The sequence below is a fragment of the Geobacillus sp. GHH01 genome (genome assembly GCF_000336445.1).
GTDB lineage: Bacteria > Bacillota > Bacilli > Bacillales > Anoxybacillaceae > Geobacillus > Geobacillus zalihae.
The window spans coordinates 1309955-1367500 of sequence record NC_020210.1 but is presented as its reverse complement, the minus strand read 5'-3'; the positions used below and the strand labels follow the sequence as shown (position 1 = coordinate 1367500).

The following is a 57546-nucleotide window of genomic DNA, read 5'->3' as shown; positions in this document are numbered from 1 at the left end:
CGTTTACGGCGTGGACTACCAGGGTATCTAATCCTGTTTGCTCCCCACGCTTTCGCGCCTCAGCGTCAGTTGCAGGCCAGAGAGCCGCCTTCGCCACTGGTGTTCCTCCACATCTCTACGCATTTCACCGCTACACGTGGAATTCCGCTCTCCTCTCCTGCACTCAAGTCCCCCAGTTTCCAATGACCCTCCACGGTTGAGCCGTGGGCTTTCACATCAGACTTAAGGGACCGCCTGCGCGCGCTTTACGCCCAATAATTCCGGACAACGCTCGCCCCCTACGTATTACCGCGGCTGCTGGCACGTAGTTAGCCGGGGCTTTCTCGTGAGGTACCGTCACCGCGCCGCCCTCTTCGAACGGCGCTCCTTCGTCCCTCACAACAGAGCTTTACGACCCGAAGGCCTTCTTCGCTCACGCGGCGTCGCTCCGTCAGGCTTTCGCCCATTGCGGAAGATTCCCTACTGCTGCCTCCCGTAGGAGTCTGGGCCGTGTCTCAGTCCCAGTGTGGCCGGTCACCCTCTCAGGCCGGCTACGCATCGTCGCCTTGGTGAGCCGTTACCTCACCAACTAGCTAATGCGCCGCGGGCCCATCCGCAAGTGACAGCCCAAAGGCCGCCTTTCAACCGAAGACCATGCGGTCTTCGGTGTTATCCGGTATTAGCTCCGGTTTCCCGGAGTTATCCCGGTCTTGCGGGCAGGTTGCCCACGTGTTACTCACCCGTCCGCCGCTGACCAAACAAGAGCAAGCCCTCGTTCGGTCCGCTCGACTTGCATGTATTAGGCACGCCGCCAGCGTTCGTCCTGAGCCAGGATCAAACTCTCCAAAGAAAGTTGATTGGCTTTTGCTTCGGCCCATGCGGACCTCCGCTTTTCGTCGCGCTTCGTTTCGTTCAGTTTTCAAGGAACAAGCAACTTCTTTCCATAATCTTGAGGAATTCAGCTTTTCTGAATTCGCTCGCGTTTGCAATTCAATTTCTTTATTAATCTTTATTAATATAATGATTACATCCGACGATCGCCAAGTTTCTTAATTACTATCTTGAACAACCTGGCGAATTTAATTATATCAAAAAATCATATTTTGTCAATAAGCATTTTTTAACTTTTGCGTTTTCATTTGCGTTTTCGTTCTTTGTTGAATGCATTTAGGCCGCTTCTTGTCTACCACCGAAGCGACGTTTTATATAATACTACTTTCATCATCTGAAGTCAACAGTTGTTGTGCATGCAATTTCAACCAAAATCAAGCTGCATTCCTCTGTATATCACCACTGTCCCCCGGCATCTGCCCTTGAGCAAATTTCATCTTCCAACTTACCTAAACCTCACATTTCGCACCTTACGAGAGGGAAAACGAAGATCTTTATGAGCAACTGAACGCCATCACCGGCCCAATGTTGGCACCGGGAATTCACTGACACCAGACGGTCATTTTCTTCCTACTCTTCAAGCCATATCCGAACCTCTTCCTCGGGGATACCACCACCTGTGCAATCTCTTCTATATGTCATTCCTTTTTGCACAATGTTATGGACTAGCCTGCATTCCACCTGAGAAAAAATGAAACTGCAGCACGTTGCCAAAGGGAAACTCCATAGAAAACAAGGTCACTCCCTCACGCGGGGCATCATAGCTGAAGACGGGGATCGAAACGATGCGGGAAGCAAACGTGGATGCATCCTGCCAAAACAGCGTTCATTCAACCTTTACCGGATGATAATGAAACAGAAGTCGAGGAACGAGGAGTTAAGCTTTCAGGAGGACAAAGACAACCAATCGCGATTGCTCGGACCATCTTGAATCATTCAAATCCACCACAAACAACCATCTATACTTCTTCCAATTGAACCTGCTTGCAAATAATTTGCAGCAACGGCTCTTTATAATCAAAAGTATAGATATGAAAATGCTGAAATCCGCTTGAATCTGCTGCTGCATGTTCAAAGCGAATCATGGTAAACAAGCTGTCAAAATGGAGCTCCTCCCTCGACATTCCTATGACTTCCTTCCACATTTTGTACTCTACAGCCAAGCAATCCGTAAAATGCAACACGAATGTTCTATTTTCCTCTCTATTCTCCTGTACATCCCAATAATAGTCGATTGTGATAGACAAATCTAACGGATTGTTCCACTTGATATCCGTTATAATGCTATCTGTGAAGTCAAAATGGTCTTTGATTTCTTTATAGTTGTTGGCAATGATCATTTGACTCCCCCTCCTCTCCAGCATGAAAATGCCTCTTCTTTTCAGGAACACCGATCGTCACAACACCATCATGAAAACATTCGATTGCATACTCTCCATGTTGGCAAAGAATAAAAGTGTCTGACCCCACTGCCACCACATCATCAATAGCATGCAGAACTCTCTCTAATGTCGTCTGGATGCCAGGGTTATCAGAATAATTCCATAGCACAATCACATCGTAATGATCAATTCCCCTTTGCCGCAGCCAATCAACTACTTCCGATGCATGCTTTATGTGTTTCTTTTCCGATACCTTTTCCCAATCGATTCTCCCCCAAGGCAAGATCGGGAATCATGTGCACAAATAATCAAAATATGTTTCGGTTTCCCCGCTCGTTAACATCCTCAAGTTCTCATGGCCTATTGCATAAACACACTCTTCAAATAATGTCATGTTTGCCCCCCGCTTCAATATCGTTCGATGCCACTGTATGTACTGTATATATTTTCATGTCTTTTCCACATGCATTGGATTGAACTCAACGTGAGCGCCACTCTACATTCCTTGCCTCAATAAGAATGATATTCACCCCATCGGATTCCCAAAAAATGAAAAACGACTGCAAACGCAGTCGTATCAAGGAGTTTACGAATTTTCATCCGAACTAGTCGGATCATTGGAACGGCCCCGAGAGGATTCGAACCTCCGACGCACGGTTTAGGAAACCGACGCTCTATCCACTGAGCTACGGGGCCATATGGCTCTCCTTTTTCATTCTATCCATCTGCGCCTAAAAATTCAATAGCTGATAGACAAACAAAATAGAGAGCTCCACCCCCGATCTCTCCAAAGTTCGCTTTTCGTTCCCGGCAATTCAACCGCCGACGGCTTCTTTGCACGACGATCCATCCCCATCGATCGCTCCAATCCGCATCCATCAGCCGAATCCCGCTTCGTTCCGACGCAATGGAATAGAACGTATAGGCGACGATTGACACCACTCATCCCTCATAGAAATGTCATCTTTATCACCACACACCGCCATTGCCCCCGCATTTTTACGAGGCGCCCCGTCTGCACGGCAACGCGAAGCGATGGGATTCGCCGCAGCCTTGAACCGCTGCTTCCCTGATCGCAGGCATGACGACCTTCTCCGTCCACCGCCCTTGCAAACACACGCAACTGGATCAGCGTCCTCGACGAGCGCCATCCGCACAACGAACGGTTGGCCGTTTGTCATCATCAACATCCTTGGCGGAATCGTTCCCATCGTGGAAAGGACGGTTCCTCACGGAGGAAACCAACAATAAGGGATATCATTCGTGAACATAAGGCCGAAATCCTGCATGTACGAAAAAATGGAGAGCTGGGGAAAGCTCTCCGTTTTTCGCTTGTGTGTTCCATCCAAGCCAATACGGCGAAATCCCTGCCTTGGCATAAAGGCTAAACAAACATCAACTCGCTTAATCGGGAAAACCTCGAGCAACTAGGAAATCGGCCCCAAACGGCTTTTATTCAGGCACATACATTTTCTGCAACGGAAGCAGCGCTCTCGCATCGCTGGGCATGTTCTCATACCAATGGACAATCAAGTTGACCAGCTCTTCCAAATCAATCAGTTTCACAGAATTATGTTTGGCGACTGCCTCTGCGTGGGAAGTAAAACCACCTGTGGAGACGAACAGGCAATTGGCATCAATCGGGTTGGCTCCGAGAAGCTGCTGGATTTCCGAAGCCGAGGCGGCGCTTTTGCGATGCTTCACTTGCACCTTAATTATGGGTTTTTCAAAGCCAAACGCGTCCTTATAGGCGAGCACATCCACACCGCCGTCAGGGCCTTTCGGACTCACTTGCACATTGTACCCCATTGCTTGAAGCAAGCCCGCCACTAAATCTTGCATTTGCCACGGATCAAGCTTGTCCACTTTGTCTTGGATCATCATCAACGCTTTTCCAACAAGGTCTTCAACGATTTCTTCCGTTTCCCCCTCTTCATGTTGAGGTTTTGAGAATGGTTCACTGTGTAAACGCTGCTCGATTTCATCGCCCCATTCGTCCACTCGAAACACCGTCAGCGTCGAACCTAAACTGTTCTTCGCTCCGTCTGACAGCGAATCCCTTGGAACTGTCGCATTTTCCCATTTTACCCGGATGATGTTCGGATAATAGGGATGCCCGATGGAGGGATCGTAACGATGCTCTTCTGTCACGGTTCCAACAATATACTCCCTTTTCTCTTTTGAATATGTGATCACTCGATCGCCCTTTTTGATTTCATGGGCAAACCGCCATACTTGATTCACCCAACTCGTTCTCGATTTTGGTTTTGACTCGGCAAACACTTCATCCGCCTTTCGCTGCAGCTGTTCTTTCGACCGAAAGCGCTTCGGATCGCCCAATCTCGCCCAACCGATCGATGCAATGCCCTTTTCCAGCCAAAGCGGAATCAGTTCATTGCGGTCGCCCGCGCGGATCATCCACCATTTTGACATCCAGGTTCCTCCTTTTGGCAAAAAGAAATCGCTCCGTGAAGCAGCCATTCTTCTAAAAACAGGAGCCGAAACAATGAGCCTATAGCTCACCGCTATAGGCACTACATTTAAGATGTGCCAAAACGAACAAACCGTATAACATAAGCCCATCCATCGGTGTTCTTCACCTAATTACAAACTGTTTAATCGATTTCGTTCAATTTTGATCGTATGATCTTTTCCATCCAATACATCTGCGCGCTTGCTGCCGTAGAGGCGAAGCTTGGGAGAGCCTTTCACCGCTTTTATGGAAAGCCGCGGAGTTCCCCGCACTTGTTGTCTTTGCAGGTCGACACACTCGAGAAACTCATTCCAACGGACGATGGCAATCACTTGATTGGAGTCACTCGGCTGTTTCTGTGCGCAGACAAATGCAAACACGATTTCTTTTTCCTGGCTGTGTTCGAGATCAATCTTGTTAATTTCAGCAATCTCATGATCGCTGAATACAAACGACCAAGTGAAATCTTTGGAGCCGGATGGATTCGTGTTGTATTTCGTGTACATAATATAGCTCGCTTTATTCGTCGTGACTTCATAAATTTGTCGGTTGTCATTTTCCTTTTCAAACAGCGCCGGCGCCAACCCGCCGTTGACCAGCGCGGAAAGAAGCGCTCCATAGTAATAATCCGCTTTGCGAATCGTCGCCATCCGTGTCCCCTCCCTTTGTCATAGATAAAAAGATTCGATTGATTTGATTGTATCAACTTTTGTAAAACATTGCCGTCGAACTTTGTCGACCGACCAAAAAATACAAAAAGAGCGGTGCGGTGCCGCTCCCTTTTCTGCCTCCGATGGCGAAGCGATGAAAACTCGCAACGCTTCCGCTTTGAAGCTCATTTTTTATCAACTCCTATTTCTCTAAGTGTGCAATACACTAGCGCCCTGTTGCTGCTCGGGAATGTGCTCTTGGATGTCTCAAAGATTTTGCATTCAACCGGGTCAATTCATAATGTGATGCTAAGACAAAGCAGAAGCCCGCTTGGCTTCTGTTTTGTCCCCACCTTCAACGGCTTAAGGCTCGTAACATAAACCGCTCGACATCATTCTCCGGTCCGATGAATTCCACGTCTGTTCCGATGGCTTGGAAGTGTTTGCGGGCGAAGGCAATTTTCGCTGCTTCACCGGGACGCAGTTCGTCCTCCCATTCCTGTCCTTTCGTCTCGAGGACGAAGTACAGTTTTTCCTCTCCATCCTTTTCGATGACAAGCGCCCAGTCGGGATTGTAGGAGCCGATCGGTGTGTCAATTTTAAACCAACTCGGCAGTTTGACGTACACTTTTACGTTCTCATCGTGTTCAAAACGTTTGGCGAACCGCTCTTCCACATCGGAATCGTAAAGGATATGGTCAAACGGCGATTTTTCGCTCGGGATGGCGTTGTCGTTCAAATAGGCGAGCAGCTCTTCGTTTTGGAACAGTTCGACCGCGTAATACGCATCATCACCAATTTTGTAATATTTCACGCCATCTTTCAGCAACAGCCTCATTTGGCGCTGGATGATGTTCGCCACTTCTTCAATAAACTTTTGCGGATTGTTTTTGAAATCATCGAGCCGTTTGCAGCCGGTCAAAATGCGCACGATCGTCTTCCGCGTTAAATTCGTCCGGTTTTGCAGCTCGGTGATGACATCCGGAAGCGTATGGTGCAAGCTCACGTAATCCTCCACTTTTTCGCTGACCACCTGAGCCTGTACGCCTGTCACATGATCAATTTCCACCCGTCCTTTCCGGCTGACAATGCGGATTTTTTCAATGGGCTTCATTTCCTGAATGGCGGCGATGCACAAGTCAATGAGCTGTTCGCTGTCAAAATCGACCGAATAGACGGTTTTGTATTTGATTTTGTCCCACAATTGCCGAAACTCTTCTTGATTGAGAACCGCCATATTGACATTGACTTTTTTCTTTTTCGTCCCATCTTTGATCGGCAATGCTTGCAAGTGCCGTTTGATCTCTTTCACGATGGACGACCGCCACGGCTGGAATTCGTCGCCTAAACGGAGGTCGTAGTCTTCAATGGCCTGCTTGAGCTTTTCCGTTGCTTTGCCCTGTTTGTCAATATAGCCGTTTTGTTTTAATTCCTCATACAGCTTCAATGATAAATCATAACCCATTTGCACCGGCTCGTCCGTCGCCTCGTCCAAATAGACGAGTTTCGCAAAGACATGCTTTTCAATTTTGCCGAACCGAATGCCTGTATCCTCTTCAATCTCTTTTTGCAACGTAGCGACGAATTCTTCATACGACTCATTCGCCATCACCGTTAATATGTTGACATGATCGTCATGCACCCGCTCTCCGTTTTGATCGACAGCCAGCCGCAATCCGCGCCCGATTTCCTGGCGCCTCGATACATAGGTGCCGGACGAGTCTTTCAACGTGCAAATTTGGAAGACGTTCGGGTTGTCCCATCCTTCACGGAGTGCGGAATGAGAGAAAATGAAGCGGAGCGGCTCATCGAGGCTGAGCAGCCGTTCTTTGTCTCTCATAATAAGGTTGTATACGTCCGTATCCGCCTCTGTATTTCCTTTTGTATCTTTCAACCGTCCTCTTTTATCTTGGGCAAAATATCCGTTATGCACCTTCTCGATATCTTGGTCAATGCCCGGATCTTCCCAGAGGGGACGGTATTTCGGCTTTTGCATTAAGTTCCGATACTCTTCCTCAAACATCGCCGCATATTTTCCTTTGATTGGATTGCCGTTTTGATCATAATCACGGTAATGAGCGACTTTGTCGATGAAGAACAGACTTAATACTTTAATCCCGCGCGGGCGAAGCCACAATTCTTTATTTAAATGTTCTTCAATCGTTTTGCGGATTTGATACCGCTTGATGGCATCGTCATCGACATCTCCAATCGCGTCGCCCACCCCGAGTCGGTAGCCGTTGATTTCAACCGCTTCATTTCCTTCCGTCCAATCGATTTGCTCGACGATATAGCCGCGGTACAGTTCGCGCTCCCCCGAAACGTCATACAAGTCATCGCCGTATTTGACCGTTTTCGTCGTCCGTTTGATCTTCCCGCGCGATTCGACATCGAGCTCAATTTTCGCTTTTCGCTCTTTCACCTCAACGAGCTTGATGTACGGCACATTGAACGACGGCTCAGAGCGGACAGACATGACCTCAATTTTTTTCACAAGCTTTTGATTGTACGCATCGACCGCATCGAGGCGATATATCATATTGTATTTATCCACATGCGTCGCTGAGTAGCGCAGCGTGCAAAGCGGGTTGAGCGACGCGATCGCCTCCTTCGACTTCGGCGTCGTATCGACGCTTTGCGGTTCATCGATGATGACAATCGGATTCGTCTGTTGGATAAACTCAATCGGTCGGTACCCGTTCAGACGATCGTTCGGCCGATGAATGACGTTCGCCTTATCCTCCTTTTCCGGGTCTTCGAAGCGTGTGAGTAAAATATTTGTGGGTGACATTCCGAAATGATCCCCGACGAGGGTTGCGAACTTTTGTTCGCGACGCTCGTCGGGGCCACCAAGCGAAGCGCGGTAGAAAAAAGCAAATGTCATGCAAAAAGGACTCTCTCCCTGCTATGATGGTGATTGTCAACATCAACCGAAAACAGGAGGGAGAGAGTCCATGAAACATCTTACCACAGAATGGCCTTTATTAAAAGAGCTGGAGGAACAATTAGTCAGAACTCTTCAAAAGGTGTTCGCTGTCTTGTTGGCGGCCCTTTTGGAGGAGATTGATCAACAACTGGCGGAAGCGCGGGACAAGCGCCGGTATCAGCTGAAAGACAAACGGCCGACTACGATCCAAACGCTGTTTGGAGAAGTGACGTTTCGACGGAACTACTACTATGACCGGCAAACGGGGAACTATACCTTCTTGCTGGATGCCGAATTAGGCTTTGATGGGGCCCGATCGATCAGTCCTTGCCTCGAGGAAACGGCGGTCGAGTTGGCCGTAGAGTGCTCTTCCTACCGCAAAGCGGCCCGTACGTTGGAGTCGATCGTGGGGTATGCGGTCATGAGCCACGAGGCGATTCGCCAACTGGTGCTGGAGGCCCCTGTCTCGCTGCACCGCCCTGTTTCCCAACGGCACGGCCGGGTGCTGTTTGTGGAGGCGGATGGACTGTTTATTTCCCGCCAGGGGAAAGGGAAACGGGCGAAAGAAGAGAAAATCCTGGCGGTTCACGAGGGATGGAAACGAAACGGTTCGCAGCTCGAGCTCGTGAACCGGCGCCACTACCTCCATGAAGGGGAGGGAGACGTGTGGGAACGGTTCGAAGAGTGGCTGATGAACGAATATGCCTATGATCCGTGCCGGGACCTGTTGATCATCAACGGCGACGCGGCGTCGTGGATCACGGCCTGCCGGGAGTATTTTGGGAAGCGGGCGTGCTTTCAGCTGGATCGATTTCATGTGGCGCGGGAGCTGCGTCAGTGTCTGTCCGGCCATCCGCGTTGGCGGGAGGTGCGGAAGAAGCTGGCGAAACAAGACGAAGAGGGGCTTCTCGTGGAGCTGAACAGCGCGGTCGGCACGTTGGAGGACGAAGCGAAAGAGAAGCAGATGGCTGCCATGATCCGCCGGATCGAGTCGATGCCGGGATGCATCCGGGACTATCGGGAGTGGCTGTCGGAGCAAGGGGTGGAGACGACCGGCATGCGTCCGATGGGCCACGCCGAGAGCGTGATGAGCCGGTTTGCGCATCGGGTGAAATCCCGCCGCAGCTGGAAAGACCAAGGGCTTCGGGCGTTTCTGAGGGCGATGGCGGCCCGAATCGACGGGATTTGGCGGAGAAATGGGCAGTTGGTGGAGGAAGAAGAGACCCGAACGGCGGCCTCGGCCTCAACAAAGTCCAAGCGGATCGAACAGGCCAAACGGAAGGCCGGACGGTTATGGGCAGATGTGGTGCGTCAGAATCTACCGTGTCTGCAGCGGTCATCCGGGACACCGATCCATCAAGCGTTGTCGGCGCTTCGGGATTTTGGTTGGGTGTAAAAAAATGGAATACAATATCATCACCTCAAGATGAGGGATGAGAGTCCGAAAGCGCTTACGATATCAATTCCTGAAAATGGTTCGCTAACTAGTGATTGACAACGCCCGTAGTGAACCGAAAAAATGTTCTCCACAAAGTCTTGACTGACTCACGATATCCCCTAGTTCCTGTATGCCTTTGTTTTCGAGGCACCTTTCGGTCTTCCTCTAACCACTCATCAATCTGTGCTTTATATGGATCTAACTTTGACTGTTTTGGCTTCCTTGGAGTTGGAAGTGGATTGCCATCTTCTTTATTGGCATATTTTTTGATTGTTTGAAAGCTATGTCCCGTCTCTTTGGCAATGGCTCGCAGGGACATCCCTTTATATTCATACAAATATTTGATATGATGTTGTTGAATCATTGTAAGCATCCTTTCTTCCCCTTCTAACTGTACTTTTTGTCCAATTAGAAGGTTAGTGGTGGGAGAGGGGGGCTGACAATGATTTTTTATTTTGCAAACTGCTAAACTTTTATCTTGCATAATGCGCTACTTTTATTTTGCATTAAACACTAATAGCGGTACCCAATCGAAGCAAGTAATGGATTATTGGGTAGCCACAGAATATGATGGCGACACACCTGACGGATTATTGAAATTTGAAGTGCCCGCATCTAAATGGGTTGTATTTGAAGTTCACGGGCCGATGCCAGATTCTATGCAAAAAGCATGGAACCAAATTTTTTCAGAATGGCTTCCATCCAGTGGTTATGAACATGCAGGCAAACCAGCATTAGAAGTATATACAGACGAAGATCCCTTCAGCCCTGATTTTTATTCTGAAATCTGGATACCAGTAAATAAACAGGAACTTATGAAAAGTTGTTTACTGACAAATACCCTTATAAATAAAAATAAAACTAGGATGACTATCAAACGTATTGTGGCAAAAATCACGCTAATCACCTATATCCCCCTTCTTGACATTTTTTGGTATCATTTCCTACAAGTAAACAGCGAAAAAAGGACAAACTTTTAACATCTATTCCGAAGAGCTGAAACGGGAAGTGGTTCGTTTGAAATTGGAAGAAGGCTCTTCTTATACGGCAGCTCCGCGAACATTTGGAATCAAAAGCAATTCTCTGATTGCACAATTGATCAAAAATTAAGGAAACCATTCCCAAAGAAGAAATTGCCATGATCATGCATGTGTCGATTGTTTCTTCTCCCATCTAAAAACAGAGAAATTGTATTTAGTGTGTCTAAAAATGATCGAACAGGCTTATCAGGAGATTGAAGAGTATATTCACAGTCATTTCCAAGAAAACTGAACAGCCTTTCCTCGGTTGAATATCGAGAAAAGGCCGCAGTTTAATATATGTGCATTACTCTTTATAATTGACATACTTCTCAAGGTAATTTATTTCTTACTCCATTTTGTATCCGCTTTCATCCCAATATCAATCAAAAGATTCAATACAGACTGCCACCCATCCATGCTGAAAAAGTTGATAAAAATCAAATGGAAGCAGGTAAGCCTAACTATGCCAACCAAGCATTATACGGATAAAATACTTGGAGCAAGCGATTTACAATTTACTATTATTCGTCTATTCGTCTAAAGAATTCATTTGAATGAAACTGGAACTAGAAACGTTTCCGCTTAAAGATCTTACTAGAAAAGAAGGTGGATGACTGCCCCCTCAACCTCTCACATCGCCTGGCATGCTGGCCCGCACTAGGCGGTTCGCCAAATTTCATTGCGATTGACAAAAAAAACGATTGGTTGCGATACAAATCTAACACCTTGATGCAATACTTGACAAATGTAGCGTCGAAGCTCCTTGACTTTACAAAGTTCTGTACCGCCTCCTGAAAACGTTATCATTCTATTGCAAATTTGTAAGGATAAATCTGTTGTCTAAACTTATGGAGTGTGATCCATTTAGCTGATTACTTAAAATTTCCTTTTGTTTCCGGAATGATAAAGCTTCCCAACAGATACAAGAGGAAGAGAGCTATAGAGAAATACGTCAATGATAATGGAATATCCGACGTTTGGCTGCTGGCCATTGTTACGAAAGTTGGCATCATCCCACCTACGGCAAAGCCCATATTCCAGGACAGTCCGGTACCTGTTGAACGAATGGTCGTTGGGAAACGTTCATTTAAAAAGATCAGCACCGGAGCATATGAAGCATTCCCTAAAAATGCCAGTCCCATTGCATAGAGCGTAATCGATGTCATATCTTGTGCATCTGCCAGTTCTGTATACAAATACGGGAGAGCAATCAGATTCACAATACCTAGTAAAATGAATGTTTTCTTTCTACCAATAATGGTGCTCAAATGCCCGAGAGCAATAGCAGCAATCATAGCAGAAATACTGCTTACAATAAGAATCATAGATGATACCGTCTGCGGGATATTATTAATTACTTTTAAAAACGTAGGCAGATACCCGCAGGTTAAGTAATATGCTGATCCGCCGCCGATCACAATCATTAAATTAATCAATAAAACCGACAAGTATTTGGTGAATACGATTTTCACCGGTGACTGTTCGTTTTCCGGTTTCGTTTCTTGCACCTTCTTGTGCTGCACCCAGAAAGGAGACTCCTCAAGCTTTTTGAATACGAACAATCCGAGCACAGAGCTCAATATGCCGGTAAAGAACATGAAGCGCCAGCCCCACTCGCTGAATTCCGGTCCCGGAAAAATGCTGGATAAGACGAAATATACAATGGAAGCCAGCAATGCACCAAGAGCAGCGCCTCCCCCGCCGACAAGACCGGACATCAAGCCGCGCCATTTCTCTGGTACAGATTCCGTACCAATCGTATGAGTGGAAGCAACAACTCCTCCGACAAATACACCTTGGATTAAACGAAGAATAATAAATATAATCGCTGCAGCGGCACCGATTTGTTCTACCGTTGGCAATGCTCCAAACAGTGCGGTAGAAATCCCTACCCCCGACACGGCTACAACCATTGCCCGTTTCCTGCCGTTGCGATCGGCATAGGAACCAAAAAGCGCTGAGCCGAGCGGACGCATAAACAGTGTAACAGCAAAGGAAGCATACACAGCGGCCAATGAGAGCGTTGGCTTATCTGCCGGGAAAAACAGTTTCCCTAATTCAGGTGCAACATAGAGTAGAATAAAGAGATCATACAAATCCAATGACCATCCCAACAGGGACGCCGTAACGGCTGTTATCATTTGCTTTTTACTAATCGATACTGTTAACGAAGAAGTTTGTTGAACATTTGTCTCCATATTTACACTCATACTAACCACCTTTCTTGTATATAATATTTTTAATTTTATTTAAATTTAAAATATTTTTTAACTTCAGGAAGCGGAGTAATTCCCGCCCCCTGAAGTTTTCGGCTTATTTACCTTTAAAGTTCGGTTTTCTTTTTTCCACGAATGCCGCTACACCTTCCCTGAAGTCCTCTGTTGTACGGAGTAAACCATATGCTTTTCCTTCAATTTCAAGACCTGCGCTAAGAGGTGTTTCATAGGCGGCATTCAGTACTTGTTTACATACTTTTAGCGCAAGTGGTGAAAACTTCATAAGTTCATCTGCAAGCGCATTGACTTCATTTTCAAGTTCTGCTTTCGGAACCACTTTTGTGATAAGTCCCCATTGATATGCTTCATCGGCTGGTATTCTTCTTGCTCTCATAATCATGTCTTTCGCGCGGGTTAATCCGGCTATTTTTGCTACCCTCTGTGTTCCCCCGCTTCCTGGAATCATGCCGAGATTCATCTCTGGCAGCGCCAGGAGTGTATCATCGGCGGCGATACGGAAATCACAAGCCATCGCAATTTCAAGACCAACTCCAAATGTATAACCTTGTAGTTGGGCAATAACCGGCTTTGGAGAACGCTCCGGCGCCGCAACATTTACAGCAAGATGTGACAGTTCTTCTTGGTGTACTTCCATAAATTCTGGAATATTTCCTCCTGCACTAAATGCCTGAGTCCCTTCTCCTTTAATGATGATGACACGAACATCATCATCTTTGTTCAACTCATCAAAAATTTGCGAAAATTGAGAGCGCGCAAGCATACTAATATAATTCATTTTTTCTGGACGGTCGAAAACAATAGTAGCCGTCTTTTTCTCCTGATTTTTTTCCACGCGAATGTGATCATATTGTTTTACTGCTTCCATCATTGGTTCCCCTTTCTTAATATTAGTATTTTTTAATAAACTACTTTTTCATTTATATAAAGTTCAAATTCTCCATTTCTTATATTGCGACGGAGAATTTTCCCAACAGGGCTTTTTGGTATTTCTTTAATAAATACATATTTTCTCGGACGTTTAAAATTGGAAAGTGTTGTATTGTTCTTGCAATAATGGTCTAGTTCCTGGCTTGTGAGCGATGGATCTTTTGGAACAACATATGCGGCTACAATTTGCCCCCAGCGCTCATCTTCTTCGCCGATGACAGCCACTTCATGTACTTTCGGATGTTTTGACAAAACATCTTCCACTTCAATCGGATGAATATTTTCTCCACCGGAAATGATCATATCGTCTACACGTCCAACAACATATAAATCTCCATCCTCATCTAACATGCCGAGGTCTCCTGTAAAATACCAGCCATCCCTAATCGCTTTTTTTGTAGCATCTGGTCTATTCCAATAACCTTTGAAGCTTTCAGGAGATTCAATATTGACAATGATTTCACCTATTTCCCCTTTTTCAACAATATCTTCCGGTGTTGAATTACCATTAGGGTCGGCTTTAACGATGCGGATGTTTTGATGTAATCCCGGTTTGCCTGCACATCCTGGTTTTTCCGCAACATTAGGATTGATCGTAAACGTGTAAATTTCTGTGCTCCCATAATGGTTAACAAAAACTTCCGGCTTCAGCATCTTAACGCACTTCTCCGTTAAAGCGGTTGTCATTGGTGCACCAGCATATCCGATTTTCTTCAACTTGGACAAATCATAGTTATGAAATTCCTCATGATTTAAAATGTCATGATATAATGTAGGCACTAAATAAAGCGATGTGATTTCTTCGCGTTCCAATAATTCAAGCGCTTCTTTAGCGTCGAAATCAGGCAAAATAACGTATTTACCATTTAAAAACATGATGGATAAAAGAGAGCGCATTCCCATCGTATGATAGAGTGGCATCGTACCCAATGTACTTTCGCCATCTTGATATTGGTTTTGAATAATATGTGCAAGAGCTGCACTGTATTCGTTTTTATGGGTCCGCGGAACTCCCTTTGGTTTTCCGGTTGTGCCAGATGTATAAAGCATTATAGCCACATCATCATCATTGATCAGCGGTTTTTCAAAACTTTCAGGGCTTCTATCGACGAGCTCATTATAATAAATGTCAGCCCCTTCGACTTCTCCAACACCAATCAGGATCGGTCTTTGCTGAAAGTTCGCTTTCAAAACGGATTCCTGGCTGGCACTTTCATATACAACAGCCGTCGCCTCCGCATCGTTTACACAGTACTCAACTTCTTTCACGGCCAGGCGGAAATTGATCGGCGTGTACACGGCTCCAATTTTTTGAAGCGCCCAGTAAATGACCGTATTTTCGAAGCGGTTTTTCAACAGAATCATTACGCGGTCATGCTGCTTGATACCGATTCTTTGAAGCGAAGCTGCTACTTTCGTTACTTCCTTATGAAACTGTCTATACGTATACCTTCTGTCGCCTTCTACAACAGCAACTCGGTTTGGAAAACGTTCGACAGCGAAATCAAACATCGTGACAAGATTCATTCCATCATCTCCTTTCAGCTTCATAATGGTGATTATTTTCATCGACTGTTTTTTGAATCGCTTTTATAATCCCTTCATAGCCTGTGCAACGGCACAAATGTCCAGATAGCATTTCTTTAATTTCTTGAAGGGTTGGATTCGGATTTTTTTGCAGATAGTCGGTTGTTGACATTAAGATACCCGGTGTACAGAAACCACATTGAAGACCGTGACATTCAATGAAATTTCTTTGCAGCGGCGTCAGTTCGCCATCTTTTGTCAATCCTTCTACGGTTGTTATTTCCTGTCCATCTACCTGTACCGCAAAGATAAGACAGCTCCTGACAGCCGAACCGTTTAGGTGGATAGTACAAGCACCGCACACGCCATGCTCACAGCCTACATGTGTGCCAGTGAGACCGCATATTTCTCGCAAAAAATCGCTGAGCAACATTCTGGATTCAACTTGTTCTTGATATTTTTTTCCGTTTATTGTAACTTCAATTTCATGAACGCTCATTTGTTTTCACCCCTTGCTCGTTCATAGGCTGTTTTGACTGTACGCACTGCCAATTTTTTCGCAAGGTGTCTTCTGTAATCAGCGGTTGCGTGCAGATCTGATTCTGGATTTACGGCTTCCTCAACAATATCGGCAATTTTATTTAGAAGCGGGTCAGACAAAAGCTCCCCTTCCATCAGCTCGCTTGCCTCTGTAATCAACAACGGAACCGCATCAACTCCTCCCAAAACCAATCTCACTTTTGAAATGCGGTCCTGACTATCGATGGACAATTGACAGGCAGCGGCAACGAGCGCGAAGTCACCGTGGCGTCGTGAAATTTCATGAAATGAATATCCTATTCTTCCTTCTGGCACTGGAACGTGAATTTCCGTCAGCAACTCATTCGGCATAATATCGGTTGTTAAATAAGTGACGAAAAAATCCTCCACGTTCACTTCCCGCACTTCATCTTTAGAAGCAATGCGAAGTGTTCCACCGAGCGCCATTAATGATAGTGGGATTTCAGCTGATGGATCAGCATGAACAAGACTTCCGCCAAACGTTCCACGATTTCTCGTCTGAACGTGGCCGATATAGGGAACAGCTTCACTCAGAAGCCCCAGATGTTTACGAACTGCACCTGACATTTCAATTTCAGCCTGTCTCGTTAACGCGCCGATTTTCATTTTGCTGCCGTCAAATTCAATGAATTGCAAATCTTTCAACTGGTTAATATCAATTAAATATTCAGGTGTTGACAGTCTCATATTCATAATCGGCACAAGGCTTTGACCTCCGGCAATTATTTTGCCATCAAACCCTATTTCTTCTAAAAGCGAAAGTGCTTCGTCTACTGTTTTCGGGCAATAATAATCAAATTTTGCCGGCTTCACGAACCTCCCTCCTTTCTGTCTCAATCTATTTAGACGGATTGTTCACTTTTAGCTAGTTCTTTATTAAATTTTTTAAAGAAATCCTGAATGATCAATTTAGCAACGCCGTTTAACATTCTTTGACCAACCATCGCCACTTTGCCGCCAACTTCCGCATCGTACGTATACTGCAACTCCGTTGTATTTTCGTCAATTGGAACGAGATCCACCACCCCAGTGGCTTCGACACTACCAGGACCTCCTTCCCCTTTTACAATGAGCTTGTAATGGCTCGGCTTTTGAATATCGGCAATTTCAATTGTTGATTCATATTTTCCTTTAACAGCAGCGATTCCGATAGACAATACCGCTTCATATTTGTTCTCTCCAACAGGCTCCAGCTTCGTACAACCCATAATGCAGTTTTTTAATGCCTGTGGATCAAGCAATACATCCCATGCTTTTTCGATTCCCGCATTCAATGCTACTTTTCCGCTTCCGTTCATGTTAATTCCTCCTGTTTTGTTGACTGATTAATAAGATTCCATACCTTATTAGGTGTTATAGGTAGTGAATCAATGACTACGCCGTAAGGTTTTAATGCATCGTTTACTGCGTTAGCAATAGCAACAGGTGCACTCATTGTGTTGCCTTCTCCAAGACCTTTCGCACCAAGTGGTGTAATCGGTGAAGGTGTTTCAATGTGCTTGATAGTCACTCTTGGTATTTCTGTTGCTGTAGGGCATAAGTAATCCATAAATGATCCAGTTAAAAACTGACCCTTATCATCGTATACGAGCTCTTCATACATGGCACCACCAAGCCCATGCACAAGACCACCTAAAATTTGTCCATCAACAATAAGCGGATTTAGCAATTTGCCGGCATCATGGACAGTGTAATAATCAAGAATATGGATTTCACCTGTTTCTGGATCGATTTCCACCGTGACCAAATCAGCTACAAAACCATACGTAATTGACGAGTTAATAAGGTCGTTATCATCCGGCGGCTCTGCCTGAGCTGTATAATAGGCTGTTTCATAAATACCAGGCTCCATTCCTTTCGGCAAAGAAAGCGGATTCCAATGTGCTGATCCAGCCACTCGTTTAATCGATATAGATTTGGATGGATCAGTTTTCGAAATAATCTGACCATTTTCGATCGTTAAACCTTCTTCGTCAATCTGTAATAAGTGAGCCGCAATTTTAATGAGCTTGCGCTTTACTTTTTGTGCTGCGTAGTAAACAGCACTCGATCCCATTGATGCAAAACGGCTTGAATAACTTCCAGATGCAATGGACCATGCACTTGTGGCCGTATCGAGTTCAGCTACAACGTTAATTTTGTCATGCGGAATGCCTAGTATCTCTGAAACAATTTGGCTTGCGACAGTTTCATGTCCTTGACCGGTAGGTGTTGTACTGATGCGGACATTGACATTTCCCATCGGATCGATTGAAATTGTCGCTGCTTCGGTACAACCTGATTTTGGTAATCCTGCTTTCCTTTCTTCTGGAGTCAGTGCAATCGTAATGTACCCCATATTGGAGCCTGATGGTTCGACGATAACCGCTAATCCAACGCCAAGCAGTTTTCCTTTCTTTCGCGCTTCCATTTGTTTCTTGCGAAATTCTTCGTATTTACCAGTTTTTAATAAAAGATCAAACGCTTTTTCATAATCGCCGCTATCATACACTCCACCAGATGCAGTTTTATAAGGAAACTGCTCTTTTTTAATTAAATTTCGTCTAATTACATCAGCTGGATCCATTCCTAATTCATCAGCAATCATTTGCATGATCCGTTCAAGAGGAAAATACGTCTCCTGTCCGCCGTATCCTCGGATGAGACCCGTCGGCAATTTATTCGTCATTACTGCATAGGCATCGATCATTAAGTTTGGAATGTCATAGGCACCTGTTGTGTTTGCGTGGTTCCGATACAGACAAGCAGGTTCTGGCGCCCGGATATACGCACCAACGTTGTCCATGATTTTCATTTTTAAACCGAGCACTTTTCCGTCATTTTTCACTGCCGCTTCAATGTATGTCACACGATCTGTACAGCTTGAACTGGCTGCCAAATGTTCCTGACGGTCTTCTATCCATTTCACCGGACATCCCACAAGACGGCTGACCACAGAACAAAGCACGATGTAAGGGTATATACCTGCTTTAATTCCATAGCTGCCACCGATATCTTTCGGAATAATGATCCGCAACCGGTTGCTTGGTACTTTTAACGCACCAGCCATAATCGAATGAAGAACAAACGGACCGTGGAAGTTCGCATGAACCGTGTAACTATCCGTGCTTTCGTCATATTGTGCAATAATACCGTATGTTTCAACCGGTGTCGCGGAATATTTCGGAAAATGAAAGCGGTGTTTTATGATTTTGTCCGCTTGCTGAAATGCCTTATCAACATCTCCGTAGTGAAACGTTCGATGATTGGCGATGTTCGAGCCGACGTTTTCATGCAAAATAGGCGCTCCTTCTGCGAGTGCACGCTCAATGTCCACAATCGGTTCGAGCGTTTCGTATTTCACCTTAATTTTTTCTAAAGCATCTTCGGCAATATAACGGTTTTTTGCCACCACAACCGCTACCGGTTCACCAACGTAACGCACTTTATCAATAGCAATTGGATAGTATTTGACAGGCGCACTTACTCCAACACTGAAAGGATTTAACAAAGGTTGAACATCTTTACCTGTGACTACGCCTTTTACTCCTGGAATTTCTAATGCTTCAGAATAATCGATGGAGATGATCTTTGCATGAGGATATGGACTTCTTAAAATAGCCACATGAGCTGTATTAGGCGGCGTTCCGATATCATCGATGTATTTTCCCTGCCCTGTCAGTAGTCTTTTATCTTCTACACGTGTTACTCTTTTGCCAATCACTTTGCTCATTTGACTTTACCTCCTTCCTAAGAAGCTGCTCATAGTCTTCCGGTGTATCAATATCACTTGGGAATGGTTTATCGATTCTAGCAAAACAGATCTTATTCGAGAACATTTTTAAAACAGATCTCGCGCCTTCATCGCCTGTTACATTGAAAAGATGTGGAAACATCGAGCAATCAAACAGAACAGGATGCCCTCTTTTCGATTGATAGCTTGCTTGGACAATGAGGGGGCCGCCATTCGATTCATAACATTCAATTACCGCATCTATATCATCTGATGAGACAAGCGGCTGATCACCAAGCAACACAACAGCAGCATCAGCCGTTAAAGGCAGATTCATCAACCCTGCTTTTAACGATGTTGACATTCCTTGTCCCGCCTGTTCATTCAAAACGAGTTTGCTCACGCACGACCTAGAAACTTCATTTCTAAGCTCGGCAACCTCGGGATTGACTACGACAACCACACCGCTTAAACGCGACTCCATACTTTCATCAATCACATGCCGGATAATAGGTTTACCTTTGTACGGAAGAAGCAGCTTTGGTTTTCCCATGCGCTTTGAAAAACCTGAAGCTAAGATAATTCCCCATATGTTCTTTCTCATCTTAATAGACTGGCACCTCCTTCATACAGAATGCGCCATAGATGCCAGTTGCGACAGTTTTCTTCCAGTTCCTCCTCTATATACCATCATGATTTCAGCCAAAATACTGAGTGCGATTTCTTCTGGCGTTTTCGCTCCGATATCCAGTCCAATCGGACTATGGATGCGATAGACATTTTCATTGGATAGGAGGGTGTTGCTTGTCGCAATCAATCTATCCGTTCTTTTTCTCGGTCCTAATAGTCCGATGTAGGCCGCATTTGAATTTAAAATAGATTCTAAAATTTCCCTATCATGCAAGAAGTTGTGTGTCATAATGACAACATATGAGTTTTCATGAAGGGAAACGTTTGGTACGCTACCAGCAGGATAGACATGAATGAAATCGGCTTCTGGAAAATTTTCCTCATTGCAATAAGATGAGCGATAATCAAGCACAGTAACTAGCCACTTCAAATTTTTCGCCATCTTGACAAGTGGAATGGCATCAGGACCCGCGCCGAAAACGATAAGATGAGGCGGTGGACTTATTGATTCATAATACACGTACAAATCTTGCTCGCCACCTAAATAAACCATTTCATTTTTCAAATCCTTTTTTCTCATCATATAATCGACGGCAATCTCCCGAACAGAGATAGGTATGTCGCTATTATCGAAAGCACTATCAATGACCCACATTTTCCCTTGCAACGATTCGTCTTTCGCTTTCACAATCGTGACAGTGTGTAACGTTTTTTGAAGAGAGTCCGAAAAGTACCGATCAATAATAGCTGCCTTTTCAGGTTGTTTGGCAGGAAGATACGGCTGTAAAAAAATATTCATTTTTCCGTTGCAACCAACCCCAAGACCCCAAACGATGTCATCGTCTCCGTAAAAATCATAATGGATGATGGTCGGTTTTCCAGTCTCTAGAACTTTCATGGCGTGTTCAATAATATCTGATTCCACGCATCCGCCACTTAAAAGCCCAGTAAGCTTCCGGTCTTCTGAAATAAAACATTTTGCTCCTGCTTTTTGATAAGTAGATCCTTCTGTCGAAATAATCGTTCCAAGTACTCCTGAAAGCCCTTCCTTTTACAACGTTCCAATTCTTTTTTTATAGCAATCACGACTTACCCCCTTTTCCTGAAAATAGAATTGCTCCCGATATTCACTTGGCGTTTTTCCCACAATTTTTTTGAAAGTAGTCGCAAAGTAGCCAGGATTAGAAAATCCCGTATTATGAGCTATGACTTCAATCGGCAGACTGGAAAATCTAAGTAAACTTTTCGCTTTCTGCACTCTAACAAACGACAAATATTCCACAAATGTCATACCGACTTCTTCTTTAAATAATCGACTGAAATAAGATGGGCTTAAATATACCTGATCTGCTACCTCTTTTAGCGTAAGAGAGTATCCATAGTTCATCTGAATAAACTGAATAGCGCTTTCAATAGGGTTTTTTAAGTCTGAAGAAAAATTTCTATTCCCATTGATAGTTTGATTAATCTCTCGGTTAAGCCCCATAGGTAAAATCCTCTCCAGCGTTTCATACAATTCATTTCTGGAAAGCGGTTTCAACAAATATGCTGAAAAACCTGAATTAATCGCTTCCTGTACAAACTCAAACATTTTCAACTGCGTCACAACAATAACTGGCAAGTCTGAATACAATTGTAACGCAGATCTTCCGAATCTAATTCCGTCCATATCTGGTAATGAGATATCCAAAATTAGCACGCTCGGTCGATTTTGTTTCAGAAGGGTCATGCCTCTTTGAGCTGTATTTGCCTCGTAAATAGTAAGAAAACGAAATTTACTTTCCTCAATGAATGTTCTAATTTCCGTTCTTGCATATTTGTCATCATCAACAATCAATATTTCAGCCATTATTCCCCTCCTTGGTTATATGATAGATAATAACATCTTTTAATTGTTTTAAAATTTCACTTTTTTGTTTTTAAATTTTTTGGCTCTTCACCACAAGTTGTACTTGATCATTGAAGATCGGTGTGCATAGAGAAAATAGAGGGTACAAAAAATGCGAATTTTCCTGTATGGTAAAGGTGTCCAAACCAAACCATTGGAGGAAAATTCGCATGTACGCTCAGTTTATCAAAGAACTCATCGATTTACCAGATGTTTTGATTCAAAAGGTGCGAAAAGAAGAAGAACGTTGGATTTTCGAACTTTCTCTTCCCGAACAATGCCCGTTATGTCCTGTTTGCTTGAAACGCACGATCAAAATGACAGGAAAAAAGAAGCAATGGATGCATGGGTATGCTCAACGGATCGGCATCTTTTGGGTGGAACTCCCTGTGGAGCGTAGACGTTGTTGTACATGTGGCATGACATTCAGCACGTCTTATCCCGGAATTTCCCCTCGAAGTGCAGCGACGGATGCGTTTCAGCAATGGGTGGCGCAATCTTGCATCGGAACATCCATTCAGGCGGTGGCTCGTATGCTCAAGCTTCCGTACACGACCGTTGAACGCTGGTTTTATACCCATGCCCCTTCCTTCCTATCGAATGACATCCAACCAAAGGCAGTTTGTGTCGATGAGTTTGCGTTTCGAAAAGGACATGATTACGGAGTGGCAGTCATGGAGGCCGAAACGGGAGAAGTGTATGCCGTTGAAGCAGGAAAGAACGAGGAAGCCATTGGACGTGTGTTGGCTCCTGTGTCTGGTTCTGTTCAGTATGTCGTGAGTGATTTGGCTCCAGCGATGAAAAAAGCCATTCAAGGGGTGTGTCCGGAAGCGAAGCATGTGGTCGATTATTTTCATGTGATTCAATTGTTTACGGAAGCGTTGGATCGATGCCGCCAATCCTTCGGAAAAGGGAACAAGAAACACGGGCATGTTCGGTATGTTTGCCGCTTATTGACCCAGTGTCCCGAGAAACTCACCGAGGAGGAGCGCCAAACGGTGCGGGAGTGGCAGAAAGAGAGCGATTCCTTGCAGGCTGTCTATCAATCCCTTCAACATTTTCGTTATGTATCCAAAAGCCAAAGCGAGCGACAAGCGAAACGTCGTTTGAACGCCTGGGTTCATCGGTATTTGTTTTGTCCTTGTTCTGCTGTTCGCGCCATCGCAAAATCACTCGTCAAACGAACAGACGAAATCATATCGTGCATTTTATCCCCTTATTCAAATGGGAAAATGGAGGGAACAAATAACAAGATCAAGCTGATGAAACGTCGGGGATACGGATACAGAAATATCCAGCGTTTTGCATTGCGGGTTCGGCTATATAAATTGAAATAAAGGTTTTCTCCCGTTCCACGGCGAATAAATAAAAGAGAAAATAGGGGAACGGAGAGAAAATATGATGCCAAATCACAAAGACGAGATCGAAAAGTTGTCCACTGCCATGAAAGAAGCAAAAAGTAAACGAGCATATGAACGCTACCAAGCGATTTATCTTCATTTGCAGGGATATACCAAAGGAGAAATCGCAACGATTATTGGTCGATCCAAGAAAACTATTTATAACTATATTCATGCCTACGCCCAGCGCGGTCTTGATGGACTGGAGATGAAATACTCACCTGGCGCCCCACGTCGATTGACCCCTGAGCAGGAAAAAGAGCTGGCTTTGATCATTGAACATCAGCTCCCCGTAGATGTGGGATTCGAAGCAAAATATAATTGGACGCTTGCGATAATCGCTGAACTCATTCAACAAAAGTGGGGGCCAACATACACGCTTCGCGGAACAAGTGACATTCTGCATCGGTTAGGGCTAAGCTATACGAAACCGACCTATACACTAGCCAATGCCGATGAAGAGAAACAAAAAGAATTCGTCGAAATCACCTTCCCTGAAGTAAAAAAACTGGTAGATGGGAACATCGCCCATGTCCTCTTTCAAGATGAGTCGATGATTCGTGATTACCAAGCGATTCAAAAAACATGGTTTGTCAAAGGAAAACAACGAATCATTCCGACGTTTGGAAAACATCAAGGGCTGAAGCTGATTGGCACGTTGAACTACGAAACAGGGGAAGTGTTTTGCATCGAAGAAGAACGCTATGACGCGGAAACATTTCTTCGATTTCTTCAACTTGTGTTAGAACGCTATCCCACAGGCAAAATAGTGATGATTTTAGATAACGCTCGAATTCACCATGCCAAACTCATTCAGCCATTTTTAAAAGAACACGAAGATCGGTTAGAGCTCGTCTTTTTGCCACCATACAGTCCGCAATTGAACTTGATTGAAGGGCTATGGAAATGGCTGAAATCAGACGTGATTTACAACGTGTTCTATTCGAGTGTGCAAGAAATTAGAAAGAATGTCCAAGCCTTTATTCAGCGAATCAACCAGAAACCAGAACAAACGATCGATCGTTTGTGTGTTCAGTTGTAAATCTTTAATTCAACTTATATAATCACTTGTAAAGAAGGAGACATGAGCTGATTGGAAAGAAAAATGATCGTTTTTTTCTTTGCGCGGGTAAGGGAAACATTGAGGCGGTTTAAGCTATAGATGAACTCTCCTTCCATCGCTGCCAGCTCCGGATCAGCGACGCCGTAGCTAATGATCGCCACATCCGCCTCTTGTCCCTGCATCTTATCGACCGTACCGACAAAAAACGGCGGGCGCAGCCCCTCGTCTTCTAAATGCCTGCCGATCGCGCGGATTTGCGCGTGATGCGGGGAAATAATAAAGAGCCCTTTACTCCAAAACTTCCTATCCCCGCCAGTCGTGTCTTCATACGTCTCTCCATTCTCATCAAGCAACCGTTCCCTTAAAACTTTTGTGATTTTCGCCACCCATTGCGCCTCTTTCTCATTTTCCTGCGTCCCGTGAACACCGTCATAGACACAAACGATGAGAGGATAGCGCGGATCCATCACCGCTTCCACCCATTCATCCGCCACCGATCTATGTTCGAGCGCCAGCGTCTGCGTCGCAATTTTCCAATTAAACGCCGTATATTGCGGCCCGTAAATCGCTGCGGCTGGATAGCGGCAAAGCACCTCGTTCATGCGGAAGTTGTCCGTCAATTGGCAAGTAAATTGTTTCTCCTTATCCTCTTCGAACAACAGGCGGAAAATCGATTCAAAAATAAACGGTTCGTCTTCTCCTGCTTTATACTTCCCTTTTATAATCGGCGGCAGTTGAAAATGGTCTCCGACAATTAACAATCTTCCCGCCTCTTTCACATGGCTGAGCGCCAGCAAGGAATCAGCGACACGAATCTGCGATGCCTCATCCAACACGACAACATCAAACTCTTTGACAATGTTTCCTTTATCATACGCCTTTTGGATTCCATATAAAGTAGCGCCGAGAACGCAATGTCTTCCGCTTGCCAGCCATTGTCCGAGGCCATCATCAGAAACTTCGGCAACTCCTTTCGCCTTCTCGGTTTGAATCGGCCCTAGCTTGGCGAGCTTTACATTCCTTGCCTTATTCATCTCCCTCATCTTCTGCAGGCAGTTTTCAATCGCCGCATGCGTAAATCCTGAAATAAGAATGGTTAATTTCCGCCCCATTTTTTCATAAATTTTCATCAACAATAACAGCGCCGACGCGATAAAATGCGTTTTCCCCGTGCCAGGCGGCCCCCAGACAAGCGTGAGGGTATGGTGAAGAAAACGGGAAAATGCTTTGCGCTGGCTTTTCGTCAGGCCGCTGGAACGAAGCAGTTCTTTTACTTCCTCCACGTCCCATTTTTTCTTAAACTTTTTCGAATAGCTACCTGGATTGCTAATTAAGCCGAGGATGCGATGGGATTCGTCGTCCAGCTTTTTCAGCGTCTGCAATACGCGGGAAGTGGTGAAATCCGTATAGCGCAGCGACAATAAATAATCATTTCCCTCCACTAGCGCAAAGCGGTTGAGCTTCGGGATATCGAGCTCGAGTTCTACCGTTCCGCCATGATGATGCATCTCTTTTATTCTTGTAAAATACAAATTAGCATTTTTGGGCGTATACCAAACGTCGCGATATTTGTAATCGTAAAACGTATTTTGCGCCACTTCGCCTTCATAACTGTTTTCCGCTAAAATCCAGTTCGCTTTCATATCGATTTCTTGCGCCACTTGCACATTATTCAGCCGAAACCGTCCTGCGCCAAGATAGGTTACGTGCAACGTCGTTCCGTTGTCAAGACGTTCCTCTAGCGGCAGCGCTCGTTGATGGCGGATTTCCAAATAGTTTAACAGCGCCTCATATCTCGCCATAAACGCCAGCTTGGAAATCAGCGGATGGTTATATTCATCCATGCTCGGAAACCGAAACTTTTCCGGCCAGGCCACGAGGAGCGAATTCCCATCCGCGTCTTTCGCCAGCGCGCGAATCCCGTCGATGATGCTATTTGCCGTCCATAGGCGGCGATTGAGTTCTGATTGGGCCCATTCTATTTTTTCCGCTTCGCCGCTTTCCCATATTTCGTGCAACAGATCCGCTTTCATAACATTCGTTAATTTAAATGAAAAAAGCTCTCTCGCCTTATACATAAACGGCGAATCGCTATGCGAAGCAATATACGTAGACAAATCCTCCAACCGATACGCAACATGGGCGGGCAACGCAAATAAACGGCTGACCGCCGTTGTCAAAACGACAATCGGAAACGGAATCATGTTATCTGGATGTTCACTAGCGTTCGATAATAAGTCACTGTGGAAATAAAAGAGCAAATAAGTCGCTTTTTCCTTATACTCCTCATCCAGAAGCAAATCATGCAAAATTTGCAGAATGTTTTCCCACTCGTAGTTGTCAGTGACATAAGCCTGTACGGATTTTTGCGCGCTCCACTTTTTATCCTTATTGTAATCATGAACCCTCCGCAGCATGCCATACAGCGCATCCACAAACCGTTTGCCAATCTCCTCGCATTCTTCCATCGTCGCGGCGATAAAATGGAGGCGTTCCGTTCCCGTTTGAAAAACATCCTTGCCGCCGTAGCGGTAGATCGACGCAGCGAAAATTTTTCCCGACACTTGATCTTGCTGGGCGGTTAAAATCACGCGAATGTTTTCTCCTTTTGGCATATCGGTCGCAAAGCTGTTGTACGGAATGACTTCTTCATTCATTATCGCTTTCAGCTGTGTTTCGAGCCGCGCCGTGCGACTTCCGAGGCTTGTGCTCTGCATGAGCGTCTGTCTATTCTCTTCGCTTTGAACAAATTCAAAAAACGCTTCAATCGTTTGCGGCAGCTGCTGCTCGCGGATAAACCGAGAAGCATGGCTTGATAAATATGGAAGCAACGATATGTGAGACTCCTCCCGCGCTTTCTCTAAACAATAATCGTAGAAATTGCACCATTCACAGCGATAATCAAGATGCCAGAACAAATCATCGATGTTCTTTCTTACGATTTCCTGCAGTTCGACAGATAAAAAATGCTCCAAATGCGGAATCAACTGTTCGATGTTTGTGTATTGCGGAGCGGTCATCCCATACGTCCAAACTCCCGCTTTTGTTAAATCGGCTTTTCCGTTGATTTCATGCTCTTTCAAAACCGACGATAAAATTAACGCGTATAAGGCCGTTTGGATTCGATGGGAAATTTTCATAACTTCTGATGATTTAATATCGATAATCCGAAACATCCACCCTTCATCGGCCGGAACACATTCGACCAAATCAGGACGGCAGACGGTAAAGCGAATGTTTTCTGGCGAAATGCCGTATTTTTCATAAAAACTCGGCGGCACGATAAGCGACGGCTGGTACAAATAACGTTTGCTCGGTTGTTTCAACTCGCAAATCGTCTCTTTTACATCTAAATAACAATGAGATATCGAAGTGCCATGGGGCTGATTCCCCCATTTCACCTGACCAGCCAAATAAGTAGAGACGACCGTCTCTTCCCAGTCGATCCCGCCTTTCAGCACACCCGAATGGCTAGATAGCTGTGAAAACAATTCTTCAGGCACATCGAGCTGGCGGCGCAAATCTTTGGAAAGAGAATGAAAATAAAAGTTTCGTTCACACTCGTGGTAGAAATAGCTTGCTATTTTCGAAGGGGAAATATAGAGCATTGACATACACCTTCTTTATCGTTTTTCCAACTGAACACGAGGTAAAGCTTATTACCTTCACATGCGCTTTATTAGCCAGCTGGTATGAATGATGGAAACGATTACATATACTACATCACCATTCTTTGGAAACACACCACTATATTATACCATCGTTTCCTTTAAATAAATATCCCGCTTATAAATTCACGATACCGAGCCGCCGTACACCACCAAATACATATCCATCCCTTTTCTGCGCGCAGAAAAATCTTTTTGCTCCCATACAAACACATACATAAAAACAGCCAACTCTCCATAATAGGGAGCTGGCTGCTCTTTTTCCTCTCAACGAGGTCAGCTTAAAAAAATCTTGAAAAGAATTTTTTGTGTGATTAAAGAGAGATGCTTCAATCCTCTAAACAAGACCTGCTTTAAAAAAGGTTTATGAACCGTTTCATTCACATCAAAGCGGAAGCGTTTCAATCCTCTGAACGAGGCCAGTTTTTAAAAAGAGCACCTTCATTTTACCATGATTCTCTAGGGCGGCAAGGTGCTTTTTTCCACAATCCTGCGAATCTCTTGAAATTGAAAAGTAAGTAATGTTATGTTGATTGGAAGATTGGCTCGTGACCTGTTCTCGAAAAAACACTTTTTGGCCACGAAATAGGAGAATTGTCTTTTTTACTTGCCTGATTGGCTGGCTCGATGATAGCACATATATTCGCTTTTATGAATCAAAAACTTCCCGATTCATCTCCCCCCTTGCCTTCGTTTCAAGGAGAGAGACTCTTCGGGACAACGTTAAACTACCTGCAGCGCCTGCCACACATCCGCTTTCAGATCATCGATATGCTCGATGCCGACCGAGAATCTCACGAAGTTGGACGGAATCCCAGCTGTCTTCATCTGCTCCTCGGTCATCACTCCTTCCCACATCGCTGCTGTATGCACCACAAGGGAATCGACGCCACCCAAACTCACCGCGTTAGGCGGCAGTTTCAATGCAGAAACGAAGCGCTGAGTTTCTTCATAGCCACCTTTAATGGCAAAGGCAATGACTGCTCCGAACCCTTTCATCTGACGTTTTGCCAACTCGTGTTGCGGATGGCTAGGAAGACCTGGATAATATACACGCTCTACCTGTGGCTGCTGCTCTAAAAACTCAGCCAGGGCTAAAGCGTTGGCATTAATGCGTTCCATCCGTATCGGAAGCGTACGCAGACCGCGCAATAATAGCCATGCATCCATTGGCGAGAGGACCGAACCGATGGAAATATGCGTATGCCAAATACGCTCGGCTAACTCCTCGCTGGTGCAGATGACACCAGCTGTCAAATCATGGTGTCCCCCCAAATATTTTGTTGCGCTGTGAATAACGATATCGACACCTAGATCATGAGGCCGCTGATTGATCGGCGATGCGAAGGTGTTATCGGCCACGACGATAATTCCATGCGGGCGCGCCAACTCCACCACAGCAGCCAAATCCGTCAACACCAAAGTCGGATTGGCAGGCGTCTCGACCATGATGAGCTTTGTGTTAGGCCGTATCGCTTCTGCAAAGGCGTTGATGTCCGCTTGTTCGACCAGAGTCACTTCCACGCCAAACCGCGGCAGCATCTCATCCATAATCTTGGCGGTGCTCATATAATGCCGCGTTTGGGCAATCACATGATCTCCCGCGCTGACTAGAGCTAGAATGGCCGTGGCAATTGCCCCCATCCCGGAGCCAGTTACCAGTGCGGTTTCTGTACCTTCCAGTTCAGCCATAATCTTCGCAACGCGCTCATGCAATGGATTGCCGTAGCGCGTATAATACCGAGAATGGCGGGGTGTTCCCGCCATTTCTGCGAATTCACGGGAATTATGCGCACGAAACGTAGCTGTGTAATAGATGGGCGGAGCCACCGTCCCATCATCGGTGACCCAATCATCGCCATGGACAACCAAGGTTTCAGTTCGAAGTCCTTCAAGATTCATTTTCTCACGATTATCACGTTTGTCCATCTATTCTCTCTCCTTTGCTTCTCTAGATACCCGGCTCGACAAGAGTTCTTGATAAAAATAGTTGGTATCGGTCAAAAAAATCAATCTTTATGACAAAGAATTTTATTACCCTTTTCTCGAAGACTACATAACAAAATGATCGATGAAACAATTTATGTATGCTGGCTTGTTTATGAACCTCTTTTATTTTGATTTGTCTGGATTTATCTTTTATAGACAGAATTTTTGTTTATTTCAGAACTTAATAGATATTATATAATTTTTTGTGAACTACCCCCCCACCTACGCTTCGCTTAGAGGTGGGGGCTTCAAGCGACTTGTGTGTGTTCGCTGAACGGTAAGCCACACACAAGAACCCTTTACGCTTCCCTTCGTTCCGAAGGTGTCCGTTCTAGCCATATTCTATCATATTCGTTGGCTAACGCCAACCGAAATTCATCTCCCACTTTCACTGGTGCTGGCGCACCTTCACGTTTAGAAGTAGGAGACTTCTTTCGGAGGGAAGTTAAAAAAGTAAACCTATGATTTTGATAAAGTTGCCAACTATAAAAACGTCCTTGCATGGGGTTGTTTCCTTAAGGAATACATGTGATACGCGAGCCCATCGCCAGTGCCGCGAGTTGGCGTACGGCGCGATATCCCGTGAATGATCATTTCCAGCTTGGCATAAGAACAAACAGCAAAGCATAGCGGAACTCCTATATAAGTTGTAATAAAGATTTTCCGATTGCTCGATTCTGTTTTCCTTCATACAAGTCAGTTTGGTAGAATGCGGCGGGCGCTCTACTGGATGTAAAACAAAGTTTCAACTTATATATATTGCTTCTTGCTGCTAAGATGTGTTATTGTTTCAATCCTTTAATGAAGTCTTCCTTTATTTAAAAAGCCCCTCCATTTTGCCATTGATTTTCTAGAGATACAAGGAGGCATTTTTGTCCCTCGACCCTCTTGAAACATAATTATTATTATGTAAACTAGACTGTTTGAACAACTTTATCAAACGCTCAAACCGTTGATAGATCCATATCGCGCTTTTTTTCCTGTACACCTATGTCCATTTTAGGCCGTGCAGAAATAAAGACGAACAGCGTCCGTCACTGATTTCACTACATAAAGTGATTTCAAAAGAAAGCAGGGAACAGACGTATTCCCTGCTTCTTTCCGCACGCACTCCATGCCGGGCCAAACTGATCTCATGGAGACTGATTAACCAACTGCGCAATTCTTTCTGAAAAAAACACCATTTTTCAGCTCAAATATACTGCCCGGCCTCTTTTGGAAACACCCGTGACACGTGAATCAGCCTCCAGCGGCCATTGCTTGTTGTTTCGGCTATGTTTCCGCGGATGATCATTCCTGCTTTTGCGTAAGAACGAACAAGCGGAGTGATAGATATCGTATATTGCTTTCCGCTTTCTGCGTGTTGACATCTCATTGTCGCAGCGGAAACAGCGGTGATTTGAAACAGGCCGCTTACCTGGCGATCCTCCAATGCGTTTTCGATTGCCACTCTTCCGATTTCTTGCAGCCAATCATGATATTTTCGCGCCGCATACGGAACGTATAAATCGAGCAAGCGAATCGCATCATATATTTCTTCTTCCACTTCTTGAATGATGGAGCGAACCGTTGGGGCATGATTCGTTCCATATCGCGCGTCAATCCACTTTGCCAGCGCTTTTGCCGTGCTGAAAAACGACTTTGCCTGATTGATGCTCACATCACCGTTTGTTTCTAAATAATGATAGACGATGCATTGGCGCCAATGGTCTTTTGTGATGCTTGTCCAAGATGAAAGCTGAGATTCTAGCAAATATTGCGCGATAATAGATAGGCCGGTTCGATATTTCGATACGGTCGCTTCTGATTTTCCTCTCGTTTTTTCGATAAAAAATTCCGCCATCTCTTTTCCAAAGAAGCAATCGAGCCATTCATGCGGTACGACGTCTTGTTCATACTGTCCCGTTTCATATGTCCGCTGCTTCTCCAAAAGCCGCAATTGCGTTTGTCTTTTGTCCCCTAACGTGACAAATGGAGATAACGGGAGGCCAAACTTTCTGCGAATCGTATTAAAATCAACGGTAACTGGGCATTCCAGCTGCTTAGCGTTCATGAAACTAATATACTCGCGCTCTCGCAGCCATCGCTCGACTTCTTCATTTTTCCCTTGTTCCGCCATTTGCATCACGGTTTTCCCGTCCCACTCCTCTTGCGGAGTGTGTAATGATCGATAAATACCCAGCGTTTGATTCGCCAGCGCACCAAAATAAAGCGGCACATTTTCTCCTAACCGTATCGCGTAAGAGTGAAACTCAACGTCTTTGGGCGCATCCAATTTGCGCACCGTTTTTTTGATAAAGCGGACAAGAGGCCCCGCTTTCTCCATCACTTTCATAAACGATTCCACCGCATCTGGCCAAACGGTCACAAATTGCAGACGATGTTTGTTTATTTCTATAAATCCTAACACTTCGCGCATATACACCGGGCTTGAAGCGAGATTATCCTCATATATATACTGCCTGCCGGCAAAACTGAGCTTTGCTATGCTTCCTCTCTGTTCGTCTGTCATCACGGCATCTTGTTTTTCTAAAAAACGAACAAGCTTGTTTCCATCATCGACTTCATAATGCAATGTCGCTTCATCGATTTTCGTCATTTCGCGACGCCGAATATTGTATGGATCCATTAATAATTCATTCACAATTTCTAAAAAGCAGTCCATGGCGATTTGTTCATACGATTGTTTCGTTTCTGACATCAACTGGTTGATCTTTGCATATGCGCGTTTGATTCCCCGCGGTCCTTCAAAAATCGCCGCTCCATGAACATAATAGCCTTCGCCGAACGGCTCAAGCAGACAAAACGTTCCTCCCCACGGAATGGGCTCACTCATCGTTTCACAATACGGCATATAAAACCGTTCGTGCGTAAATGCATCTTCCGCCGTTACCCCTTCGTCATCCATATCCACGATTTGAAGAAGCCGCGGAACAAGCGACACCCACGTTTCAAGCAGCCGCGCTTTCTCCGCCTTTAAACTCGCTTTTTTCTTGTGATAAAACCATTCGACACCACGCAATCCGTTGTCAAATCGATGGAAAAATAAATACCAAAGCCAAAACAAAGGTCCGAGCGCGTCTCCATTTTTTATGGGGGTTATTTTTTGATCAAACATTGTTTCCGCACGCAATTTTTCTGAAAAAGACAGCGACCGCTCTAAAAATTGGTAAATTTCTTCTGACAATTCGCTTTTTAATTGAAAAAAGCGCTCCTTCCTCACCCTCCGGATTTCTACAACCGCTTCCTTTTTCATACAACATTTTTTATACTTTTTCCCGCTTCCGCAAGGACACGGATCGTTTCTTCCTACTTTCATTTCTTTTCTCCTTTTTTAAATTTCATTTCTTTTCTCCTTTTTTAAAAATAAGACGCATCCATTATTTAGTAAACAAGCAACAATCATATTATAACCGTTGAGCCGTGTCTTTTAGACAATTTCTTCTCCATAAAAATCTCCTTCCAAGCAGACTCTCAAGAACATCATATCCAATGCCTTTTTTGCTGTCTACTTGTAGGGGATAGTACCTTTACGGCTCCCGCCCACACCTTTTTCTCTCTCCGTTTGTCTTTTCTTGTCTATATAATCCGATTATACTGTTTAGTAAAGAGGTGAATGAGGTGGAACAACAAACAGTGTTAAAAGAAATCTTAAAGGCGTTCGATCTGTATGCATCTGATTTTCGCTCGCAAATCGCTGCATTAGATGAAAAAATCGAAGCAATAGACAAAAAAGTTGAAGCATTAGACAAAAAGTTGGAATAATAGATCAAAAAGTCGAAGCGATAAATGATGAATTTAAAAGAAAGTTTGCAGAAATGGACGAGCGGGTACAAGCGATGGACGACCGGTTGGAAAGCAGAATCGATCGGCTGGAAAATGAAATGAACGAACGATTTAACCGCTTGGAAACAAAAATCGACAACTTGCGCATTGAACTTATCGAAACACAAGAAACCGTTGATTTCCACTCAGCCAAAATCGCCCAACACGAACGAAAAATCCGCAAGCTCTCCCAGCAACAATAACCTCTCCAGCTGTAACGCAGCTTGTGTGTTCTCTCCACGATGAACTTGCCCCCCATACCGACAGATGGGGGCGTTCGTTTCCACAACCGTTCTAAACATGTGCTCATATATGAGTTTATTATAACCGCTGAAACACATCTTTCAGACAAACCTTTAAATCTGGATGCAGAAAAGAAACTAGCACATCTTGTTCTCCAAACACTTCCCTTTTTTCATATACTCCGTTATGCCATCCGTACACCTCGATGGCTCGATACAGCGGGTCCACGACCCAGTATTCTTTTACCTCAAAGCGCTGATATAATTTGTATTTTTCATTTCGGTCTTTTAACGCCGTACTCGGAGACAACACTTCTACGATTAAATCAGGAGCACCCACGCATCCCTTTTCTGTAATTTTCCCGCGGTCACAAATGACGGAAATATCGGGCTGCACCACATTTTTCGCGGATTTGTCATCAAGGCTTGAAGCAAATATGACATCAAATGGGGCCATGACCACTATGCATCCTTGTTGTTGAAAATAATCCCGCAGCGCCGCATACAACTCACCAACAATATACTGATGGGTAAACGAAGGAGAAGGAGCCATGCTATATGGCACGCCGTCAATCAATTCCCATTGTCCGTCCCATTTTAGATAATCTTCATACGTGTAGTTGTGATTTGAAAACTCTGGCGTTGTCATCGCGCCTTCACTCCATTTCGTTTTTGTTTCCATTATATCATGGCGCCAAATATCATTCTTTGGCCGTGGATTGAAGCCGTGTTAGCGAATTTGTTCCTTGTTATATTACGTTATTTGTTTTTAACCATTCTTCCAATAGCTTGCTTCCGACTTCATAAGATAAATCATCTGCATCAATAGTAAAAATCTTGTAACCATATTTTTCATGATAATCATACTGATTTAATATTTTTTGAACTAATGTAGTATCTTGTTCATGATCTAAAAAACCACCCACTTATTTTCGTTCTGAATTTTATATGCAACTGCTTCTAAGTCAACATTGTTCTCATAATATCCTAAATGAAGATGCTGATTTGGATCAAATTTCACGTTGATCCACTCCCGTCTCTTAATGCACCAACCAAATTTTTCGATTCTGCATCTATACACTTGATCATCAACCGATTGTTGAACGTTTTTGAACCGTGCAGGAAAGAATTATTTGATTCATAACGTTACATATTATTTAATCCAGCGTTCCAATGGTTTTAACAACTCTCTCTCTATTTCATACTCAGTCAATTCCTCTTCGGTTGACTGTTCATTTAATTTTCTAAAAATAAAGACTATGTAAAAATCTACCCAAAACCAATTCAATTTGCGGAAAGTTGTTAATCCAGTCTGGCGCGAGTTTCATATCCCCTGCTTCTTGCGATCGCTGATTGATGAGCTGACCATCCTGTAGTTTATAGTTTTATTGTTCGTTTAGTTCCGGAATATCAACTAAAACGCTTATTTGCACGGCATCCTTCATTTTTTGATGAATAGCAAGAAGGATATCTTCTATTTCTCCACTCTTTACCGCTTCAATAAATTCATGCCATGCCCAAGTGTGATCCATCATTAGGGCTTTCTTATTATCAAAGGATTTTTCTAATCCTTTTTCAATATGAACACCTACAAAAAATGTACCATCTTTGATAATATATTTCCCGAACTTATAGGCTGGATATGCTGTTGATGGGATAACCCACCACATTGACCTTTCGCTATCAAATCGATTGAACGGCCTCAAAGTGTAACGCTTATGTTTTGTTTTCAAAGCCCCGTGTAATTTCCGAGCCAACTCTTTTGCATTTTCGCAAATAATACCTTTCATTTACCCTATCCCCTATTCAAAGAAAAGAATGAGTGTTTCTGAGCTTTCGTTTCTTCGTGAATTGAAAGCATCATTATTCCACTTTCCCGTTTTCCAAAAGAAGCAACGTATAAAAAAGATTCGTGTTTATCTGCTTTCCTCTCCCCCTTTCCATCCTCATGCCGCTTTACAGACTGCCTAGGCGATTCCGTTCAATTTTGATCGTGTTATCTTTCCCATCGAGCCTGTCAGCGCGCTTGCTGCCGTAGAGGCGCAGCCATGGGGAGCCTTTGACCGCTTTCACTGACAGCCGCGCTGTTCCGCGAATCTGTTCTTTTTCGATATCCACGCACTCGAGAAATTCATCCCAATAGACGATGGCAATGACTTGGTTATAGTCGCTTAATTGCTTTTGTCCGCAAATGAAGGCAAAGATCAATTCTTTTTCCTTGTTGTTTTCGTGATGAATCTTGACAATTTCTTCAAGCTCATTGTCGCTAAATGGAAAGGACCAAGTAAAATCCTTGGAGCCTGATGGAGTGGTATTGTACTTCGTATAGATGATGTAACTCGCTTTATTCGTCGTGACTTCGTATATTTGCCGGTTGTCGTTTTCTTTTTCAAACAATGCCGGCACGAGTCCCCCGTTGACCAATGCAGAAAGCAACGCCCCGTAATAGTAATCGGCTTTGCAAATCGTTGCCATGGTGATCCCCTCCTTCGTTCCTACAACAAAAATCTCAGTCAATTCGATTGTACCAATCGTTGCAGAAAAATGCTGTCGAACATTGTCAAATCGTCTATAAATTCCCTATGCCCAACCAACATACGCACCGAAAATTCGAGCGACCATAACAAAAAAAGCTGCCCCCATCATCCTTAGGGCAACTTTCTCCTTTAGCGGGTAACAATAGGCGCCGAGCCAATACGTATCCGGTGAAGCCATGAAAAAACGCTGTGGCCAGCTCTTTATTTAAACAAGCGGTCGTGGTAAATCGTTATACATTTCACTTCACATGCAAAATATCGTTTTAAATCTCTTTATTTCCTCCCATAATGTACACGTTCTCGCTCTCTGTTAAATTCTTCATGCAACTTCCCTTGTTCATATTCCATCAAATAATTTAATGTCTGCTCAATGGTTGCTATTTTCATTGTTATTAATATATCAGAAGAAGCATCCGCATCATCTAATGTTCTCTTGTATTTCTCCAGTTCCAAAAGGCGCTCCATTATTTCTTTAAATCCTCTAATGGTCTTTTCATCCTTGTAAATAAAATCACGTTCGAAATCAATGTCCTCTAATTCCTGTTTATATTCGTTAATCGTGTTATCACGCATTTGTCTTGCAAAATCAACTCTCCTTTGAATCGGACCAAAACGAAATTTATTTCTCCATGATAAAAATGTACTTTTAGGCACGCCTAACTCGCTTGCCCCTTCCCAAGGAACAACATCTCTAATCACGCAAAGTCCATACATAATCTCTTTCAACGGTTTACCGTACTTTTTTTCTACGATTTCTTGATAATCTTTATTTGTCATCATTGGAATCACATCCTTATTGTGGGTTTATCGCTAAATGTAAAAGCGCTATTTCAGGAGCTAGCAGATGCCAAGCACTGTCCCTTCCTACTCATCTTTTACCCTTTTATGAACTTCTTCTTCCGTTAGGTCAAATATATGTGCAATATCGGCAATGTTCATTCCTTTTGCAATCATTTTTCGCATCATTTCTCGCTCTTTTTGCTTAGCTCCTTCACGTTTTCCCTTTTGTTCATACGAAATCAACAATTCCAACACTTGCTCTTTTTCTTTCGTTTCCATTTGATTCACCTCGTTTCGTAATTGTTGTTCTTCTTCATCCGACAATTTCACATATGTTTCAAAAAAGCCCATTAACAGCCTCTGCTTTGCTTCATCCAGCTCTAACTCACATTTCGCACCCTAACCGTCCAGAATGAAAGGAATTTTTGCTTATTTTTTTAAGATAACTTTCGGATCAGCACAACTAGCGATGGCAATCCTTTTTTTACCATCGCTAGTCGTTCACTATGGCGATATAAGAACTTTCATAAATCGCCCGAATCTGAACGGTCATGAGGACGAAACTCCTTTTCTTTCTTGGTGTATCAAGGTTTTATTCGGCATCTCCCTCAAAAAATCCTCCCGATTTTGCGTGGGAGGTTGCGAAATGTGAGTGGATGATCGAGCAACCGGATCCGAAAATCAAACAAAAAAACGCTGCCCTTGAGCATAGAACAGCTAGAAAACACAATCATTCCCATCGCGCGATAAAGAAGCCTTATGATCATCCTGACAGAAATGATGAATGCGTCATCGCACCGAATACATCTCCCCCATATTTTCTTTCCCCTGCAAAACCGTCATTGGTCTTTTAGTCGTTCCCAAACTTCTTCTTCTGTCAAATCGAGCATATGAGCAATTTCAGTTACACTCATCCCTTTTTCCCGCATTTTCCGAATAAGATCGCGCTCTTTTTGCTTCATCCCTTGCTTAAATCCTTCTTCTAACCCTTCCTTTTTCCCTTTTTGTATTCCTTTTTCTATTCCTTTTTGCTCATACGAGATCAACAGCTCCAGCACTTTTTCTTTTTCTTTCGTTTCCATTTGGTTCACCTCGTTTCGTAATCGTTGTTCTTCTTCATCCGACAATTTCACATATGTTTCAAAAAAGCCGAGCAACAGCCGCTGCTTTGCTTCATCCAGTTCTAAACGAACTAACATGCGTAAAAACTGTTTTTTCAATTCGATTCGTTCACTTTCAGTATACCCCATTTTGCTAAGCAGCGCAGCGGCGATCGGGTTTTCGCTGCGAATGTAGTTGCGCCAATTTTGTTTACGTAGTTCGACGGTGAAAAAGCGGAAGTGAAGGATGTTGCCAAACGGAAGTTGAAGCGTAAACGAAGAGGTTTCGTCACGGATGGCATCGTAGCTGAAAACGGCAATCGGAACGATGTTCGTGCGGTATTTTTCAAACAAGCGGCTGAAGTAAATGAACATCCGTTCAGGAAACGACGGCTGCACATAGCTTTGGTTTTCGATATGGACGATGATCAGCCCGTCTTCCCCTTTTAATTTCGTTTCGACTAACAGATCGACGCGGTATTTCTCCCCAGCGGTCACATCGGTGAACAGTTCTTCGGATAAAAAGGACAAATGGCGAAAGTCGATATGCTCGTACATGTCGGGGAAAAAGAGAAGAATAAACTCTTCAAAAAACGTTTGGATCAACTCTTTAAACAAGCGGTCATGGTCAACAGCCATACATTCACCTCACATGCGAAAATTCATATACGTTATTTCGACAACGTGTGTGAAATTTCCTACATGGGATAAAACAAAAACAGAGAGCCAAGCAATCACTCTCTGCTTCTACAAATCCCAGCAATCCTTAGAGAGTGACGGGCAAGCAATCCTTTCATATCACACAAACGTTGGTTGCCTCATTTTTCAACACTTTCCAATATAATTTCATTGCTAGTAAACTTCAAGGATTTGCATGGCTTTTGGCGTCCACCTCGCACAACGAGGAAACCGTAGATTTGGAAAACAAAGGACTAAGTCCAAGATTTTGTTTAAAAAGAAACAGCAAAAAGTAGTTTGATCAAGACCTAAATTAGCTAGAACGAGAGCGAAATTTTACACAATAAAATAATCAGGACTTGAACTTTTGGTTAATGGTCAAAACTTATCATGCTCAATCTTAAAATTTGATTTAAATAAACGCTTAAATTCTATAATTAAAAAAATTAACAATAATTTGTTATTTTCTATGAAAATGCGCGCTTGGAGCGGCCATTTTCATGCCGGGTGGAGAGCAAAGCGCGCTCATGGAACTTTTCTGTGAAAACAACAGATCCACCAGTGGCTAGGACTATTTTCATGTCTAGGTGAGGAATAAAATTTACTCATGTCCTTTTTCCTTATTTTTTTGGGATAACAAATAAAATGGTGCCCGCAATTTCATGAAAATGATTGCGAGCACCATTCCTATTGCTTATTTCATTTTCCATAATGCATCTGTCAATGTATTGATTAAGAAGGAGAGATCGTTGTCCTCAATATTCAGCGGCGGGGATAATGTTAGTACGTTGTTGTATCCAGCAACGGTCGTGCCGTTTTTGCCAATAATCAGGCTGTTTTCTTTGCAAATGCCAATCGCTTTATTCACAAGCGAAACATCAAGAGGCTCTTTTGTATCTTTGTCGGCGACTAGTTCAATTCCAATTAACAAACCTTTTCCGCGCACATCGCCAACGTAAGGGTGGTCTTGCAGTTTATTTTTTAACTCATTTAACAGCCGTTCACCTGCTTCCCGCGAACGCGCAAATAAATTTTCCCTTTCCATAATTTCAATATTTTTTAATGCTAAAGCGCATGCTGCTGGATGGCCGCCAAACGTGTTAACATGGCGGAAGTAATCATATTCTTCTGTTCCTTTAAACGCCTCATAAATCTCTTTTCGAACAGCGGTTGCCGACAATGGTAAGTATGCGCTTGTAATTCCTTTTGCCATCGTAATAATATCTGGCTTTACCCCATAGTTCATGAATCCAAACGGTTTGCCTGTCCGCCCAAATCCGCAAATCACTTCATCGACAATCAACAAAGCGCCGTGTTTTTCGCACACTTCTTTTACTGCTTTCATATATCCTTCCGGCGGTATGAGCACTCCCCCTCCGGTGATAATCGGTTCCATGATTACCGCCGCAATCGTTTCACTCAACTCCCATGTCATCACATCGTCGATTACTTTGACTGACCGTAAATCCCGCGGATTTTCCGCCTGATCATTGTCACGGTAGCTGTCTGGAGGCGGCACATGAATAAACCCAGGCGCAAGCGGCTCATATTTATACTTCCGTTGTGCCTGACCTGTTGCGGCAAGAGCTCCCATCGAGTTTCCATGATACGCCCGATACCGGGAAATAATCTTATATCGGTTATGCTCTCCTCTTTGCTGATGATATTGTCTTGCGATTTTAAATGCGGTTTCATTAGCTTCGGAGCCGCTGTTGGAAAAGAAAATAACATATTCGTCTCCTAACAACTCATTTAATTTTTCGCCAAGCTGAATAGCCGGTATATGACTTTGCGTAAGCGGAAAGTACGCAAGTTTTTTTAGCTGTTCATATGCTGCTTCCGCTAATTCCTCACGTCCATACCCTACATTCACGCACCATAATCCCGCCATCGCATCTAAATATTTTTTTCCGGTAAGATCGGTAACCCAACATCCTTTCGCTTCTGTCACTACTAGCGTTTCATCAGGATTATAAGGTTTCATTGAATGCCATATATATTGACTATCTTTTGTAATCCATTGTTGCTCATTTTGATGAATTTGAACCAATTCTCTTCCCCTCTTTCTTTTGTAAAGTTAGCTCCCTTCCACCTGAATTTTGTTTTAAAGCAGAGGGATTTTTGAGTAATTATTCTTACTAAATGAGTAAACCTGTTCTTGTCCAGTATTTTCTTTCAAGATCGTGTTAAAAATCGAATCGAGAGGTAATCATTTTTTTGCGTGTATAGAAGTTCACTCCATCTTTTCCATTTACGTGGAGGTCACCATAAAACGAGTCCTTCCAGCCAGAGAACGGGAAGAATGCCATCGTTGCCGGTACGCCTACATTGATTCCTAACATTCCCGCATCCGCTTCTTCACGGAATTTACGGACAGCTTTCGCATCTTTCGTATAAATAGTCGCACCGTTTCCGTATCGAGATTTGCGAATATACTCAAGTGCTTCGTCCAAATCTTTGGCACGCAACAAGCTAAGGACAGGAGCAAAAATCTCTTCTTTAGCAATCGTCATATTTGGTGTGACATGATCAAAAATCGTTGGCCCAAGGAAGTTTCCTTCTCGCATTTCCTCCATTTCTTTGCGTCCATCCCGAATAAGTATTGCCCCTTCTTCAATCCCCTTTTGAATGTATCCCAATACTTTTTCACGATGGGATTGGCGAATAACGGGGGTTAAAAACACTTCTGGATCCATACCATTTCCAATAACAATTTCATCCGCCTTTTGCTTTAGCAGTTTTACAAACCGTTCATTTTCACCAACAATAACAACCGCGCTACAAGCCATGCAACGCTGTCCTGCACTTCCAAAAGCGGAACTAATCACGTGCTGCACTGCTGTCTCTATATCAGCATCAGGCATGACGATATGATGATTTTTTGCCCCAGAAAGCGCTTGCACTCGTTTACCTTGTGCCGCTGCACGCTCATATACATATTTGGCGACAGGCTGGGAACCGACAAAAGAAATTGCTTTAATATCCTCGTGATCGATGAGGGCATTAACGACATCATGCGCCCCATGAACGATATTGAGCACTCCTTCTGGCGCCCCGGCCTGTGTAAACAACTCAGCCAGTTTATTGGCTAAAATCGGCGTTCTTTCAGATGGCTTTAATACGAACGTATTCCCGCAAGCAATCGCCAACGGAAACATCCAGAGAGGCACCATCATCGGAAAATTAAATGGCGTAATTCCAGCGACTACTCCTAAAGGATAACGGAACATTTCCGAATCAATGCCTTCCGCAATTCCCGATAGTGACTCCCCCATCATTAATGTTGGAGCGCCCGCAGCAAATTCTACGCACTCAATTCCCCTTTGAATCTCTCCATATGCTTCTTTATATGCTTTTCCGTTCTCTTGAACGATAAGCTTTGCTAATTCTTCATGATGCTCGTTCAATAAATGATGAAATGTAAACATAATCCGCGCCCGTTTAGGAACCGGTGTATTTTTCCACGTTTCAAACGCTTTTTTGGCCGCTTGCACAGCTCTGTCTACATCTTCCTTCGTCGAAATCGGAACCCGCGCCAGCACTTCCCCTGTCGCCGGATTCGGCACTTCCAATGTCTTCGTCCCGCTTGATTCTACCCATTGTCCATTAATAAAGTTTTTCAAAATAGTTGTTTCGTTCTTTGTCACCGTCATCACAAAAACCCTCCTTTTTGTTATGCTATTTGAAATTATTCAATTTTAACGAAATTATCTCTTAATTTCCAATATTCTTCATTAGACAAAACGTAAAAATGATAAATATGTTCATTCCACAATATGACACATCCTATTTTATTGTGTAGAAATTTCCTCTCCGTCCAGTAAACTTCGACCAACGAAAAACTGTCACTTTCTTTTCACATAACTTCCGGAATTCAATCATCAGGTGCTTCGCTGAACAACAATATGCATAAAAAATAAAACTCCTCTACTTTTGTAGAAGAGTTTTACTTATCATTTTGTGCATATTGATTTTCGTTATTTGGCATTAAATATTCGTATGCTTTGATTATAAATTCAATAGCTAACCGTTTTTCCGGATTCATAAAATCATCACCTAACAACTTTTCTAATTTTTGGATACGATGATAAAGCGTTTGTCTAACTACAAATAATCTTTTGGCCGTTTCTTTTTTCGAGCCGTTGCATTCCAAATAAACCTTTAATGTTTCCATCAGCTTTCCATTATATTTTTTATCATACTGAATAACAGGTTCTAAATATTCCATTACCACCTCATGTAAATCGCTACATTTATGGATAAGCGAAATAATTCGATATATATGTAAATCCTCATAAAAATAGCTATTTGCCTTTTCGCCGAGTTGATTTTGAATTTTAATAGTTTCTAAAGCAGTTCGATAACTTTTGTCCATATGGGAGAGGTTTTCTACAAATTTTCCAACTGCTATGAGGAATTTCGGGATTCTTTTTTTATTCACAAAATCAGATTCCAGCAAATATTTAATCCCCATCTTCATACGACTTTTCCATGTTTTTATGTCACGCTTATTCACCATAATAAATACAACGCTGTTGCGAAAGTCAACAGGAAATGCGGAAAATCCTTGTTGTTCAAAAATAGTCCGGCACAATAATTTGAAATAAGTAATGTCTAAGTTCAAGTATTGTTTCGATGATTTGAATCTACAAATACTTACAAATCCACCTTTTGGTCTTAATTCTACTTCATGATCTGTTAAATAGTCGAAAATAGCTTCACTCGTATGCTCACCTTCTAACCACCCCTTTAACCATTCATGTTCTTGCGCTCGCTTTTTTTCTTCTACATATAAATCCCGCAGCAAATGTTGGGCAAGAGCAGTAGCCGTTCGATCCAAAATAAGAAGATCAAATTCACTAATTTCTTTATCGATGGAAACAATGGATAGTTCCGCATATTCATTACCGAGAATCCGAATGGATTGAGAGGCTATCTTTTGCTGTGGATGAAGTGCAGATGCAGAATCCAACAGTTGTTGTTCTTCATTGGATCGTTTTACATATTTCGGTACCAACTCTACTTCTTTTCCATTTATCTTAAAAATGACTTGATGGCCTAAATAATGATGTAGAAATTTTAAAATCTCATCATAATGATCAATCGACAACAATTTCTTGTTTAATTCTTGTGAATAGGACTCTAGGTTGGAGATGATTTGATAATGCTGATTTATTAAATAAGTGTGGATATCTTGAGTGATTTCGACGAACGGGACTTCTTTGAGAAAGAGAATGATAGGAAATTGGTATTCGTTCGCTAAGTCAATCACCTCTTGTGGAATGGAAGAAGCATAAGTTCCTATTTCAACGCATAATCCAGATGCATCGCATTCAATTAGTTGTTGCACGAAAGATATAAATAACTCCTTATTTTCCTTCCATCCTACTCCAGTGGATAAAATAAGTTCTTTTCCTTTCAATAGATTACTGATTTTGGTCACTTCCACGACGTGTACCCATTTTACCGTGCGATGCAAACCTTGATGTCCAGCTGCAATTTGAATATGTTCAAAATGCTTTCTTTTCAAAATATCGGAAACCGTTAATTTGGAAGTTTTCATACACACTTTGCTTCACCCCCTTGTATGAAAATATCCTTAAAAATGAAAACGTTCTTTTTGAACGCCGCCTCACAAGATTAACGTACTCCCCAATCTAAAGAAAGAGGGGAAACAAGATGCGTTGAAAACGCAAGATGAAATGGCATTAGATGTGCTTTGTTTCGTCTATTGACTTTAAAAACCGAACCTTTTCTTTTCATCAAAGCACTCTTCTGAACGATCATATCAAAACAGAGGACGAGTTCTAACTATTGTGCAAAATCTCACTGACAGCCCAGCGAACCGAAATCCCGGGCAAATGAAACGCTTTGTGCCGCTTCTTTTTTACATAAAGACTGGGCTTAATCCCTTTTTTTGATTATAGATTATACTTTAGGAACAAAAAATATACAACAAAACGTGTAAGAACATCTTACATATTTTTTAATCACCTAGCTTTGCATTTTAGAAAAAAATCGATGCAAAAATCGAATAAGAGGAAGGAGACTAACCTCGCCTTTTTCCTTTGCCTAGCGGCAGACGCGCCGCCCCTCACATGACATTTTTCCAATAGATGACGCCTATTTTGGGTACATAGAGATGAAAAATACTTACAAGGAGCAAGTCCAAATTATGTGTAATCCCTTTTGATAGTGACATCATGGACCTGATGATTTGATAAGTAGATAAGTCTGGCAATTCTCTCTGTCCTCGCCTTCCGGACAAACTATCATTTCGTCAAGGACTAGATGTGTTGAGGAGCTTTCGCGGCATATCCTAGCTAGCTTCATCCACATTCTCCTTAACACGGCGGCAAAGAGGTTATCCCACTCTCATAATTACCTGAAACTTCCTAATTCACCGATCAGACTTCTTGCTCTTTCGTTTTCCGCCACTGCCAATATTCGGACATATCCAAAGTATTTTTATCATTTTTCGATTAACACAGCTCCAACAAAGCGATGCATCCCCGTTGGTCGTGCGTAGACGTCGCCGGTAATGGCCCGGATAGTCCAATATGGTGTTTTCTCATCTTCGATCCCTCTTCAAGCATTTGCATGATTTTTGGAGCTTTTTCTTCCTAATTGCCAGCATTTGTTTCAATAACAACCCAGCCAGCCATTTGTTTTAGGCATGAAGAATCTTGCACAAATCTTAATACCGCTAAAACAACTCGGTGGAGAACTCCCCATCTCTTATCCGTGGAACGCACAAGAGCAACCGTCCCAAGCAGACCATAAGCTGGCGTGGATATGAACCACTTCGATAACCTTTTCTTGTAATATCCGTGGCGCTAGATAAAATCAGATAAGCATAAAAATAGCCCCTTGCAGAGGATCTCTTTAAAATGAAAGTGCAAACAAACATTGAAAAGGAGAATTCCCATGCAAGAGCACTTTCCTTTTACAACCGATCTAGCCAAACCTCAAAAACAATATGCAGCGATTTGTTTTTTGTATCGACTCAACTATCAAGTATCCAGATGCATCTTCAACGTTGAAATCGTCATTGTTGAAACAGGAAGATGAGGTCATCATCGCCGTCCATATCCTTGGAAAGTTGTTAGGCTGCACTTCCGAATGAGCTTTGTGATCGGGAATTTGTTTTCCAAGGAGTTGTTCCCTGAACGTTCCCGGTACAACCGTAGCTACCGAGCGCTTGGCTTTACGATCCAGTAGATGTGGCACCAGCTGACCAAATGTGGGCTGTTTTTTGCAAGAAAAAAGTGCAGAGTATGCAGTATATAAATCGTTTATATAGAACTGTAGACGAGCAAAATCACTAACATAAATTTACATCGAAACAAAAAAGGAGACATGAACCCGATTCCTTGGTTAGAATAGATGTGCCAACAAACCATTCACACAAGGAGGTCCATGTCTCGTGAATAGATTAGCACATTATCAAGGAATACACAAGTTTTTCACGATGTTGGGGTTGGCGCTTTATTTTTCCAAACCTGTCATGAAACATCTCGTTCATATCGTGGATGCGATGCTCACGAAAGGCTTTTCTGGAACGTTGACCGATCTTCATCATTGGAGCTTTCACCCCAATCATCGAACGACACTCAGCCATTTTTTCACGAAAAGCCCTTGGGATGAAGAGACGCTGCTTCGCAAACTCCAGCAATGGATGCTTCATCGTGTCGAACGGATCGCCAAACAGAAAAATCAACCCCTTTTTGTTTCGATCGATGATACGATTTGCCAAAAAACCAAGCCTTCGTCACGGGCAACGCACGCCATTCAAGGGTGTGATTGGCACTATTCTCACACAGAGAAAAAGTCGATCTGGGGGCATTCTCTTGTTTGGCTCATGGTTCATACGATGACCCAGGCTTTTCCCTTTGCGTTCCGTCTCTACGACAAGGCGGCTGGGAAAAGCAAGGGGGAACTCGCGATCGAGCTGCTTTCTTCTTTGGATGTACGCCGTCCCGTTTATTTGCTGATGGATTCGTGGTATCCATCCCAAGCGCTCGTGGGAGCCTGTCTGAAAAAAGGATTGCACGTCATCGCGATGCTCAAAACGAACCGGATTCTCTATCCGAAAGGCATCGCCATCCAAGCCAAACAGTTCGCCCGCTATATCGAATCGAACGACACCCATCTCGTCACGGTGGGAGAAGAGCGTTATCGTGTGTATCGCTACGAGGGATCGCTGAAAGGTCTCGATGATGCCGTTGTGTTGTTGGCTTGGAAAGCCGATCAGCCGATGACACCCGAACATCTTCACTGCGTCTTGAGCACCGACCGGGAGTTAAGCGATGAAGAGATCTTGCGCTACTATGCCCAGCGTTGGTCGATCGAATGCTTTTTTCGACAAGCGAAAGACCAGCTGAAGCTCGATGGGTACCGCGTTCGTCAACGTCGGGCGGTGAAAGGGTATTGGATCTTGGTGCAACTCGCTTATGTGTACAGTATAGTCGAGTCCAACCGGGATTTTTCTACTGGGCTTGATCTTCTCCGAACGAAGAAAGGGCATCGTCTCGTCGAGTTCATTTACCATGCAGCGAAGCAAGATATTCCCATTGATGTTGTCAAAAAACAGCTCCAGTGGCATAAAGGGTACCTTGTTTGTCTCTTTTTGTATGGTAATTATTGTTATGAAAATTGCTCATCTACAGTATATATAGATGCAATTTAAAGCTTTAACATTTTTCGTTTTTACCGGTCATTGCATCCGACTGCCGAATGACCGAACAACACCGCTTTCAGACCCATGAATGGGTCTTGGGAAGCGAGTCGTTGTTCGGTCGTCCGTCACGCCAAGGCGTGACGGGGGCAAGCCTGCGGCTTGCCCTCGACAGTCGAAACATCGATAAGTGGCTTTTCTATCCAAGATATGTTAAACGTTTTGGTTGCATCTATATAGAATAAAAATTATATCTCTGAATTCTCGCTATTAATTTAATAAGGGCTTGACATAGGGTCTCTGCAGACATGATTCTTTTGCCAAACGGCCAGCTACAACAGAATTGGCAAACCTAAACAGGTTATCATGGCTGCTCCTTCATGCAAAGCCCCTCTGCATAACCATTTGTATAAAAATTTTGCACATTTCTGCACTTTAATGGTTCTTACGCTAATTTGGGAAGGTGACTTCCTATTAACTACACTGATAAAAGAAAAGTGCATAACGATGATTCACCTTTCTTGGTCTCCTCCCAGTCCAACTATCGAGTTGCTGGATATATCGGATGTCGAATGGTTTGCGCTTAACGGTAAAAAGCATCCGTGAGTCTTCCTCCTGTCCTACCTGTCATCAGTTTACTCCCGCCCGCATAGTCGGTATACATGTGTGATTCAAGATCTTCCTATTGTAAATTATCATTTTATTTCAGCACAAAACGCCCATTTTTTTGCACATTCTTTCAGAAAGCCCTCTCCCCTTTTCTGAAGGAATGTGCTGAATTTTTTGTGAATTGTTTCGGACAAAGATTTCCATTCGTTTCAATGAGGGGGAGGAAGTGTGATCCAGTTTCACGACTTTGGCATTGACATTCAAACGTATACGGATCGTGGGAAAAGGGAACGATTTTCCCGACGTGAACCAATGCCCCCACTGTCCATCCCGCCGCCCCTTGCATCGTCACGGATACTACCAACGCTATGCGTTGACGGCAGAGGGGGAGTATCACCTTTGGATCGCACGATACGCTCGCAAGAGTGTCGCAAAACCGTGAGTGTGCTGCCTTCTTTCCTCCTCCCGTATGTTCAATATACACGATCGGTTATTTGGCAAGCGGTCAAAGCATGGTTCGAAACGCCAAGGCAAGGAGCGAAGACCAAACAGGTTGTTTTTCCCACCAAGGAGGTCATCTTGTTTTATGTCCGACGATTTTTACGGAATCTCTCTCGCTTGCATCACGCGGCGGCGAGAAGGTGGGGGATCATCGGCCCTGTAGGGAACGCAAGAACAGAACGGGCGGTTTGGTGGATGCAGACCTTGGAGGGACGGGGGGTGGGCTCGATCATCCAAGACCTGTGGACAAACGAGAGGTGGCATCCGTTTGCGGATCAAATTACTTCCTGATTTTCTACTTAACACCAAAAATGGAGATGGTTGATGTTCCCACAAACCCTTCCTCTCGACGAATCTCGAGCCGTTTCGTAAGATAGGGGGTAGAGGGGACCGGGACGGTCCAACATCACAGGGAGACAGGGAGGAGATCCAGATGGATGAATCGATGAGACACGACATCGCGCTGTTTCGGTACGGGCTGATCGCTCCGTTGGTGAATGGCCAGGTGGAGCCCAAAGCGTATTTGAATGAGGTGGGCGGGCGAGTGCACTCGATTCCCCATCAAGGGGACAAACCCATTGCGGCGAAGACGATTCTGGATTGGTGCGCCCGATACAAAAAAGGGGGCTTCGACGCCTTGAAGCCGAAGCGCCGTTCGGACCGCGGCCGCTCCAGACGTCTGTCCCCCGATGATGAGGATCATATTCTAGCATTGAGGAAGGAACATCCCACCATGCCCGTGACCCTATTCTACGAACAACTCACCAAGCAGGGGGACATTCCCACCACCCTCTCATACTTTACTATATACCGATTGTTGAAAAAACACAACCTGGTGGGAAAAGAAATCTTGCCGATGCCGGAGCGAAAGCGTTTTGCGTATGACCAGATCAATGAGCTATGGCAAGGGGACTTATCCCATGGACCCACGATTCGCGTCCATGGGAAAGCCCAGAAAACGTTTTTGATCGCGTATATCGATGACTGCTCGCGGTTAGTGCCATATGCCCAATTTTTCCCTTCGGAGAAGTTTGACGGGCTGCGGATCGTCACGAAGGAAGCGGTGCTTCGTTGCGGGAAGCCGAAACGCATTTACTCGGACAACGGGAAAATTTATCGGTCCGAGGTGCTGCAGTATGCGTGCGCCGAGATGGGGATTACACTCATCCACACCCAGCCGTATGACCCGCAAAGCAAGGGAAAAATCGAACGGTTCTTCCGCACCGTACAGACACGGTTTTATCCACTGTTGGAGCTGAATCCGCCGAAATCGCTTGACGAGTTGAACGAGCGTTTTTGGAAGTGGCTTGAAGAGGAGTATCATCGAAAACCGCACGCCTCACTGGACGGAAAAACGCCGCATGAGGTGTTTCAATCGCAAGTGCATCTCGTGTCGTTCATCGAAGATGGCGATTGGCTGGATGCGATTTTTCTGAAACGGGAGCACCGCAAGGTGAAAGCCGATGGCACGATCACCCTGAATAAACAGCTATACGAAGTGCCGCCTCGGTTCATTGGGCAATCGATTGAGCTCCGCTATGATGAACGGGGCGTCTATGTGTACGAAGATGGAAGGAAGGTGGCGGAGGCCGTTCGGGTTCGTTTGGAGGACAACGCCTATGTAAAACGCCATCGGTCCCCGTTTGCGGCGATTCCGGCGAAGGAGGGAGAACACGGTGTATAAATCGTTTTACTCCCTTTCGCGGGAGCCGTTTGCGAAAGAAACCGACCCGTCCGAGGCGTATCAAGGGGCGGCGTTTCAAGAAGCGCTGCGGGCGCTGGAGTACGTGAAACGAACCCGGGGGATCGGGCTGTTGATCGGAGAGCCGGGGGCGGGCAAGACGTTCGCCCTTCGGGCGCTGAAAGAATCATTGAATCCATCATTGTATCATGTCGTCTACTTTCCGTTATCCACCGGAGGCGTGATGGATTTTTACCGTGGACTGGCCTTGGGATTAGGAGAGGAACCGAAGTACCGCAAGGTAGATCTCTTCCGCCAAATCCAGCAGGCGATCGAGCGATTGTATCATGAACGGCGGATCACGCCGGTGTTCATTTTGGACGAGATGCATTTAGCAAAGGATGCATTTTTACAGGACATCGCCATCTTGTTCAACTTTGAGATGGATTCGACCAACCCATTTGTCTTGATTTTGGCCGGGCTGCCCCATTTACAGGGGAAGCTGCGGCTCAATCAGCACCACCCTCTCGACCAACGGATCATCATGCGATACCGGATGGGGCCGCTGGAGAGGGAAGAGGTGGCGGGCTACATCGAGCATCGGATGAAACAGGCCGGGGCGAAGCATCCGATCTTCACTCCATCGGCGTTAGAGGCGATTGCCCTGCAGTCGCGGGGATGGCCTCGGGTGATCAACACGTTGGCCACGACGTGCCTGTTATACGGGTATCAGCTGAAAAAGGACGCCATTGACGAAGAAGTGGTGCGCATGGCCGCAGAGGAAATGGGGTATTAGCACGAAAGGGGCCGAATCGGCCTCTTTTGTGCTTTCACTTTTCCATTTTCCATCGGTCCATCAGGCGCGCTGGAAATCTTCATCTGAAAGAGTGTGCAAACGTTCCGAAAGAATGTGCAAAATCCGGAACAATCCGCAAAAATTTTGCACATTATTTCAGAATCCATCTGAAATAATTTGAAAAAGTGATTCTGAAATAATGTGCTAATTTACACCTATCGCCGCTCAGCCTGTTTCTCTTCTGCTTATTTCTCGAAAATAGTTTTGTGATTCTCCTGCTTGTCCCGTTAAAGTGTTTACAGAGCATTATGATTGGATGGCGCCGCATGGTCGACGTACCCTTCGCGCCGAACACACATTAAAGCAAATTGCTTTTTCTACTAGTTGCCTCACTGCACAAAAAGTGGCGCAATCCGTCCATCTTTCTGTCAGCCATGATACGTTGTTCATCATCATTCGGAAAACCTCTATTTCTCGTAGAGGTGTCTCGCTTTCCTCGGAGTCGATGATTTCGCTTTTCGAAAAGGACATACGTATGGCACCATCATTTGCAACTTAGACAATCACATGTTGTTGTGCTTTTGTCTAATCGACTGCCACAAACACTAACCGAATGGATGAAATCATATTCTCATGTACAAGTGATAAGCAGGGATGGGTTTATAGGATTTCGCCAGGGGATTACCAATGCCAACCTTTCCATTCTTCATGTATATGATCGATGACATTTTACCGGGAATGCGAAGAAGAGACTGGATTTCCTTCTTTTATCTCTCGTTCCCTCTGTAATGACATGGAGTGAACCTAACCCCTCTATTCGTGAAATCGAAATGACAAAAGCAGAAAAAGGAAAAAGCAGCGTCAAGAACAAAAATGGGCACTCATTCAAGAAATCCAAACCGGCTCATTTATAAGGAAAAAGTATTTCTAGACTCGCAAGGGAATATGAGATGGATTGAAAAACAGTGGAAAAATATTTCCATATGACCACCTCGGCACTGGTTCATTGGCGAAAAAGAAAAACACCGATTCCCCTTTTTTTTGGACTGTGTCATCGAGTTGGAAGCCCAAAGTCAAACCGTCTCATTCATCGATTCCCTTCTTCGCAAAAAAAGGATATGACGGCATGTTTTCGGCAGTGCGAACCGCCGTAGAAACGATTCGACGGAATCGGAAGAGGAATGATCCATCGATGTTGGAACATCATATCACAAGAAAACAGTTGTCTTATTGGATATGTTCGCCGTATCATCGACTTTCAGAAAAAGAGAAAATGGATCTGGAACAATGCCTAAAACGTATACAGCTGCTCGTCCTGTCTATGAAGTAGTACAAGAGTATCGGGAAGCTGTGGGTCAAAGAGATGATGACCGTTTTCTTGTTTGGCTATGTGGTCAGCTTTCGGATTCAAAGAGACCATTTTATTCTTATGAGAAGCGCTTGCGTAGCGATTTGCAGACAGTAAAACATACTTTTCTTCTCCCATAAAGCAAACAGTTTGAATCGAAATGGTCGAGCAAGTACCCAAGAGAAGTGCAATCTTGGGCCAATGAGTTGGATGTTCTCCTCACCTTTATGAATTATCCAAACAGTATTCGAAGTGTAATTTACACGATAAATGCCATCAAACGAACGATCAAGGAGATTCGGAAACGTCTAAAACCGATGAACAGTTTGAGCAGTTTAGAAGCCGCGGAAAAAATCGTGTATTGACCATTCAAGATTTTAATGAGAAATGGGCAGAGCGAAAGCTGCGAGGATTTGCCGAAGCGCAGGAAGCCCTCCAGCGAATGTTTGAAGAACGTTACAATTAATCAAATACTGTAAATAACAAAGTAAGGGGATTCTCCCTTTCCGCACAGGAGACAGAATATTCTGTCTCCTGTGCGGAGGAAACCGACTCCTTATCCATTCTAAATCCATTCAGAGATACCCTATCTATCTTTCATTACACAAAATTCTTGACGGTACCGAAAGCATTCACCAAATATACGTAAGAGCCATTTTATCATCGGCTTTAACACGAAGGTTGGAAGTTTAAACATTAGTATTTTACAAATTATCAAATACATAGACTGTTTTTGTTTATATTTTGTCTAATGATATGTAATTAACTTCTAGATAAACTAAGCCTATAAAAACATTTGACTAATATTCGATAATTTTGCAACAAACTATTTCGAAGGAGGAGGTTTTAGAAAAACAGAGTACGGACCTACAAAAAAGGATTTTAAAGGAATATCACATGATAATGATCACAATAACGAGGGTTATAGGGCAGACTTTTTGTGGAAATGCTGAGCAGTAAGTTCATTCTACAAATCTTGTGCCTTGGACAATTTGTTTCCTATGCATTAGCTGACGGTTTTTAGTAATTCTTGCTATGAGAATGTTAGGAATTTGCCTTATACAAAGTGTTGGCAATCAGCCAATATGCCACCAATCAGAAAATCAATAAAAATTATATTTTCCAAAACACGGGTAGTCAAACATAACTATCTAAGCTGTCATCAGGTTAAAGGGAATCGGATCTTGATAAGATTTGCTTGTTAAGTTAAAGGGGGAATCATAAGTGATACAAAAATATGTTCCAGTCGATTCACAAACCTCACCGCGATTCTGTGGGGTGAAAACGTTTATGAGATTACCACATGTTAAAACGGAAGATAATATTGATTTCGCCGTGATAGGAGTTCCATTTGATACAGGGGGAACCTTTGCCGTGGGTACCCGCTTCGGGCCGGAAGCCGTTCGTTCTATGTCATCTTTGCTTCGTCCGTATAATCCAGGCTTGCAAATCGATATCTTTCAGTATTGTTCCGGTGTTGATTATGGCGATTTAAGTGTTAATCCGGGTTATATTGAAGATTCGTATGAAATGATCGCAAACCAGCTTGAACCGTTATTGAACAAAAACGTTGTGCCGATTTTGATTGGAGGAGATCACTCGGTATCCTTGCCTCATCTAAGGGCGATGGCCAAACGATATGGAAAGGTAAGCCTGATACAATTTGATTCCCATGGCGATACTTGGGATTCTTATTTTGGCAAAAAGTATACCCATGGGACCATGTTTCGGAGAGCAGTGGAGGAACAATTGGTAGATCCGTTCAGTTCTGTTCAAATCGGGATGAGAGGAAGCCTCTATAGCGCTGAGGATCTTAAAGATGCAGAAGATCTGGGATATAAAGTGATCACCACAGATCAATTGCGTGCGCTGACTCCCAATCAGCTTGGGGAAGAAATCCGCAAAAGGGTTGGGAAAAATCCGGTATTCGTGAGCTTTGACGTCGATTTTCTCGACCCGGCCTATGCTCCTGGTACAGGAACCCCAGAAATTGGAGGTTTTACGACCTACGAGGCGCAACAATTCGTAAGACAGCTCAAAGGGTTGAACCTGGTTGGATTCGATATTGTCGAAGTATTGCCAGACCGTGACCCTACCCGTGTAACGAGCCTTGCTGCTGCCAATATCGGGTTTGAGTTTATTTCTCTGGTTGCGTGGAACAAAAGGGAAAAGAACAGCCGGAATTGCTAAACAGTCAAATTGCCGGCAATAGAATTAATTTACTACCGAGCGGGAGAGATGCCAGGATGAAACGGATCCAATGGCCCAATCAGAAAAAAATGGCTGTTGTTTTATCGTTTGATGTTGATGCGGAAACGGCGTTTTCTTTTGATAAGAAAAACGGTTCCCGCCTCTCCCTCTTATCTATGGGGGCGTACGGCAGAAGAGTAGGTCTCGACAGAGTTTTGCGGCTTTTAAAAGAATATGGCTTAAAAGCGAACTTCTTTGTACCTGCTGTGGTGGCAGAGATCGATCCGACCGTAATTGAGAGAATCCTGTCTCACCATCATCCGATCGGATGCCACGGGTATTTTCATGAACGATTGGATACACATTCTCCTGAACAGGAAGAAGAAATTCTCATAAAAGGCATAGAGGTTCTCCGCAAATATACGGGTTACCGGCCATTGGGATACCGTGCTCCGCTTTGGGAAATGAATCCCTGGACTCCGGCTTTGTTAAAAAAGCATGGCTTCCGTTTTGACTCCAGTTTAATGGGGGATGATATCCCTTATACCATCGAAACGGGGACAGGGGATAAACTCCTTGAAATACCGGTTACCTGGTTGTTGGATGACTGGGAGCAATTTGCCTTTTCCGCCGAACCGCCAATGGGATTTTGCATAGAAGAGCCGGATAAGGTTTTTAGATTGTGGAAGGAAGAATTTGACGCGTTATATGAGGAAGGGGGGTGTTTTACTTTAACAATGCATCCTGAAATTATCGGGCGGGCATCCCGAATTAAGATGCTGGAAAAATTGATTCAACATATGCTGAAAAAACCCGGCATCTGGTTTGCGACGTTAAACGAGATTGAAGCGGCTTGGTCAAGCGGAATCCTGGAGGTTGAGCATGTTTCGCGGATTGATCTGAGCCGTTATTTCTGAATATTTGAATAATATGATCAACGGAGGTGAAAAACGTGAAGCTTACGGGAAAAGTGGCTTTAATTACAGGGGCCAGCAAGGGGATTGGCCGGGCGATTGCGCTCGAGTTTGCCAAGGCAGGTGCATCAGTCCTCATCAACTATCATTCTAGCCGGAGGAAAGCGGAGGAAGTGCAGAAACAGGCGGAATCCTATGGGGTAAAAGCCAGAATCTATCAGGCGGATGTGTCCGATTCCGGACAGGTTAGGGAGATGTATGCCTTTTTGGATCAGGAATTTGGCACGATTGATATTCTGGTCAATAATGCAGGATTTGCTAAAGGTTCAGCCGTCGAGGAAATGTCTGATGAATTATGGGATAGGATGATTCGTGTCCATTTATACGGAACTTTTTATAACTGCCGTGAAGCGGTAAAACGGATGAAAGTGAAGAAGAGCGGAAAGATCATCAATATATCCTCAGATCTCGGGCAGCTTGGCTGCGAAGCGTTTTCCCATTATTCTGCGGCAAAAGGGGGGATTAATGCCTTCACGAAATCATTGGCGCGCGAACTAGCGCCTGAGATTTTGGTGAACGCGGTAGCTCCGAGCGGGACGTGGACGGATATCCTGATCCCGTTTGGGGAGAATTATGCGGAGATTGAAGCTCAGAAATATCCGTTAAAGCGGTTGGCGCAGCCGGAAGAGATCGCAAAGTCTGTATTGTTCTTAGCGTCAGATTACGCAAATTTTTATACCGGCCAGATTTTAGGTCCCAATGGCGGGGTCGTCATGAATGGATAAAAGGGGGTGCAAAGGATGACAAGCATCATCATTTTCTTGATATATTTGGCCTTCGTTTACTATGTGGGTTTTAAAGGGTATCAAAGGGTGCAAACGGCGGAAGATCTCATTGTGGCAAGCTGGAGTATGCCCCTTGTCGTGGTGACGGGAAGTCTGATTGCTGCCTTGCTCGCAGCCCCCTTCTTTTTTGCGGCAGTCGGTTCAGGATACACTTCTGGTGGTTTTGAAGGGATGGCTACCATGGCGGGCTTGGGAACCTGCATGGTGTTGGGAGCATTTATCTGGACAAAGCCGCTGCGCCGTTTAAAGGGATGGACCATTGCGGATTATTACGGGCTGAGATACAACAGCAAGAAGTTGGGAGCCTATACCGGAATCGTAATGGCGATTGCATTCGGGTTTTTTAATGCGGGTGCGCTAACGGTTGGAGGTACGTATATTATTCAAACGATTTTCGATGTCAACTTCACTACTGCCGCAATCATTTTTGTGATTTTAACAGCCGTCTATTCGGTTATAG

General features: G+C 44.0%; 41 protein-coding genes, 1 tRNA gene, 1 rRNA gene and 7 pseudogenes (2 of these 50 only partly in view). 17 read left to right on the top strand and 33 right to left on the bottom strand.

Features of this window, described 5'->3' with window-relative positions:
* Window positions 1–829, bottom strand: a 16S ribosomal RNA gene (locus tag GHH_RS06790); it reaches 730 nt to the left of the window's first position.
* 866 nt (window positions 830–1695) lie between these two features.
* Here GHH_RS06790 and GHH_RS19460 point away from each other — a divergent pair.
* Window positions 1696–1812: pseudogene (locus GHH_RS19460) on the top strand (hypothetical protein); the annotation flags it as partial.
* Between the two features lie 17 nt (window positions 1813–1829).
* Here GHH_RS19460 and GHH_RS06785 read toward each other — a convergent pair.
* From GHH_RS06785 to GHH_RS06760, 6 genes are all read right to left on the bottom strand, one after another.
* Window positions 1830–2210, bottom strand: coding sequence for a hypothetical protein (locus tag GHH_RS06785; protein WP_015374570.1), 381 nt, complete (start codon window positions 2208–2210; stop codon window positions 1830–1832).
* Between the two features lie 665 nt (window positions 2211–2875).
* Window positions 2876–2948 (bottom strand) — tRNA-Arg (locus GHH_RS06780).
* A gap of 21 nt (window positions 2949–2969) precedes the next feature.
* Window positions 2970–3191 (bottom strand): hypothetical protein, encoded by a 222-nt coding sequence (locus GHH_RS06775; protein WP_236612598.1) that lies wholly within the window; start codon window positions 3189–3191, stop codon window positions 2970–2972.
* A 513-nt stretch (window positions 3192–3704) separates the two neighbouring features.
* The gene (locus GHH_RS06770) at window positions 3705–4685 is read right to left on the bottom strand and encodes a restriction endonuclease (protein WP_015374568.1); all 981 of its coding nucleotides are present in this window, start codon (window positions 4683–4685) and stop codon (window positions 3705–3707) included.
* 171 nt (window positions 4686–4856) lie between these two features.
* On the bottom strand, window positions 4857–5375 hold the full coding sequence (locus tag GHH_RS06765) for a hypothetical protein (protein ID WP_011230885.1): 519 nt from the start codon (window positions 5373–5375) through the stop codon (window positions 4857–4859).
* A 355-nt stretch (window positions 5376–5730) separates the two neighbouring features.
* Entirely contained in the window at window positions 5731–8166 is a 2436-nt protein-coding gene (locus GHH_RS06760) for a type III restriction endonuclease subunit R (protein ID WP_236612597.1), read from the bottom strand.
* Window positions 8167–8329: 163 nt separating this feature from the next.
* On the opposite strand from GHH_RS06760, the gene GHH_RS06755 reads away from it, so the two are divergent.
* Window positions 8330–9697 carry an ISLre2-like element ISGsp3 family transposase gene (locus GHH_RS06755; protein ID WP_015374565.1) on the top strand — a complete coding sequence of 456 codons (1368 nt, stop codon included), beginning with the start codon at window positions 8330–8332 and terminating at the stop codon, window positions 9695–9697.
* Between the two features lie 151 nt (window positions 9698–9848).
* Here the strand turns inward: GHH_RS06755 and GHH_RS06750 are convergent.
* Window positions 9849–10103: pseudogene (locus tag GHH_RS06750) on the bottom strand (IS21 family transposase); the annotation flags it as partial.
* A 121-nt stretch (window positions 10104–10224) separates the two neighbouring features.
* Between GHH_RS06750 and GHH_RS19455 the strand changes: the two are divergent.
* Both GHH_RS19455 and GHH_RS19715 read left to right on the top strand, forming a co-directional pair.
* Window positions 10225–10719: a GyrI-like domain-containing protein gene (locus tag GHH_RS19455; protein WP_256380231.1), complete on the top strand. Its 495-nt coding sequence runs from the start codon at window positions 10225–10227 to the stop codon at window positions 10717–10719.
* A gap of 190 nt (window positions 10720–10909) precedes the next feature.
* Window positions 10910–11011 (top strand): annotated as a pseudogene (locus tag GHH_RS19715) (hypothetical protein); the annotation flags it as partial.
* Between the two features lie 622 nt (window positions 11012–11633).
* Here GHH_RS19715 and GHH_RS06740 read toward each other — a convergent pair.
* The 10 genes from GHH_RS06740 to GHH_RS06695 all read right to left on the bottom strand — a co-directional run bounded on the left by GHH_RS06740 (window position 11634) and on the right by GHH_RS06695 (window position 22204).
* A complete protein-coding gene (locus tag GHH_RS06740; RefSeq protein ID WP_015374563.1) occupies window positions 11634–12971 on the bottom strand; it encodes an MFS transporter in 1338 nt (445 codons plus the stop codon).
* Between the two features lie 103 nt (window positions 12972–13074).
* Window positions 13075–13863 (bottom strand): enoyl-CoA hydratase/isomerase family protein, encoded by a 789-nt coding sequence (locus GHH_RS06735; RefSeq protein WP_015374562.1) that lies wholly within the window; start codon window positions 13861–13863, stop codon window positions 13075–13077.
* A 32-nt stretch (window positions 13864–13895) separates the two neighbouring features.
* Complete coding sequence (locus GHH_RS06730; RefSeq protein ID WP_015374561.1) at window positions 13896–15452, bottom strand: class I adenylate-forming enzyme family protein; 1557 nt, start codon at window positions 15450–15452, stop codon at window positions 13896–13898.
* A gap of 4 nt (window positions 15453–15456) precedes the next feature.
* Window positions 15457–15951 (bottom strand): (2Fe-2S)-binding protein, encoded by a 495-nt coding sequence (locus GHH_RS06725; protein ID WP_015374560.1) that lies wholly within the window; start codon window positions 15949–15951, stop codon window positions 15457–15459.
* Window positions 15948–16826, bottom strand: coding sequence for a xanthine dehydrogenase family protein subunit M (locus tag GHH_RS06720; RefSeq protein WP_015374559.1), 879 nt, complete (start codon window positions 16824–16826; stop codon window positions 15948–15950). Before GHH_RS06720 ends, GHH_RS06725 begins: the two co-directional genes overlap by 4 nt.
* Before the next feature lie 29 nt (window positions 16827–16855).
* Window positions 16856–17311 (bottom strand): carbon monoxide dehydrogenase subunit G, encoded by a 456-nt coding sequence (locus GHH_RS06715; RefSeq protein WP_015374558.1) that lies wholly within the window; start codon window positions 17309–17311, stop codon window positions 16856–16858.
* The gene (locus GHH_RS06710) at window positions 17308–19725 is read right to left on the bottom strand and encodes a xanthine dehydrogenase family protein molybdopterin-binding subunit (protein ID WP_015374557.1); all 2418 of its coding nucleotides are present in this window, start codon (window positions 19723–19725) and stop codon (window positions 17308–17310) included. The genes GHH_RS06715 and GHH_RS06710 overlap by 4 nt, the downstream gene beginning before the upstream one ends.
* Window positions 19682–20329, bottom strand: a complete 648-nt coding sequence (locus tag GHH_RS06705; protein ID WP_015374556.1) for an NTP transferase domain-containing protein — start codon at window positions 20327–20329, stop codon at window positions 19682–19684. The genes GHH_RS06710 and GHH_RS06705 overlap by 44 nt, the downstream gene beginning before the upstream one ends.
* Window positions 20330–20350: 21 nt before the next feature.
* Complete coding sequence (locus GHH_RS06700) at window positions 20351–21373, bottom strand: XdhC family protein (protein WP_236612609.1); 1023 nt, start codon at window positions 21371–21373, stop codon at window positions 20351–20353.
* 33 nt (window positions 21374–21406) lie between these two features.
* The gene (locus GHH_RS06695) at window positions 21407–22204 is read right to left on the bottom strand and encodes a helix-turn-helix domain-containing protein (RefSeq protein WP_015374554.1); all 798 of its coding nucleotides are present in this window, start codon (window positions 22202–22204) and stop codon (window positions 21407–21409) included.
* A gap of 209 nt (window positions 22205–22413) precedes the next feature.
* Here GHH_RS06695 and GHH_RS06690 point away from each other — a divergent pair, with 209 nt between their 5' ends.
* Complete coding sequence (locus GHH_RS06690) at window positions 22414–23580, top strand: ISL3 family transposase (RefSeq protein ID WP_015374553.1); 1167 nt, start codon at window positions 22414–22416, stop codon at window positions 23578–23580.
* A 61-nt stretch (window positions 23581–23641) separates the two neighbouring features.
* Window positions 23642–24685 carry an IS630-like element ISBs2 family transposase gene (locus GHH_RS18085; protein WP_015374552.1) on the top strand — a complete coding sequence of 348 codons (1044 nt, stop codon included), beginning with the start codon at window positions 23642–23644 and terminating at the stop codon, window positions 24683–24685.
* 14 nt (window positions 24686–24699) lie between these two features.
* Here GHH_RS18085 and GHH_RS06675 read toward each other — a convergent pair whose 3' ends face one another.
* The 3 genes from GHH_RS06675 to GHH_RS06665 all read right to left on the bottom strand — a co-directional run bounded on the left by GHH_RS06675 (window position 24700) and on the right by GHH_RS06665 (window position 33682).
* Window positions 24700–28314, bottom strand: coding sequence for a bifunctional RecB family nuclease/DEAD/DEAH box helicase (locus tag GHH_RS06675; protein ID WP_015374551.1), 3615 nt, complete (start codon window positions 28312–28314; stop codon window positions 24700–24702).
* Between the two features lie 783 nt (window positions 28315–29097).
* Window positions 29098–30303 carry a PLP-dependent aspartate aminotransferase family protein gene (locus GHH_RS06670; protein ID WP_015374550.1) on the bottom strand — a complete coding sequence of 402 codons (1206 nt, stop codon included), beginning with the start codon at window positions 30301–30303 and terminating at the stop codon, window positions 29098–29100.
* Between the two features lie 1252 nt (window positions 30304–31555).
* Window positions 31556–33682 carry an SEC-C metal-binding domain-containing protein gene (locus tag GHH_RS06665; RefSeq protein ID WP_015374549.1) on the bottom strand — a complete coding sequence of 709 codons (2127 nt, stop codon included), beginning with the start codon at window positions 33680–33682 and terminating at the stop codon, window positions 31556–31558.
* 302 nt (window positions 33683–33984) lie between these two features.
* Here GHH_RS06665 and GHH_RS06660 point away from each other — a divergent pair.
* A pseudogene (locus GHH_RS06660) lies at window positions 33985–34391 on the top strand (hypothetical protein).
* A gap of 118 nt (window positions 34392–34509) precedes the next feature.
* On the opposite strand, the gene GHH_RS06655 reads toward GHH_RS06660, so the two are convergent.
* From GHH_RS06655 to GHH_RS19710, 12 genes are all read right to left on the bottom strand, one after another.
* Window positions 34510–35112 carry a Uma2 family endonuclease gene (locus tag GHH_RS06655; RefSeq protein ID WP_371198487.1) on the bottom strand — a complete coding sequence of 201 codons (603 nt, stop codon included), beginning with the start codon at window positions 35110–35112 and terminating at the stop codon, window positions 34510–34512.
* Between the two features lie 67 nt (window positions 35113–35179).
* On the bottom strand, window positions 35180–35356 hold the full coding sequence (locus GHH_RS18080; RefSeq protein ID WP_236612595.1) for a DUF3986 family protein: 177 nt from the start codon (window positions 35354–35356) through the stop codon (window positions 35180–35182).
* Window positions 35341–35451, bottom strand: coding sequence for a DUF3986 family protein (locus tag GHH_RS19445; RefSeq protein ID WP_236612594.1), 111 nt, complete (start codon window positions 35449–35451; stop codon window positions 35341–35343). The genes GHH_RS18080 and GHH_RS19445 overlap by 16 nt, the downstream gene beginning before the upstream one ends.
* 364 nt (window positions 35452–35815) lie before the next feature.
* Window positions 35816–36220 (bottom strand): hypothetical protein, encoded by a 405-nt coding sequence (locus GHH_RS06650; RefSeq protein ID WP_015374545.1) that lies wholly within the window; start codon window positions 36218–36220, stop codon window positions 35816–35818.
* 166 nt (window positions 36221–36386) lie between these two features.
* Window positions 36387–36905 (bottom strand): hypothetical protein, encoded by a 519-nt coding sequence (locus tag GHH_RS06645; protein ID WP_015374544.1) that lies wholly within the window; start codon window positions 36903–36905, stop codon window positions 36387–36389.
* A gap of 335 nt (window positions 36906–37240) precedes the next feature.
* On the bottom strand, window positions 37241–37747 hold the full coding sequence (locus GHH_RS06640; RefSeq protein ID WP_015374543.1) for a hypothetical protein: 507 nt from the start codon (window positions 37745–37747) through the stop codon (window positions 37241–37243).
* 84 nt (window positions 37748–37831) lie between these two features.
* Complete coding sequence (locus tag GHH_RS06635; RefSeq protein WP_015374542.1) at window positions 37832–38098, bottom strand: hypothetical protein; 267 nt, start codon at window positions 38096–38098, stop codon at window positions 37832–37834.
* 488 nt (window positions 38099–38586) lie between these two features.
* Window positions 38587–39486, bottom strand: a complete 900-nt coding sequence (locus tag GHH_RS06630; RefSeq protein ID WP_015374541.1) for an Rpn family recombination-promoting nuclease/putative transposase — start codon at window positions 39484–39486, stop codon at window positions 38587–38589.
* A 733-nt stretch (window positions 39487–40219) separates the two neighbouring features.
* The gene (locus GHH_RS06625) at window positions 40220–41575 is read right to left on the bottom strand and encodes an aspartate aminotransferase family protein (protein ID WP_015374540.1); all 1356 of its coding nucleotides are present in this window, start codon (window positions 41573–41575) and stop codon (window positions 40220–40222) included.
* A gap of 136 nt (window positions 41576–41711) precedes the next feature.
* A complete protein-coding gene (locus tag GHH_RS06620; RefSeq protein ID WP_015374539.1) occupies window positions 41712–43178 on the bottom strand; it encodes a CoA-acylating methylmalonate-semialdehyde dehydrogenase in 1467 nt (488 codons plus the stop codon).
* A 293-nt stretch (window positions 43179–43471) separates the two neighbouring features.
* Window positions 43472–45088: a PucR family transcriptional regulator gene (locus tag GHH_RS06615; protein ID WP_041470674.1), complete on the bottom strand. Its 1617-nt coding sequence runs from the start codon at window positions 45086–45088 to the stop codon at window positions 43472–43474.
* A 1143-nt stretch (window positions 45089–46231) separates the two neighbouring features.
* Window positions 46232–46435, bottom strand: a complete 204-nt coding sequence (locus GHH_RS19710; protein ID WP_144052007.1) for a transposase — start codon at window positions 46433–46435, stop codon at window positions 46232–46234.
* Window positions 46436–46452: 17 nt separating this feature from the next.
* On the opposite strand from GHH_RS19710, the pseudogene GHH_RS18075 reads away from it, so the two are divergent.
* From GHH_RS18075 to GHH_RS06575, 10 genes and pseudogenes are all read left to right on the top strand, one after another.
* Window positions 46453–46743, top strand: a pseudogene (locus GHH_RS18075) (IS982 family transposase); the annotation flags it as partial.
* Between the two features lie 208 nt (window positions 46744–46951).
* A complete protein-coding gene (locus tag GHH_RS06610; RefSeq protein ID WP_015374536.1) occupies window positions 46952–48214 on the top strand; it encodes an IS701 family transposase in 1263 nt (420 codons plus the stop codon).
* A gap of 825 nt (window positions 48215–49039) precedes the next feature.
* Window positions 49040–49603: pseudogene (locus GHH_RS19435) on the top strand (DUF6431 domain-containing protein).
* 142 nt (window positions 49604–49745) lie between these two features.
* Entirely contained in the window at window positions 49746–50996 is a 1251-nt protein-coding gene (locus GHH_RS06600; protein ID WP_015374534.1) for an IS481 family transposase, read from the top strand.
* Complete coding sequence (locus GHH_RS06595) at window positions 50989–51789, top strand: ExeA family protein (protein ID WP_015374533.1); 801 nt, start codon at window positions 50989–50991, stop codon at window positions 51787–51789. The genes GHH_RS06600 and GHH_RS06595 overlap by 8 nt, the downstream gene beginning before the upstream one ends.
* A 1491-nt stretch (window positions 51790–53280) precedes the next feature.
* Window positions 53281–53603: pseudogene (locus GHH_RS18050) on the top strand (transposase); the annotation flags it as partial.
* Window positions 53604–54361: 758 nt separating this feature from the next.
* Window positions 54362–55327, top strand: a complete 966-nt coding sequence (speB, locus tag GHH_RS06590; RefSeq protein WP_015374532.1) for an agmatinase — start codon at window positions 54362–54364, stop codon at window positions 55325–55327.
* A 56-nt stretch (window positions 55328–55383) separates the two neighbouring features.
* On the top strand, window positions 55384–56244 hold the full coding sequence (locus GHH_RS06585) for a polysaccharide deacetylase (protein WP_015374531.1): 861 nt from the start codon (window positions 55384–55386) through the stop codon (window positions 56242–56244).
* 35 nt (window positions 56245–56279) lie between these two features.
* The gene (locus tag GHH_RS06580) at window positions 56280–57026 is read left to right on the top strand and encodes an SDR family NAD(P)-dependent oxidoreductase (RefSeq protein ID WP_015374530.1); all 747 of its coding nucleotides are present in this window, start codon (window positions 56280–56282) and stop codon (window positions 57024–57026) included.
* Window positions 57027–57041: 15 nt separating this feature from the next.
* A protein-coding gene (locus GHH_RS06575) for a sodium:solute symporter (protein WP_015374529.1) crosses the window boundary here: on the top strand, window positions 57042–57546 show its beginning. The gene runs 536 nt beyond the window's last position; only the first 505 of its 1041 coding nucleotides appear in the window; its start codon is at window positions 57042–57044; its stop codon lies beyond the right edge, outside the window.

Coding starts and splice junctions, on each gene's coding strand:
- GHH_RS06785 (WP_015374570.1), bottom strand. CDS start 2,210: ATGATCATTGCCAACAACTATAAAGAAATCAAAGACCATTTTGACTTC.
- GHH_RS06770 (WP_015374568.1), bottom strand. CDS start 4,685: ATGTCAAAATGGTGGATGATCCGCGCGGGCGACCGCAATGAACTGATT.
- GHH_RS06765 (WP_011230885.1), bottom strand. CDS start 5,375: ATGGCGACGATTCGCAAAGCGGATTATTACTATGGAGCGCTTCTTTCC.
- GHH_RS06760 (WP_236612597.1), bottom strand. CDS start 8,166: ATGTCACCCACAAATATTTTACTCACACGCTTCGAAGACCCGGAAAAG.
- GHH_RS06755 (WP_015374565.1), top strand. CDS start 8,330: ATGAAACATCTTACCACAGAATGGCCTTTATTAAAAGAGCTGGAGGAA.
- GHH_RS19455 (WP_256380231.1), top strand. CDS start 10,225: ATGCGCTACTTTTATTTTGCATTAAACACTAATAGCGGTACCCAATCG.
- GHH_RS06740 (WP_015374563.1), bottom strand. CDS start 12,971: ATGAGTGTAAATATGGAGACAAATGTTCAACAAACTTCTTCGTTAACA.
- GHH_RS06735 (WP_015374562.1), bottom strand. CDS start 13,863: ATGGAAGCAGTAAAACAATATGATCACATTCGCGTGGAAAAAAATCAG.
- GHH_RS06730 (WP_015374561.1), bottom strand. CDS start 15,452: ATGAATCTTGTCACGATGTTTGATTTCGCTGTCGAACGTTTTCCAAAC.
- GHH_RS06725 (WP_015374560.1), bottom strand. CDS start 15,951: ATGAGCGTTCATGAAATTGAAGTTACAATAAACGGAAAAAAATATCAA.
- GHH_RS06715 (WP_015374558.1), bottom strand. CDS start 17,311: ATGAACGGAAGCGGAAAAGTAGCATTGAATGCGGGAATCGAAAAAGCA.
- GHH_RS06710 (WP_015374557.1), bottom strand. CDS start 19,725: ATGAGCAAAGTGATTGGCAAAAGAGTAACACGTGTAGAAGATAAAAGA.
- GHH_RS06705 (WP_015374556.1), bottom strand. CDS start 20,329: ATGAGAAAGAACATATGGGGAATTATCTTAGCTTCAGGTTTTTCAAAG.
- GHH_RS06695 (WP_015374554.1), bottom strand. CDS start 22,204: ATGGCTGAAATATTGATTGTTGATGATGACAAATATGCAAGAACGGAA.
- GHH_RS06690 (WP_015374553.1), top strand. CDS start 22,414: ATGTACGCTCAGTTTATCAAAGAACTCATCGATTTACCAGATGTTTTG.
- GHH_RS18085 (WP_015374552.1), top strand. CDS start 23,642: ATGATGCCAAATCACAAAGACGAGATCGAAAAGTTGTCCACTGCCATG.
- GHH_RS06675 (WP_015374551.1), bottom strand. CDS start 28,314: ATGCTCTATATTTCCCCTTCGAAAATAGCAAGCTATTTCTACCACGAG.
- GHH_RS06670 (WP_015374550.1), bottom strand. CDS start 30,303: ATGGACAAACGTGATAATCGTGAGAAAATGAATCTTGAAGGACTTCGA.
- GHH_RS06665 (WP_015374549.1), bottom strand. CDS start 33,682: ATGAAAGTAGGAAGAAACGATCCGTGTCCTTGCGGAAGCGGGAAAAAG.
- GHH_RS06655 (WP_371198487.1), bottom strand. CDS start 35,112: ATGGAAACAAAAACGAAATGGAGTGAAGGCGCGATGACAACGCCAGAG.
- GHH_RS06650 (WP_015374545.1), bottom strand. CDS start 36,220: ATGAAAGGTATTATTTGCGAAAATGCAAAAGAGTTGGCTCGGAAATTA.
- GHH_RS06645 (WP_015374544.1), bottom strand. CDS start 36,905: ATGGCAACGATTTGCAAAGCCGATTACTATTACGGGGCGTTGCTTTCT.
- GHH_RS06640 (WP_015374543.1), bottom strand. CDS start 37,747: ATGATGACAAATAAAGATTATCAAGAAATCGTAGAAAAAAAGTACGGT.
- GHH_RS06635 (WP_015374542.1), bottom strand. CDS start 38,098: ATGGGCTTTTTTGAAACATATGTGAAATTGTCGGATGAAGAAGAACAA.
- GHH_RS06630 (WP_015374541.1), bottom strand. CDS start 39,486: ATGGCTGTTGACCATGACCGCTTGTTTAAAGAGTTGATCCAAACGTTT.
- GHH_RS06620 (WP_015374539.1), bottom strand. CDS start 43,178: ATGACGGTGACAAAGAACGAAACAACTATTTTGAAAAACTTTATTAAT.
- GHH_RS06615 (WP_041470674.1), bottom strand. CDS start 45,088: ATGAAAACTTCCAAATTAACGGTTTCCGATATTTTGAAAAGAAAGCAT.
- GHH_RS19710 (WP_144052007.1), bottom strand. CDS start 46,435: ATGTTTGTTTGCACTTTCATTTTAAAGAGATCCTCTGCAAGGGGCTAT.
- GHH_RS06600 (WP_015374534.1), top strand. CDS start 49,746: ATGGATGAATCGATGAGACACGACATCGCGCTGTTTCGGTACGGGCTG.
- GHH_RS06585 (WP_015374531.1), top strand. CDS start 55,384: ATGAAACGGATCCAATGGCCCAATCAGAAAAAAATGGCTGTTGTTTTA.